The organism is Paenibacillus sp. J22R160, from assembly GCF_059692135.1.
In genome coordinates this window covers 57672-115342 of sequence record NZ_JCAUAU010000005.1, presented here as the reverse complement: position 1 = coordinate 115342, position 57671 = coordinate 57672, and the positions used below count along the sequence as shown (strand labels likewise).

The following is a 57671-nucleotide window of genomic DNA, read 5'->3' as shown; positions in this document are numbered from 1 at the left end:
GAAGGAGAATCCGATGTACATCAAGATGAGGGCGGCACCAATGTACCCTACCCAAAGTCCAATGACGGAAGATAGCAGCAGAAAACTGACCGCGAGCAAGATTAGCCCCAAATAATTTGCGAAGTGGCTCCCTTTTTTGACAGTCAGATTACCGGCGACTTTGCCGAAAAGAACGGCACTGAAAGCTCCGGGAAACAAGACAAAACCGATGGTATTTGCATCGACACCGTACGTTTTATTAAGCATGATCGGGATGACGAACAAAACCGCGAATACGGATCCGAAAATGAGAAAACCGATCACGAGACCATTCCGATATCGCGAATTTGCGAACAAGGAAGGATCGACAAACGGTTCTTTTGCCCGGCGGATTTGAACAATGAAAAGGAATAGTCCGACCAAAGCCCCAGCCAAATAAAGCCAATGTCCTTCTGTGGTAAAAAGGATCAGCATAGCTACTGTAAGACTGAGCAATACCCCTCCAATGATGTCCAAACCGCCAGCTTTGCGCTCCTCTTTCGGAAAGTATTTCAGGAAGAAAGGGATGGCTGCAACGATGGGAAGAGGGATGAGAAACAGATAAGCCCATTGGAACGATTCCGTGATAAAACCGCCAAGTACCGGCCCAATTCCGATCGCGAAGGATCCAGTCGAAGTGATGATGCCGAATATTTTGCCCCGCTCTTCCGCCGAGAAATACCGGGCAACCATCACGAAAACGAGCGACGGGATTGCCGCACAGCCTGCTCCTTGGATCGCCCTGGCCACAATGACGGCAGGGTACCAAGCCTGAAGGGCAAAGCCGATAATCGACCCTGCGCTATAAAGGATAATTCCGATCGTAATCAGTTTCCTAATGCTGAAGATATCGGACAGTTTTCCGAACACAACCATTCCTACGCCGAAGACGATGAAAAAGACCGTCACGACCCAACTGACATCAGACGGGTTCAGCGTGAACTGCTTGGCAATATTAGGTGTAGATACATTAAACACAGATTCATTTAGCACTGAGAAAAAAAAGATGTAATAAATCCATAGGATACTTTTCTTGACTTCTGATCCATCTTGGCTTGTATGGCGCTCTCTGTCTATTCTCTCCACTCCATTCAATTCTAACGCTTCCTTTCTTCCAGTTTGCTTGGTTGGCGATGCAGCTGCGGCGGTTTCATCGCAATCACAATCCGCAGGAGCATTCTTAAATTGCCCTCAATAACATGATCGTTTTTAACGCAATGTTTTCAATGCACCGCTCCAAGCGATAACTTGGTCGAGCATCGCGTTGACTGCAGTTTCCTGATGAGGAGCAGGCTTGAAGACGCTAAAGTTTTCAAAATCCGTCATAAGCGAAAGCCCGACTTGTGCGCGTACATCGGCCATATGGAGTTCTCCGACGATGAGTCTGAGATTTTCGATTGCACGTGCGCCTCCTGTGCCGCCATAGCCGACGAAGCCCGCCGCTTTATCCTTCCATTCATGAAAAAGAAAATCAATGGCATTCTTCAAAGCGCCGGAAGTTGCATGATTATACTCCGGTGTAACGAATACGAAGCCGTCAAAGGAATTAATTTTCTGCGACCAAGCAATCGTATGCGGTTTGCTATATTGGCCCATTGCGGCAGGGAACGGTTCGTCCAACAACGGTAGATTGTAATCGGCAAGATCCACGAGCTCGAAATTAGCATCGGTGCGTTTCGTCGCAACGTCGGTCACCCAGCGGGCTACTGCTTCACCGTTGCGCCCTGGGCGCGTACTTCCAAGAATAACTCCTATGTTTAACATTGTAATTCCTCCATTTGTGTTCAATTTTAATGGTTCATTCACACTTCCCTGGGAAGCTTCCTAACTATTGAATGTCTACTTAACGTCCGCTTAAAAAAACGTGGTATGCACTCCTCTCCCATAAACGTAAACCTAATAAACTCTATAATTAGGATATTTATATAATATAATTATAGTAGTTGTTTGTCAAATGAGCCGCGAAATTGACAAACCATTAATCCTATCCTATTGTTAGCATACAAATATTCATAGGACTATTCGGCCTGATAAGGGGGAGACGGATGTATGAACTTCAAAGAGGAACAAAATGAATTAGACTTAAGATTGTTGCGTATTTTTGCGAAAGCTCACGAAGCTGTATCTATCAACATCGGGAAAGATGTAGCAAAGCACAATCTTGGTCCTGAAACCTTTAGGATTCTGGAATTGCTTTATAGTAAAGGTCCTCATACCCTGCAAAAAATTAGTGAAAAATTTTCCATTCCGAGCGGAAGCATCACCTTTGTGGTTAACAAATTAGTCAAGCAAGGACTCGTCGAGCGGCAGCCCAACCCCCAAGATGGGAGAGCGAGTGATGCCGTACTGACCGGGCAAGGAAAGGCTCTATTTGATGAAATTTTTCCAAAACATGTGGAAACGATCTCTCAAAATTTTTCCTTTCTGAACACCGAAGAGAAGGAGCAGTTAATTGTTTTATTGAAGAAAATAGGAATAGGGGCACAGAAGTTATAAAGTTGTTTGCTTTTGGTGGGCGGTTTGAATTCACGGAATTTACGTTCCCGAACGGTGTGCTCTGAATATAATGCAAAGATCGTTTGCCATTATAGAAAGGAGGAGCTGACGTTTGTCAAAAGTGTTATTAAACAAAAAGGTACAGATAAAAGTAACCCCTTCAGGGCCTCGTATCATAGCGACTATTCCAGTAGGCAAACAAGTCGGGGGAATCGTTATTAACCAAGCGACGAACCGTATCTATTTTACCAGCCAGAATGAAAACATGTTAGGCGTTCTAGATGGGGCAACGAACAAAGTTATTGCAACAGTGAAAACGGGTCAGATGCCAGGTGATGTTGTCGTTAATCCAAGAACCAACCGAATCTATGTAACCAATTGGCTTGATGGCAGTGTTACAGTCATTAACGGCCGCACTAATCAAGTCATCAAGACGATAAAACTAGGTGAGCGCAGTGACGAGACTGCAATAAATACACGTACAAACCTTATCTATGTTGTCTCGATTTCACTATCATCGAACATTTCCACGATCACTGTGATCAACGGGAAAACAAATACAATCATGAAACGAATGCCCATTAAGGGTCGCCCAGCGACATTTGTGATTGATGAAGTGACAAATCGGATTTATTTTACAGACGTTCAAAATGATACTGTATCTATCATGGATGGAAACAAGCATGTTGTTATTAAAACCCTAAAAGTAGGGCGAAATCCGGTTATTACGCCGGTCTTAAATAAGCACAATAACTGCCTTTATATTCCGAACAATTTAAGTCGGTACTATTCCATTTTGAATCTTCGAACGAATACCATACAGAATCACCAACTCGGTAGACTGCAAAGTGACATCATTTACAATCCTGTGACAAATCGAATATACATCACATCTGCTCAAGAATCCTCAAAGGGACGTTTATATGTCATTGACGGTTCGACGAACCGCATAAAACAAACGATGACGATTCCCACCTATTCGACCTTTTTCATTAACCCGAATACGAATCATTTGTACCACTTGGAATATGTGGATTTTCGTCCAGATCCGCTTAATGTCTATGATGGAAGCATCTTAAAACGCATAGCATCACTTCGCGCGGCAGACTATGAAGGCGGTATAGCCGTTAACCTGATTACGAATCGTATCTATATGAGCCAGGATAAGAATATCGTTGTCATTCAAGATTAAGTTAGAAGAAGCTGAGGGCCGGGACTCCTGTGGTTCCGGTTTTGTTTTTGTACATGTAAAATAGTGTATAACAGTGAGAAATAATTGCATGATTATAATATACTTGGAAGGAGAATAATGCATAGGAGGTTTCTCGTGGATAACCGATACGACGAACTTTATAAAAAGGCGCAAGCCTGCGGCCAGGAGCATATCCTCCGATTTTACCCATTTCTTTCCGAGGCTTCGAAGAGCAAGCTGCTGGATCAGATGGAACAGCTGGATTTTTCCTTGCTCCGCGAGCTTTTTCATCATATGAAGCAGCCAACGGTAAGCACCGACGTTATTTCGCCAATGGAAGCTTATGATTTGGAGGATTACAGCGAGGAGGAGCGGAAGCAATGGACGGAGACCGGCTGGGACCGGCTTCGTCAAGGCAAGGTCGCGGCGCTTGTCGTCGCCGGAGGGCAGGGAAGTCGCCTGGGGCATGAAGGACCGAAAGGGACCTATGACATTGGGCTGTCATCAGGAAAGTCGCTGTTCCAGCTGCAGGCCGAACGCTTGCTCAACTTGTCCCGGAGAGCCGGCCGGACCATCCCATGGTACTTGATGACCAGTCCGGAGAATCACCAGGAAACGGTGCAATATTTTCAAGCATCGGCGTATTTCGGCTATGCCCCGGACGATATTTATTTCTTCCGGCAAAATGTCCTGCCGGCCTTGGATTCCGAAGGACGCGTCCTGCTCTCCGCTAAGGACGAAATCAGCCTTACCCCCAGCGGGAACGGCGATGTTTTTGCTTCCATGAAGCGATCCGGTGCCTTGGACGACCTGAAACGTCGAGGAGTAGAGTGGTTGTTCTATTACAATGTTGATAACGCCTTGATCCGAGTCGCGGATCCGCTGTTTGTAGGAATCGCTGCGCATCATAACCATCCAATTGCTACCAAAGTTGCAGAAAAAGCCTACCCCGAGGAAAAAGTCGGCATTCTTTGCCTTAAGGACGGCCTACCCACCGTAGTAGAATACATGGAGTTGCCTAATGAGCTAATGTACGAAACCGATAGCTCGGGCCACTTGACTTACGGGCTGGGCAACCTTTCGATCCATCTGATTCGCGCCGATTTTATCGAGCGGCATGCGGACACGAATACTCCTTATCACGCCGCCCACAAAGCGGTCAAATACATCAATGATCAGGGCCATACGGTCCAGCCGGCGTCGCCCAACGCTTATAAATTTGAGAAATTCATCTTTGATTTGTTTCCTCTCGCCGAACGCATAACGGCATTGAAAATACACAGAGAGGAAGAGTTCGCCCCTGTCAAAAACAAGGAGGGGAAGGACAGCCCCGCGACAGCACGCCAACTTATGCAGAATTTGCATAAGCGATGGCTCCTGGAATCAGGGGCAGCACCCTCCGAGCTGGAAGGCCGGAATATCGATATTTCCCCGTTGGTTTCTTATGCAGGGGAGGGATTAACTTCGGAAGTTTTGAACGCTCTTCTTGACGCGAGTGGATGCCAGGATTAGTATGCGGATCCCCTGGAAGAAGTCCAGATCATTCTTTATCGAGCAAAGCCTGCGGCGAAAAAGCTGCAGGCTTGTTTTTTTGGCGAGGAACGCCTATTGACAATAGAAAGTAAAATCGGTACTATATCATTAATGGATATATCCATAATTGATATATCATAAATGGATACAAAGAACGGATGTGATGCTTTGTCTAGAAACAATTCATTAACAGCTGAGCAGTTGACCGACTCCGCGTACTACATCATGCTATCCTTGTTAACTCCCAGGCATGGTTACGGGATTATGAAGTATATTGAAGAAGAGTTAACGAATGGGGAAGTGTCCATCGGCTCTGCAACCATGTATACATTAATCAAGAAATTGCAGGAAGCCGGCTATATTCTGCTGGATGAGAATGACACGGAACGCAGAAAGACATATACCGCTACAGAGAAAGGAAAGGCCATTACTTTTAACGAGATAGAACGAAGAGCAAGAATGGCGCACCATGGCAAGATCGCACTAGAATCTGAATCGGAGGCGAAGACGAATGAGTAAAACTCGATATGTCCTGTCAGGCGGTTTGGCTTTTACGGAAGAAAAGGATATGAGGAAATTAAGTCAATGGGCAGAGAAAGGCTGGATGCTCGAATCCTTTGCATTCCTGGGGTATTCGCTGCGTAAAGGGGAACCGCAGTCTCTTCAATATTCGATGGATATTCAGGATTTGAATAAAGCCGATCGAGAGGATTATTATGACATGTTCAGAGCCGGGGGATGGGAGCCGGTTTGTTCATCAGGTGATACCATTCACATATTTAAAGCCAAGTTAGGCACAAAACCGATCCATTCGGATAACGATACCTTATACGAAAAATATCGCGGTGGAGCAAAGCCTCTGAAGTCAATGTTCATCGTGCTGGGGTTAGTGGCCGTAGCTTCGTGGATCATTCAGTATATGTCCAACGTGCTCGCGTGGAGTGGTGTGATCACCAATATTTTCGTAGCAATCTGTGCCATGAGTGTTGTCTTACTTGTCCCGGTCCTTATGACTTATGGCGCTTTTCTTTGGAGGTCCAGACGGATCCGGTAAAAAAAGGAATCTTCCCTAAACCTGTCGAATTTTAATGAATAAAGACTCAGTAGAGTTTATAGTGCAGGGGGCGAAGACTTGAATCCGAAATTCAATCATCATAAATTTGTAGTTAGAAAACAGATTCTTTCTCTAGTTGGCGCTAAAATTGATATTTTCGACATGAATGAAAAGGCAATTCTGTTCTCGAAGATGAAAGCCTTCAAGTTGAAGGAAGACATCCGAATATACGGTGATGAAACCATGCAAGATTGTTTGATCAGCATTCAAGCTCGAAGCGTCATTGATTTTTCCGGGATCTTCGATGTAGTTGATGTTGAAACCGGGAGCAAGATAGGTTCTTTGCGACGCAAAGGAATGAAGTCGATCCTCAAGGATGAATGGGTGATTTTGAACGCAAGTGAGACGGAGATCGGATTGATTAAGGAAGATAACGTGCTGCTTGCTCTTTTACGAAGATTCCTAACGAACTTGATTCCTCAGCATTACCATGTAGAGATGAACGGGACCAAAGTCGCTGCATACAAACAAAATTTCAACCCGTTCGTCCAAAAACTGAACCTCGATTTTTCTGCTGACCAGGGCGGCAAACTTGATCGCCGCTTGGGCCTCGCCGCCGCTGTTCTATTGATTGCCGTCGAGGGCAGTCAAGGATAGCGTGCAATAGTTTTATAACAACGTCACCACGATGCGTGGTGACGTTGTTTGTCATGATCAAATCGTCCTTGATTATTCCTGGCTTGATGGGGTAATGTTTTATTAATAATTTTATATGACAAATACCAACAGATTATGCGTCTTCTTTGCGATATACTAGTGAATAGTCCGGTTTTGTAGGGCATTTAAACTTTGGAGGTTATTTACATATGGAAACGGGTACTGTTAAGTGGTTTAATGCGGAAAAAGGTTTTGGCTTCATTCAAAGGGAAAGCGGGGAAGATGTATTCGTTCATTTTTCTGCCATTCAAGGAGAAGGATTTAAATCTTTGGACGAAGGTCAACGTGTTGAATTCAATGTTGTTAAAGGTCAACGTGGACCTCAAGCAGAGAATGTTGTAAAACTGTAACACTGACATCGAAGCCTGTTCTTGACTCGTTCAAGAGCAGGCTTTTTAACTATCGGATATGATAAAGCTGACCTAGCGTCATCGGTAACGGTGGGGCAGTTTCGAGTTCGAACTTGAAAGTAACAATAAGGTAACTTACTTTAGAATTATTCACTCCTTCTCATAACAGGAATGACTATTTATAATTGAAAATGTAAGAAGAAATTAGGGATCGTCTAAGAGGTGCTCATGCAAATCATTCGTGATATTCGTAAGTTTGTTTCAGTCCCCGGAGCGAGAACGCTGCTTACTATGTTATTTTTATACGGCATAGGTACAGGCATTTTAGCACCTATGAATGCAGTATATCTCAACGAGAGTATTGGACTTTCAAAAGTACAGATTGTTGTCGTTTTCGCGGTATCACTGTTCTGCAATATAGCCATTACGATTACCGTTGGTTGGATCAGTGACAGTTTGAAAAATAAGAAGAAACTACCGGTTCTTGCGGCCTTACTTTGCATCATCGGGTTGTTCATCTATATGAATGCCTCTGACTTTCAGAGTGCGCTCATTGGAATGACGATAACAGTTGCACCGTCCGGATTGATTATGGGGCAGCTGTTTGGGATGGCTAGAAATCATTTTTCCCGTAGCGCCGGCGACATTGTAGAAATGGCCCAAATATGGCTTCGTGCCTCCTATAGCATCGGATTTTTTGCGGGGCTGCTGCTTGGAGCGAACATCTTCCTCCTTGCAACGTTTAAGGGCGTACTATGGGGGAATATGGCAGGTTATGTGTGCTTGGTGGTTCTCTTGCTGTTGTATAAGGAATCAACGGGGGAACTGGGAGTAAAGCAAGTGGTCAAAGGAGAACCGTTCTCCCTTATTATGCTGGTTGCACTGCTTATGCTCTCTTGTGCCGATGCCATTCGAGGATTATATCTACAGCTTGTCGTATTAGAGCTGTTCGGTAAGCCGGAGATTATGTCCTATATATGGAGCGCGCAGGCGGTATTCGAGCTGTTTTTCATGACACTGGGCGGATATTTGGCGGCACGGTACGGTAGTAAGAAGATTATTTTGCTTGGCGGTTGTTTCGCGCTCGCCACTTACTTGACCTATACGATCAGTACCTCGCTTCCTGTCTTCTTTGTCGTCCAGCCATTGTATTCTTTCTTTGTTTCGATTCTTTACGGAGTTGCTATGGGATATGTGCAGAGGATGTTTTTAAGCCGAACAGGCTTTGGGGCAAGCTTATACGTGTTCATATCACAGACAGCTTCTTTAATCGGGTATTTCTTACCTCTGTTCATTCAAGGGATAACGCCGAAAATATTCCTAATACCAAGCGTTCTTGTTGCGCTTTCGATACTTATCATCGGAATGGTGTTGTATAGGGAAAGACGGTCTAATATGAGGAATTCGATAGTCATCGAGCAATCATAAAGACCTAGATATATCCTGCTATAAAAGTTTGAGAAACTAATACCTGGAGGGATTTGTTATGCGATATCGGAATTTGGGGACAAGCGGATTGGAAGTTTCGGTGCTAGGTTTGGGCACAAATGCTTTCGGTGGGCGCGCTGACAAAAACACATCGATTCGAGTACTGCATCACGCTGTTGACAATGGAATCACGTTCATTGACACGGCCAATGTTTATACAGGCACGAAGTCGGAAGAGATTATTGGAGAAGCGTTTGAAGGACGGCGGCATGAAGTGCTCTTTGCGACAAAAGTGGGTATAAAACTAGGAGAAGGTCCGAACACCAGAGGTTCTTCGCGTCAGCATATTCTGAAGGAAATTGAGGCTAGTTTGCGCCGCTTGCGAACGGATTACATTGACCTGTACCAGATCCATGTTTTTGATCCGATGACATCGCTTGAAGAGACTCTCCGTACGCTGGATGATCTGGTAACTTCCGGAAAAGTGAGATACGTGGGGGCCTCAAATTATGCATCGTGGCAAATGATGAAGTCCTTGGCCATAAGCGAAAGTCAACATCTGATCAAGTATGTTTCGGTTCAACCGGGATATTCATTGGCTGATCGTGGAGTGGAAAGGGAGCTGATTCCATTCTGCTTTGATCAAGGGATCGGAATCATTCCCTATTTTCCTCTGGCAGGAGGTATTCTTACAGGAAAATACTCGGGAGGTTCTGTACCAAGCGGATCCCAGTTGGACATGAACCCAAACTTTGTGCGGCGTGTGAACTCAGCCCGAGTGGAACTGGGTGAACAGGTGGCCAAGATTGCTGCGGAGATCGGTACATCGGCCACGGCCCTCTCGCTGGCTTGGTTGCTGCACCGGCCTGCGGTAAGCACCGTCATCGCCGGAGCGACCCGTGAATACCAAATCGATGAGAATTTGAAGGCGGTTAACCTTGAGCTTACCGAGGACGTTCTGAAATCGCTCGATGAAATAAGTAAAGACTTTATCTATTCACCTCCATTTTGAAGGATATGGGAAGAACTATTGTTTCGGAACGATTATCTAGGATGCTACCAATTAGGCGATCGGAGGTGAAAGAAGAATGATTTACGAATTGAGAATTTATACCATTTATCCAGGAAGAATTGATGCGATTCGAAAGCGTTTTTCCGATCATACGCTTGGTATTTTTGCCAGACTCGGCATGCAGGTGTGTGATTTCTGGGAGGATTTGGAGGAGCAGCCTAAGCTGTATTACACGATGAAATACGAAAGCATGGAAGAACGGACAAGACAGTGGGAAGCTTTCTCGCAGGACAAGGAGTGGAACGAAGTGAAACAATTATCCGAGCAGAATGGAAAAATTGTTGAATCCGTCGAACAGATATTTATGAAAAGAGCAGAATATTTTAAAGGATAGATTCAGGAGGAGTTATCAATTAATGAATGCCGCCCGGCTTCCGTGAGGAGAACAGGGCGGTTTTTTTTACATATAAGAATTTATATGGTTTGGGGCAAGCGAAGCTTACCCCTTATTTAATGCTTGTTGGTGGGGGGGGAATAACGGGAAATTCTCCAGTTAAATATGGCGGCGAAAGAGGGCGCGGGTAGAATTACTGGAGTTTCTCCAGTTAATTCAGCCGGTGCTACCCGATGTTATGCGAAACTTGAGGAATTAGCAGGAGAATTTCCATCTATTGGCCTGGGCCGAGGTGAAATGAACAAATTAGTTGTATGATTTACCGTTAAAATTTAAGTGATAGGTGATAGGTGATAGGTGATAAGTGATAGGCGATAGGTGATAGGTGATAGGTAATAGGTGATAAGTGATAAGTGATAAGTGATAGGCGATAGGTGATGTGTGAGGTCTGGGGGTAATTGGTGAATGAGAGTGATGAGTATTCGGTGATGGGTAGTGAGTAGTGAGTAGTGGGTAATGGGTAATGTGTGGGTGATAAGTGATGGGATGAGGCGGCGAAGGGACGGCAGATCAGCAAGGTCGAAGGCTTACGTTGTATTTTATACAACATAAAGGTGTGGTCTGAGCGCGAATGCAGTCTTTCATTGCACAAAATACAACCATTTATTGCGAAAAGGTGAGATGCAAGCGGTTTAGTGCTTAAATGGTTGCACAATGTACAATATAGAGGCGTGCTGAGGCCCAGTTACAACTAAATGGTTGCACAAAGTACAACCTAGAACGCTGTAGGAGTAGCAACTTATTCTCTTCCTCTCACAGCCGCGGAAGTCTATTACTGGCAGATGTAACTAGAGGCGGTGACGGCAACGCCCGAACAGCCCGTAACAACAAAGCATAGCCAGATCCCCAATATGGATCTAACTAAGTTTTTTTGTTGCTACCAAGCGGCGATTACTTCTTCGCTGCTTCCGCTTTGTGCTGCTGCACAATCTCTTTCAAAAATTTTTTCATCTCTCAAATCCACAATTAAAACAAAATAAAACAAATGTAAAGCACGAATTATTACTTGTATTTAACATGGGGATTACAAATGCTAGGTAAGATATACATATAGAAACAACCAAATCCAACTTGAGGTGAAGATATGCCAACCAAACAAGAGCATCTAGCATTCATGAAAACGGAAGGCGATATTAATTTAACGGAAGCAAGGTCCGAATGGTGGACAGCCCATATTGATGAAGCAGCACGAGGATATTTGCAAGAGGATGAGGATGTTTTTTTACACCAAACGTTGTCAACGCCTTGTCTGAATGTGCTGACCTCCTGTGAAGGGATCTATGTAGAAGATAGTCAAGGGCGCAGAATCATGGATTTCCATGGCAATAACGTGCATCAGCTTGGTTTTGGCCATCCCGCTGTTATTGAAGCCGTTAAACAGCAGTTGGACCAGCTATCTTTCTGTACGAGAAGATATACGAATTTGCCTGCCATTGAGCTTGCTAATAAATTAGTTGCTTTAACAGACGGAGCACTGCAAAGAGTTCTCTTCGCGCCAGGAGCAACATCCGCCATCGGCATGGCGCTTAAGCTTGCACGCGCAGTAACAGGGAAATACAAAACATTATCGATGTGGGGGGCCTTTCACGGAGCATCGCTAGATGCGATATCGGTGGGCGGAGAGGGAGCTTTTCGCCGCGGCTTAGGTCCATTGCTTCCAGGCGCTGAGCATGTGATCCCTTTTAACTCGTATCGCTGTGTGTTTGGTTGTCAGGATGAAGCGCACTCCCTCTGTTTGAAGCCTATTGAATATGTGCTTGAACAGGATGGAGAGATCGGCGCCGTAGTCATCGAAACCATTCGAAACACGGATGTGCAAATTCCGCCTGTCGCTTATTATCAGAAGCTGCGAGAACTTTGTGATCGCTATGGCGCTTTGTTGATCGTCGATGAGACGGCAACGGCGTTTGGTCGAACAGGGAAAATGTTCGCCTACCAGCATTACGGGATTGAGCCCGACATGATGGTGTTGGGTAAAGGCTTAGGCGGGGGCGTATTCCCGATGGCTGCTTTGCTCGTGAAGGAAGAGTTGAACAAAGCGCAGCAAATGTCGATCGGGCATTACACGCATGAGAAATCGCCGGTAGGAGCTGCTGCAGGACTGGCGACCATCCGAGTCATCGAGGAAGAGAATCTGCTAGAGCATGCCAACCATCTGGCTGATCTCATGGCGAAGCGTTTGAAAGCCATGATGGAGGCTTATCCCATTATCGGAGATATTCGCCAAATCGGTTTACTCGTTGCTGTTGAGCTTGTAACCGATCGTGTGAGTAAGGAACCTGCCGTGCAAGAGGCAGAGCGCGTCATGTATAGCTGCTTGGGAAGAGGGCTTAATTTTAAAGTGTCCAAGGGGAATGTTCTTACGCTTTCACCTCCTTTAATTATTACGGAGGATCAACTAAATGAAGCCCTGGATATTCTGGAAATGAGCATTGCAGAACTCGAACTGTAGGGCGCCCGCAATGAGAATAAGAAGAGGCATAGCGATTCATCGCTATGCCTCTTCTATCATTTGTGCCATATTATAGCTCAAACATTCGATGTATGTCATAGGTTTGTGTGAGGTTGAATAGGATGGGGTCGGGACCTTCATCCGCAAAAAGAATCTTATATGATATAATTTGTTATATGGAACAAATCGTTATGGACGAGCATTGGGAGGCAGTAATGGTAACGAGTAACAAGCTGAACGTCCCTCTTCATAGATATTGGCAAGAGCAGCAAGGAGATATATCTAGTTTTCTAACCATCGCAGAGGGCATTACGGAAGTGGTCATGGACTTGCATAACAATGACAATGTCCATCGTCGATTGAGCCCGGAAACGATTTTATTCGAAGTTAACGATAGCAGATGGGCTTCAAAACAAGCACCCCCTGTCACAATTACCTTGCGTACTGAGCTGACTGAACCATCCTGGGCGTATCGTGCGCCGGAACAGTCGGGTCGATTGAAGCCGGACACGGATGCGCGCACGGATTTGTATGCCCTAGGGGTAATATTCTATGAACTTCTGGTGGGAGAACTTCCTTACCAAGCTGATGAGCCAACGGAATGGATTTATGCTCATTTGGCGAAGCTCCCCACACATCCGAGTGAATTGAATCACCGCATCCCGCAAAAGATTGGCGACATCATCATAAAGCTGATGGCCAAAACACTTGAAGAGCGATATCAGAGTGCGTATGGTCTTTTAAACGATATCAAAAAGTGTAAAAGTGATTGGGATCTTAATGGCTTTATTGGAGCTTTCGCTCTAGGAAGCAAGGACTTTGTAGGTCATTTGCGAATGCCCATCTTTCTAAGCGGGCGAGAACAGGATATGACTTCCTTAACGGACTCTTATTCAGACAGCTTGAATGGTAAGACGGGATTTGTAGTCGTTAGCGGAGGGGCAGGTATCGGGAAGACGACACTTATTCGTGAATGGTACAGATCGCAGCAGCAAGAGAGAGGTTATTTCATCTCGGGAAAAGCGGATCCGCTCATAAGAGAAGTCCCGTATGCGCCGTTAATTCAAGCCTTTCAAGAACTCATTCATCGGCTCCTTTCAGGGAGTGCTGAACAGTTAACGCGATGGAAGGACAAGCTGACCGCGGCACTTGGTGACCATGCAGGCATTGTGACAGAGATGATTCCGAACATGAAGCTGATTATTGGCGAGCAGCCTGATGCCGAGACATTGCCGTGGACGGAGTCTAGAAACCGGCTCCATTTTGCTTTTCGAGCGATGATCCGTACGTTTGCTGGAAAAAGATCACCTTTTATTTTGTTTCTGGATGATGTGCATTGGGCGGATGCCGCCACGTTGGATTTTATTCGCGGTGTCTCAGAAAGTCGGGATCTAGATTATTTCTTATGTATAATCGCGTATCGCGATAAAGAAATTCAGCCTGCACATTGGTTAAATAATCATAATCTGGCTGAGTGGGATCATCGGCGAATTGTGCTCTCTTCTTTAACGTTGCTGGAAACAGAACGATTTCTGTGCCAAACGTTACATGTGGAAGAGTCAAGAGGGCGATCACTGGCCGAAGCGATTTTCCAGAAAACTGCCGGCAATCCACTCTATATGAAGCAATTCGTACACTCTCTATATGAGAGTAAGTGGCTGCGTTTTGATACGCGTAAGGAAATTTGGCTGTGGGATGCAGACGAAATTCGCAACCAGGATACACTTGGCGATGGTTGGGATTTTATGCTGGACAAGCTCCCCTATCCAACGGGTTCTGTATTACGCCTGGCTGCGTGTATTGGCTATTCGTTTGATTTACACACGCTAGCTGCTATTTGCCAACAATCTCCCGAACAAGTGATGGAACAATTGGAGCCTGCGCTGAGGGAAGGATTAGTTCTTCCTGTTAGAGAACGTGAAAGGTGGCATGCGCTATCTATGGCAGCAGATTCCTCGTTGGTAGAATCGACAGATCCGAATGTGTGGTTCGTGTTTATTCACGATACGATTAGGCAGGCTGCCTATGGAGCCGTGACTCCCGAAGAGAAAGATACGGTACACGCCGGAATTGGTCGTTATCGATGGGGGCTTCAAACGGTGGAAAAGCCGGATGACCAAGTGTATACGACGCTATATCATCTAATGCTTGGGAAGAATCGATTGACTGACCGTCAGGAACAACGGCTTGTCGCCGAAATGGCTTTGCAGGCAAGTCGTAAAGCTAGAAAGTCGGCAGCGTATTCGTCAGCAGCGACTTATCTTGCATTCGGTACAGGGCTTCTGATCGACAAGGATTGGGAAGAGCACCATACGCTAATTTATGATATGTATATGGAACGCATGCAAGCTGAGGTGTTAAGCGGTCACTTGGACACGGGGGAGCTGCTTTTCGAACAGCTCATCGCGCACACTCATAATCGTTTGGAAGAGCTTCGGACTTATGCGGTGAAGCTGGAACTTGATATCAATCGCGGCAATGCCAGAGAGGCTTTTCAGGCTGGTGTGCAGCTGCTAGGCAGATTGGGAATTGAACTTCCAAGTCAAGTCGGGGCTGCTAGGCGCCAAAAGGAACTGAGCCAAACGCGCAGATTGCTTCGTGAAGAAATGGAGCGCGAGCTGCATCCTGAACGCAGCCAGGAAGCTTCACCGTACCAATTGGCCATTCTGCAACTGCTGCCGATCGTGGCGCGAGCTTCCTCTTTTGTCGATATGAATCTATTCGTCGTGATCATATGCCGAAGTATACGCTTGATGCTTGCCCGCCATGCGGCGAACCAGTTTCCGGAAATCATTGCGATCTTTGCCTCATATATTTCCAGCGAGGAGGGCGGGCATAGGGAAGGATGCGAGCTCTCGAAAGCAGCACGGTATCTAGGCGATGCGACCCACTCGCCACTTAAAGCGAAGCTTTCGTTTATTTATGCCTTAACTCACTTCTGGCGTATAAGCGCTCAGGAGTCGTGGCCTTTATTTAAAGAAGCTCATCGACTTAGTCTCGCAAGCGGCGATATGTATTATGCCGGTTTTTCGCTTCGCGGCATGAAGTTCAGCTTGTTTTTCGGTGGACATTTGGAAGAGCTGCTCGAATTTTGCCAAGTTCAGGGCGGCGCTTTTCATAAAAAAGACCCTTTCATTATGAAATCGTTCACGTTATATCAGCAGTTTGCAAAGTGTCTAAAGGGAGAGACGGCAGGTCGTCTAACGCTGAATGATGATTCGTTCGATGAGAATTCGTTCCTTAAATCGATGAGCCCTGCAGAGTCCCGCATAGGACTTGTGTTTGAATATTCTATTTGCAAAATTCAACTGCTGTACGTATTCGGACAGTATCGCGAAGCTGCGCAGCTTTGGGAACAGACGGAGCATAGCGAGCGATACTACAAGTATCATTCGCATTTGCCCGAGGGGATGTTGTACGGCTTTTTAGCCATGTCCGCGGTCTATCGTGAGCAAACCGAGTCGCAACAGGTGCTGGCGGACGGGAAGATGCGAAGTATGCTGGGTCAAATGCAAAAGTGGTCAGAGCTAGGGCCAAGTCACTTCTTGCCTAAGTTATTGCTTATGAAGGGAGAGGCAGCTCGGCTGAAAGGAAGAGGGGAGCAAGCATTATCCTGTTACGATGAGGCGATAGATGCAGCGCGTGAGAACGGATATACACATTTGGAGGCAATTGCCTGCGAGCTTGCTGGAAAATTACTTCTAGCCATTGGGAAAAAGAAGTTTGCAAAAACGTACCTTTTGGATGCGCATCATGGCTTTAAGGTATGGGGAGCCAGCGAAAAGTGCTTGCAGCTTCGCGAGCACTTTTCCGATTCATTTGTACGGACGAATGAGGAAAGCAGAGTATGGGAGCAGGATTTGAAGCTCACTCGCGAGTCTGTTCAAGCCGATCACAAGGAAGGGAACGAGGAGCCTCCTGTGGAGGTGGAGCGGGATATGTTCAAGAAAGCGGCAGCTCGATTAACCCAAGCCTACGGCTTTGAACAACTGCTCGGTCATTATTTAGTAACCCTCATGGAAAATGCAGGAGCAGCCAAAGGGTTCTGGATTGTGAATAAAGCCGGAGATTTGTGGATCGAAGCCGAGCATGATATAAATCGAAACATATCAAAGAGCGGGCACTCAGCCTCGCTGGAAAGTTGTTTTGATTTACCGATTTCGGTGATCCGATTCGTTGCCAGAACCAAGCAATCGCTTATACTCGAGGATGCCCATCTGGACGACTTATTCGCTTGGGATCCGTATATTCGCAGTGTTCGTCCGCGTTCGATTATTTGCTTGCCTGTTCAGCAGTTGGACCGATTGGCCGGAATTGTCTATTTGGAGAATGAGGCGATGACTGGGGCGCAAGCCAGCCAACGTCTGGAGCTTATGCAGATGATGTCTGCTCAGCTAGCTGTGCTCAATCGTTTTGCCAGTGAGGGTACAGTTGGAAAAATAGAGCCGCTTGTCATGGATACAGGAAAGCCGAAGCTTGAAGCCAGTCTGCTCACCCAGTCGCTGACAGAGCGTGAGAAGGATGTGCTGCAGCTAATGGTGAAGGGCTTATCGAATCCAGAGATTGCGCAAAGACTTGAACTGGCCGTAGGCACAGTCAAAAACATCACGTTGTCCATTTACGGCAAGCTGCAAGTGAACCGCCGTACACAGGCAGTTGCCAAGGCGAAGGATTGGAATATTTGGGAGTAGTATGCAGGGCGGTAATTTATGAATGAGCTAGGCAGATCAGATCTGCTTGGCTCATTTTTTGTTGTACGGGGAGTTCTAACGCAAGATAGGACTTTTTTCTCACTTTATTTCGTGAAAATGACCTTTGGTACTATCGAGGATTGTCGAATTGCGCGTAGAATGTGGGAGTTCCAAATAAGTTGGTGTCATCAAAAGGAGGCTTTATGAGAAAAATTTGGGGGCTCTTCACGAGCATGTTGCTATTGGCAGGTGTCGCCGTACCATTCCCAATAACAGCAGGGGCTGCTACTTTAGCGCCGGCTGGAGCTGTCAAGCAGCCTACAGCAGTCATGATTAGTTCAATCGGAGCCACGGTCTCTCCGGTAAACGGCAACTATTTTTTTACGGCAGGACAGACGCTCAAGATAAATGTTTCTTTCGAATCGTCGAGTCCCTCTGTGAAATGTGATATGGAATCAACGATCCCCATTTCCATAAACGGTACGCAAGATTGGATCCGTTTGTATAATGCCGTGTTCGAGGGATACTCATCTCCGGTATATGCTAGAGGCATTACCGCGGATATGCCCTCGGGACTTGTAAATATTCAAAGAGGTCCTGATGGCTGCGGTCCTTCTGATGGCGTGAACTTGCCTGCGAATAGTTGGACAGCAACCTCAAATGGGACGACTTATTTTACAGATGGCACGTCCTTGAATAATGTTGCCTATTTCAAAAGCTTGATTCAAACGCCTATCTATATCGACAATACCGCACCGACAATCACGTTTGCCAATCTGCCAGCAGATACGAGCTATAAGAAAACATTAGGAATAACCGTTACTGCCAGTGATTTGCCGCTGAACGAAAACGTTAAGCTTTCTTATACGTGGACACAAAGCCAGACAGCACCCGCTGCTTCAGAAATCAATACGGTTATTGCAAGCGGTGCTGCCGCAACAGACCCGGCAACGCCTGGTATATTCTTCCTGCACACGAAAGCAGTGGACGTTGTAGGTCATGAAGTCATCCAAACCAAAGGACCCTTTTATTTGGATAACACGGTTCCAACGCTTACTTTCGGCAAGCAGTCGGATGCGATGTACAAAAAGAGTCATGGTGTGACAATCACGACGACAGATACACCGACAGCAGCTAACACGAGTCTCTTCTACGTGTGGACACAGAGCGCAACGCCACCAGCTGCATCAGGTATTTCAGGAAGTCTCATTAACGGGGCCGCCCCCATTGATCCAACAGGTACAGGCGCTTATTACTTACATGCAAAAGCCATTGACCTTGCAGCGAATACAATCATTAAAACAGCGGGTCCTTTTAATTACGATAACCAAGCGCCAACAGCTGTCATGAATCCGACTTCGGGAACAGCAAAGGCGAGCCATACACTAACCTACACGGTTGCCGATCCGCATTCTGGTGTGAAACAAGTTGGCTACGAATGGTTCAAAGACGGTGTTTCTTACTCAACCGGAACAGGGAGCATCAGCGGAGGCACGCTCACCGTACCGAATAGTGTGGAAGGAAGCTATAAGCTGAAGTTAACGGTTAGTGATAATTTAAATAACGTTGGAACCGTAGAAAGCTCCAATTTTATCATTGATAAGACAGCACCGAGCGTCACATTTACGGCACAGGGCAATAGTGCGCCAGGCGTTTCCCGCCAAGTAGGTGTTACATTACTGGATGCGAAGGGCACGTTAGGGCAAGCGTTTTACTTATGGGGAACGAGTGTAACGACTCCTGCTGCGAATGATCCTGGTTGGCAGATGTTTTTTGATGGAACAGGTGGGAAAACGACTTCAACCGCAACGCTCTCTTCTCCCACAGGAGCTAACGGCACGCAATTCCTGCATATTAAGACAACAGACAGTGCAGGCAATATGGGGTATGCAAAAACAACGCAGGGCTTTGTCCTCGATAATACGAAACCGACGGTAACTTTTACACTGCCTAGTACATCCGCCTACAGCAAGACACTTTCAACGGATTTGAATTTGACGGATAACATGACAACAAACCCGGCGAATTTTGTGATCAAATATGCGGTTACGACGCAAGCGACAACGGATGGGAACGACTCGGCGTGGACAACGTCTACGATTAGAACGCTTTCCATAACGAACAAAACGGGCATTTTTTATATTCATACCAAGGTTTATGATGAAGCGGGAAACTGGGCTCTGACAACTGGCGGACCCTACAAGCTCGATAATGAGTTCCCAACAGGTGCTATAAGTGTACCGAAAAAGTTTACGAATGTTGCGACAGTGCCCATTCAGCTGAACGCCACGGATTTGCAAGGCACGGTGGATAAGATGAGATTTACCGTTGATGGCGGCGTATGGGGGAGTTGGGAGACATTTACTACTAGCAAAACGATAACCATTCCTGCGACACAAGGTCTGCGAACGATAGCGGTTCAGTTTATGGATTCTGCGGGCAATATCTCTACGACATATTCGGATACAGTGACCTTCGACAACACGAAACCGGTTATGACGAATATGATCTATAGCACAACCGCATGGACGAATCAGTCTGTGTCTGCGACATTGTCAGCTACGGATAATGTGTCGCTATCCGCTGACATAACGGTAGATGGGCTTACGGGGTTGACCTATCTCTTTCAGTCCAATGGCACCTATACGTTCAATTTCCGAGATAAGGCTGAAAATGTGAACACGGCTACGGCAACCGTAACTTGGATCGATAAGACGATGCCGGTCATTACGTTGAGCGCCAATGGATCATCTCAGCAGAAAACGGTGAGCACAGTCGTTTATGCTACGGATTCGGGGGCTCCGCAGAGTGAGCTAACGTATGCGCATGCCTGGTCGATGTCAAATACGACTGAGCCAACGGCGTGGACGTCACTAGGTGCAGATCATAAAGCGGTTAAAAACGAAGGGGACGGCACTTGGTATTTATGGGCGAAAGTGACAGATAAAGCGGGGAATGTTACGACATTCTGCAGTAATCCGTTTCTGCTGGATAACACAAGTCCCATAGGTACGGTATCGTACAAGCCTGCCGGCTTGACGGCCAATAATGTGACGGCAACACTCACGACCAACGAGCCAGTCATAGTAACGAATACGGAGCTAGGCAAAAAAGAGCGCATATTTACAGACAATGGCCAGTTCCAGTTTGAATTTAAGGATGCTGCGGGGAATGTAGGAGTCGCTGTAGCCAACGTCCAATGGATTGATCGCAGTTTGCCATCATCCGATGTCACACTCACCCCGAGCGGTTGGACGAACGGGCCTGTCCGCGTCACAATCGAGGCGGCAGGAAGTCCTGATCGAGAATTAATGGATTTTACGATCAATGGTGAAGCGCAAGTCATTAGTCAAACTGTGACGAAGGTTGTGTATGAATTTACGACGAACGGATCCCTGCACTATAAAGTGCGTAATGTGAGTACAGGTCTTGTAAGCGCTGATGAGGTCTTCGTTGACAAAATCGATCAACAACCGCCTGCGGGGGAGTTGGTATACAGTAAGGAAAGCCCGACGAATCAGGATGTTACCGTTACACTCATGACCTATGATGATAATAATGGGCCAGTTACGATTCTAAATAACGGTGGCAGTCCTTGGTATACCTTTACAGAGAACGGGCAATTCACATTCGAGTATGAAGATGAGGCCGGCAATATCGGCCACCAGACTGCGGCGGTGAGCTGGATGGATAAGGCGGCGCCTCAGGCAGAGCTCAGATTCAGCAGATCCACTTGGACGAAGGATAATGTTGATGTCGAAATCTCCTTCACGGATCAGTCTGCCGTTACGGTAACGAACAATGGCGGCAGTAAACGGTATACGTTTACAGACAATGGTATGTTCGTGTTTGAATATCGCGATGCTGCAGGCAATGAAGGACAGACGGTTGCATCTGTTACCTATATCGATCGAGAAGCTCCTGAGGCCATTGTTACCTACAGCCATATAGGTTGGACGAATCAGGATGTCGAGGCAACGTTGACCGCCAAAGATAACTCGGGCATGCCTGTACAAATTCTTAGTATTGGCAACAACACACATACGTTTACACAGAATGGATCCTTTACTTTTGTGTTTCAAGATCTAGCTGGAAATCAGCGGGAGTTGGTCGCAACCGTTGATCGGATTGATAAGACGCCGCCTGTCGCTGCTATTCAATATTCCGAATCGACAAAGACGAGATCTGATGTGCGAGCAACAGTTCTAGCGAATGAGCCGATCACCGTGATTGGCAATAATGGCAACACGGCTTATGACTTCACAAGCAATGGGACCTATAATTTCGCAGTTGTTGATAGGGCTGGTAATCAAGGCTTCGTTCAGGCGTCGGTCAATTACATCGATCGAACACCTCCCGCACCGCGATTATCGTACAGTACGACCACAGCGACCAAGGAGGATGTCATCGTAACGGTAGATACGGATGAGCCGTTCTATGTATTGAACAATAACCGAGCGAAGCAGGTTGTGTTTAAGGATAACGGTACGTTCACTTTCTATCTGCAGGATGTCGTAGGGAATTTGACGGAGATACAAGCCACGGTGAATAACATCAATAAGACGAAGGCGAAAGTGACCTATACCTATAGTGAAACATTGCCAACGAAAAATAATGTGAATGTAACGATTACAGCAGATCAAGCACTTACTTATGTAGGTTTGAGTGGAAATGTGGTCACGTTTACGAGCAACGGCACGCGTTGGATCGACGCTGTAGATGCGCTTGGCAATAAATATGCGCTGCGCATCGATGTGAGCAATATTGATCGCGAAGAACCGAAGTTTACATTTATCGGCGGCGGGCAATTGCTGCTTGGAGTGGGAGCCGTTGTGAATCCGCTAACAGATGTCACAGCGACAGATCTTGTGGATGGTGATATGACCGCAAAAATTAGCGTTACTCAAAATACGATCAATCCACGAATACCTGGTGAATATGCGGTCGTTTATAAAGTGAAGGATCGTGCAGGCAACGAAGCTGTAGTGACTCGGAAGGCGATTGTCATCGCACCGACCGAGTTCACGGTGTACGTCAATTCCGTGAAAGTACAAGATACGGATGTGATTGTGTATGGTGATGCGATTCAACTTTCGCTTTTCGGCATTCAAGGAACGAGCTCCGTCAAATGGGCCAAAGGTCCGAAAAGTATCGGAGATTTTAAGGCGAAAGCCAATCTGGTAAGCAATGGTATTTTGCCTATAACGGAATATGGCTATTACACCTTTTTAATTCAAAATCAAGAACGTCAAATGAAGCTTATTCGTGTGTATATTTTACCAAGACAAGCTTCTTAGGAGTGTGAGTAATGATAAAGAATCGATTTCAAATAGGTAATAAATTAGCACTCATTGGAGCCATTCTTGTACTGCTCTTTCCTATGGGAAGCGAGTTGGCGTTGGCCGCAGCTGCGGAGCTAACACCACTTACAGTTTCCAATGCTTTCATGGAAGTAAGCGTCAATAAAGAGACGGGAAGGTTCAGTGTCAATACGAAACAGGGATCCCCGTTAAAAGGCGGTGACGATAACAAGTCGCTTCTCTTCAAGGAGCAGCTTCCTGAGACTTCTTTCACGACGTTTCGCATAAACGGGAAAGATTATATTTTCGGCAACGGCTATGGCTTTTTGGGCTCGAACGGAAGCTTCACATCCTCCCCTGTCAATCAGGGGTTGACGAATAAGTCGATATGGAACATTGAAGGACTAGACATTACACAGACGCTAACACTAGTCGACGACCCGACGAATCCTAACGCAGGTAATATGAAAGTTTCTTATCAAGTCAAAAATACAACGAATCAGAATCAGAGTGTCGGCTCCCGCATTTTGTTGGATACGATGCTGGGACCGCAAGACGCTTCTCCAATTTCGGTAGCTGGCGGGAATACGTACATTTCCAACGAGAAGGTCATTACTGGCCAACTCCCTTATTATTGGAATGCGACGGACAATCCGATCAATCCCAAGGTCATGTCCTACGGATTTATGCAAGGCTGGGGAAACAAAGCACCGAATCAGATGATTATTGCCCATTGGAATGGTATTTCCCAAACCAAGTGGGAATACACCGTAAATCCGCTGCTCGATTTCACGAACAAGCAGAATGCTTACGGGTCTGCCGATAGTGCAGTCGCTCTTTATTGGGACCCGGCTAACATTGCCCCAGGAGGAGAGGCTGTATTCGAGACGTACTACGGCCTAGGCAGCTTTTTCACATCGAAGAAAGAAGCCACTTACCGCTTGCAAGTCGGTGCGCCTAAGCAGTTGACACTAAACTATGATCGCAACGGCTACAAGGAAAATGAGTTTGAGATTCGAGTTGATATTGATAATGCCATTGACCGTTCGGTGAATATGGAAGGCTTACAAGTCACACTCGGTCTGCCTGACGAGCTGGAGCTCGCATCTGGCCAGAATATAACCAAATCAGTAGGAAGCATGAAGGTCGGCGAGACACAATCCGTTACATGGCGCATAAAGCCAAAAGTACAACTCGCTTACAAAGCAGCCCAATTCCAGGTGATCGCCCAGGCGGCAGGCGGAGAGGAAAGCATTCAAGCTTCTTATATTGTTCTACCTGCCTTGACGGGTACAATACCCAACATGCAGCTGTTGGAGGTTTTCCCTAAAAAGCTGTACATGCTTGATGAGAAACCTGCGCTAACGCTGCAAGGAGCAGGGTTTGAAGTCTTGAAAGGTTCATCAGGCTGGAGCTTTGATATCATCCGAGATCGCGATGGAGCAAGCGTAGCGATTCCTTCCTCGGACGTATCCATTCAAGATGATAAGCAGATTACTGCGCGGTTGAATTTAACAAGTGACCTGTGGAAGCAGCACAAGCTTGAAGTGGGATCCTACACGGTAAGGTTGACGGCGGGCAGTAAAGTATTTGAGAAAAAAATCGAGTTTACGCTTGATAAAAGCTATAAATCGAAGGATTACGGTATTCTACTGGTTGTTGGCGATAACATGGAGCAGGAGGAGGGACAAACCTACAGTTTGCTGCCTGTGAAGAGTGAGACCGAGCTTGCGAATTATAAAATGGAATTTGAAAGATCAGGCGGCCGCCAAGTTTCTTTACTGGAAATCCGTGGTTCCATTCGGGCCAATAACAGTGATAATGGGAAAGTGGTTTATGAGATTGATAAAGGTTCGACGATCAATTCTGTGATTCACCATGACACAACAGATATGTTAACGGCTGTCTTCGGAGAGGCATCGCAAAAGATGACCATTCAAAAGAGCACTAAGGATAGCACGCATGTTCACGACTTTATTAATTTGAAGGGGAATGGGGCACTTTCCATCCCGAACTTCAAATTTGCCTATGGGCCTTTCAGCGTTGAGCTGGCGGATGGTATAAAATACGCTTTAGAAGCAAATGAAGAAGAACAGGAACATAAAATTGAAATCAAGTGGGACGTATTAAAAGGTTTATCTATTATTCAACGACTCGCTTGGTTTCAACTCAATATTAAGAACGCTGTGATTGGAACAGAGAGCGTTTCATTCGGCGGTCGGCTTGCCTTGGATTTCGAGCCAGGTCCTAAGAAAGATACGGGCAAAGAGGGGGATTCGTCAGGTTCTGGTTCCGGCAATCCACCGAATCCGCCGAATCCGCCGACAAATCCGCCAACAGATGAAACTGAAAATGTAGATGGCGAAGATGATGGGGCAGGCTCCGTCTTGGTCTCTGTCGATTTGGATGAGGCCAAATTCGGTATTCGGCAATACGACAATGCATTTGGACCTGCGGGTAAATTCGGGTTTCTAGGTTTGCGAGCTGAAGGGGAAGCGGGGCTGCCGAAAAATCTAGTCCCGGGGCTTAATCTGGGGGTAGATGGCATTGTTCGTGTAGATACGTTCGAGAAGAAGTACGAAATTGAAGCGAATGTCCAATTTAAAGTTGTCGAAGTGAACGGATTGCTCAGCATACGACTAACTGATACGAACTTCCCGATTGTAGATAATTTCCGCTTCGTTGTCGGCGGAGAACCGGGTATTCCGTTGATTCCAATTGCTCCGGTTGCCTATATCACGAAAGGCGGAGGCGGGATTTATCATATCTACGATACATTAATGGGCAACTATCAGTTTCTGCCCCCGCTAAAATTAGAAATGATCGGCGGCTTGAGCATCGCCAAAGTGTTTAAGGCGGACGATGCCACAGTAGGGCTATCGATGCGAGGTGTTGAATTTTCCGGCGCATTTGAGGTGCTCGGTATACAGCTTTTTGAAGAAGTATACGGAAGCGTGCTGCTCAAAGACTCCTTCTCGCAGTTCGGCGTTGAACTTGAGGCTGGTGCCAAAATTAATATCAAAGATATTCTCACCGGCGAAGTCTACGTAGTCTTCCGTTACGATCCGGAGCAGCATGGCAAGCTTGGACCCGTCTATTTAGCAGGTGGCGGCAATGTGCAGGTGAAGCTTCCGCGAGGTTTAGTGCTTGCAGCGGCAAAAGGCGAAATTAGCTCAGAGAAAGTTGCAGGTACCGTGGAGTTTATTGGTATTCCATGGGGCTTTGAGTATGAATGGGGAGACAAAAAGCCGACAATCACCGTAGGTAGACATAGCATACAGAGAAGCAGAAGCTTAATTGCTGGAGAGGAATCACCATCCAACGAGCCAGCGGCTCCCGAGTTGCCAGCCAAGAGCTTCATTGAACAGACGTATTATGATGAATCAGGGAACGTCTCCGGAACGATGAGCTTCGGAACGAACATGAAGCCGGTTGCCAGCTCAGGGCCAAGAAGTAATGTGCAGCAGCCAACGAGAAGACTACTAAAAGCTGCAAGTCCGAATATTTATTCCATTCCGGTTTCATCGGGGCAAGAGTTAGCATTGCTGGACATTACGTACTCAGGAGATCCCGATGAGCTCCAAGTTATGGATCCAGCTGGCCATCTATACCCGCTTGTCTCCGGTGAGAATTATGATATTCAGGAGGTTCCCGACGAAGAATCTGCTTCTGGAGAGCGTGAGCAAAGCGTTTTGATATCGATGGAAAATCCCATGAGCGGCACCTGGCGTGTAACGTCAGATCGTGAGCTGGAATGGACACTTGAGAATGTTACCGTACCTCCAACATTCACAAGCGTTGATGTTCAGCAATCGGATGCAATGAATCCACGTCATGTAACGGTCAAGTGGCTGGGTGATCATACGACGAATGAAAAGGTTTCCTTATTCCTTAGCACAAACAATGAGAACGACCCTGGCAGTCTGCTTGTCCAAGATCTAGATGTCTCCGCAGGTTCTGCGGAAATCGTCTTACCAGACACGACTCCTAGCGGCACATATTATGTGAAGGCGATCTTGTCGCAGGGCGAAGCGAATGTAACTAGCAAATACAGCAGTCAGCCCTTGAAGATTGTCAATCCGTATCAACCTGCTTCTCCAAGTCAAGTTCACTTGAGCCCAGCTGGCAATGGATTATTCAAACTCTCATGGGATGAGCAAGCGGTAGACGGATACACGGTGCAAGTGCTGGACGAGAATGGCAAGGCCATTCCTAGCTTAGGTGTCATTGAAGTGGCTGGCGATGTTCACATGGCTAATATCGGAGGCACGCTGAATAACGAAGCTGGTGAAAAAGTCGGCATGCTGCCGGGCTCCTCCTACAAAGTGTCCATAGGCGCTTACAAATTAGTTGACGGCATCAAAGTATACAGTGAGCCTTCGGTTACCGAGGCTGTATTTCTACCGCAACCACAGCCTGCGAATGTACAGCTGTCGGTGCTTCATGGCAATATGGATCCAGTTACCAATAAGTATTCACAGGATGGAACGACAACCTATATCATGAATGAAAACAGTATGCTCTTGCAAATGCATGCTGATCAAGCTGTATCGTCCGATGTCATTGTGAATAATATGAAGCAAGAACCGCAATTAGGAGCTGATTGGAACCAATCCATTTCGTTGAATGAAGGGGAGAACGTCATCCAATTATTCTCGACGAATCTTCAAGGCGATATCACAGCTTCCAGTGTTCGTGTTATTTCGGATACGACCGCGCCTGATTTAAAAGTGGAAAGTGCACGAACTGCGTCTAACCAGCAAACGGTAATCGTGAAAGGGGTGGCGGAGCCAGGCAGTACTGTAACGGTTAACGATGAGCTTGTTGATGTTCAAATGGGCGGCGCCTTCGAGAAATCTATGCCAATGGAAGGCTACTTGTCCAAGCCTGTTGTTGTTACTGCTAAGGATATAGCAGGTAATGAAACCGTGCTGAATACCGAAGCTATCAACAACCAACTGAGTTCCTTAATCAAAGTGGAGCTGCATGCTAAAGAAGGGCAGCTGAAAGACGGTGAACTACAGTTAGAAGAGGGCAGTGAACAATCGCTGGAACTCATAGGTACAGACAAGGACGGCAAATCGTTCATTATTGATCCTGGCAGCGTGAAGTGGAGCGTACTCTTAGGGGAGACGAACGGGAACATTTCGGAGCAAGGACGCCTACATGCTGAGTATGAAGGAGACATGGTTATCAAAGCTTCCTATTCCGTCGCTGGCGATTTTGCTTTTGAGACTACAATCGCTGTGAAAGTAACCAAACCGCTCGGAGCGCCAGAGGCTCCTCCCATCCAGTACGATGATTGGTATGTGCCGCCAACGCCCAACACACCTGAGGATGAGGATGGCAGTGAATCCACAGATTCAGCGGTAGAAGATACGCTGCAGAAGATACTACAGCGGTTGATTGAGCAGGAGCAGGGTGTTGATTACATTACGTCTGCCATACTCAGCAACAATCAGGAAAGTGTTGTTAAGATTCGCGATCGTGCCGTAATTCGTATACCGTCTCAGCCGCTCAAGGAAAGCGTTGGAATGGGCATTGGGGCCGTCCGGACTCCGAAGAAATATGAGACAGGTCGTCTGAAAGTGATTGGAGACATCTATGAATTTAAATTCGATAAACCTACGCAACTTCAAAAGCCGGCAGAACTCACAGTTCGCTATAGTTTGGAAGAACTTCAGGATCCAAGCCGAGCAGCGATATACTGGTATAATGAGCAGACGCATAAGTGGGAATATATCGGGGGTCGTGTAGACCCGGCAGCAGGCACCATAACCGCTTCGTTGCCGCATTTTAGCAAATATGCCCTGTTGTATAACGGTGATTTGCCAGTGTTCGAGGATATGGCTCCTACGCATTGGTCTCACGATATGGTGTACAGATTAGCATCAATGGGAGCAGTCAATGGCGTACCATCTGGTAAAGGGCTTGCTTTTGAACCTGAGCGCTCCATTACTCGGCAAGAATTTGCCAAAATCGCTGTTGGTGCCGAAGGCGCTGCTTTAGCCTCCTCCGTACACCAGATATCCCCTGAGTTCGCTGATCAAGAACTTGTAGCATCGTGGGCCAAGCCGTACGTTACAGCGGCGATTGAACATGGATGGCTCGGAGGGACTTCGAAAGACGAGAAACTATATTTGGATCCTAACGTACCGATATCCAGAGCGGAAGCCATTGCTATAATCGGCCGCATGATGAAGGTGGATACGGAGGCAGCGGGTGCAGACGATTCCTTCACCGATGCTGGAGCTATACCTGGCTGGGCAAAGCCGTATGTGTCGATGCTTGTGAAGCTGGGCGTCATCAGCGGCTATCCTGACGGCTCACTGCATCCAGATGCACTGATTACTAGAGAAGAGGCAGCTGCCATTATTAGCAAAATGCTGGATGCCAAGCAAAGCAAATAAGTAATTAAAAAGACAACCCTGTGTGGTTGTCTTTTTTGGCTGTTTAGTGCAATGAACCACTAGTATTCTAGTTGCGTCTTATCCTTTATATGGAAAAATTACCTCACAGTATTTGCCTTGGCCTACATCGAACATAGGAGGGAACATCTAGATGAATAAACGTGCTTATTTTATTGTAATGGCTAATGGCGATATTATTGAGTTCGTGTGTGAACCAAGTAGAAAATCAAACGCCTATAAAGACGGCTAATCAAAACTTAGTCATGAACAGTAGCAACATGGACTCACATGTTCCATCTACAGTGCAACGCACTAATTTGCTTGAAGGTATTCAGGGCGTTTCCAATGGTTAAAAAGAGCATCGAGCGAGGGCTCGATGCTCCAATGGAACTTGGATGATCTTAATTTAAGAATTTGGAACCTTCAGGTAAAACAGCATCCTTATCGACCGCAATTACGCCTACCCCTCCGGGGATATAGGCTGCTACTGTATCTTCATCAACATTTAGATAATAGCCAGGTACATAAATACCATGGACAAAGGTGTGAATAACGCCATTCTGATAAGTGTAGGATGGCGTATCTACTGTCGTCTCCGCTGCTGCGCTAATGGCGCTAGGAAGCATTAAACTCGAACTTGCAAGAAGCACAATCAACTTTGTTTTGAAGGAATTCATCTTAAACCACTCTCCCAATGTAAGATTTATTGTAACTTTATAAATCATAAGTAACCTAATTGGGATATTTTTGAAACATTTTACAGGAAAAAAATTACTGCTGTGAGGGCGACTCATTTTAAAATGACATAAGATGCGGGTATATTCCTTATTACGGTACTGACGGTAGCAATGTCGTGTCACAGCAAGTGGCGGTCAGAGCAGGTTATCTACCTGCATGGGCTCATTGTTACAAGACGAGGTTTGGTAGTTGTGACTAAGGTTTTGAAGGCAGGGAACATGCGATGGTCATCAAAAAAGAAGGCGCGATCATTCGCGCCTTCTTAAACATATAGATTTTTAATTAAGAAATTGGTTGAATCGGATTGCTTTTTAGAATGTTCTCTACTTCTTGATAGCCTTCAGGGTAGGCAAAATTATAACGCGCCGGAAGCGCAAACACGTACTTGTCATTACGGGTTAGCTCGCTAGGTCCGATTGGAGCTGCGCCGATATGGAATTTTTCCTGCTGGAGCTTATTCCATTGGTCGACGGTAAAGATGAGAACAGGAATATCTTGTCTCGGTTGTTCGGATGTCCATTCGGGATGGCGGATGCTAATCTTCGCTCCGCTTTCCACCACGTTCTCGCCTTGCGAATCCGCTATGGAAAGACCCTCCCACTTGTCCGTTACAATTGTGTAGCCCTTCCAGCTGCCAGGAAGCGTGAAACGAAAGCCGTATTGGGTATTCTCATATACCGTGGAATCGGCTTTAACTTGACCCGTTTGACCATCAGCCGGTATCATCGGTTGGCTGTTTCCATTCCTTGGAGTATCGCCGTTTGAATCCGGTGCCGGGTGGATGTACTTGAGCGCGTTATAAATCATCTCAGCGGCTTGCGCTCGTGTAATCTCTGCTTGTGGATGGAAATTGCCATCGGAGTCTAGTGATGTAATCCCTTTGTAAATAGCGGCTTGGATCGATCCGAGAGCGTCAATAGTAATTTCGGCTTTGTCTTTGATCGCGATCGGCGGGAGCTTCATCATGTGCATAATGTTATGACCTTCCAACGCACGGAGCAATTCTTTCGTAAAGATTTCCTTCGTCCATTTCTGGTTCGGATCAAGTTCAGCAGCAAGGTCCAGGCCGTTATTCGCTGCAATAATTAAGCTTTGGGCATACCATGCCTCATTGTTTGCTTTCGCAAAATAGTCGGTTGCCTGTGGCGCTTTGGCAAATTTAATGGCATCGAGGTTCAAACCAAGCGCCTTAATGATCATTTGAACGCCTTGGCTAGCCGTAAGTGCTGCATTGGGCTGAAACAGGTCGCTGCTGACTCCCGACACGAGACCTTGCGATTGCAGAGAAATAATTTTATCTTTGGCTGCAACCTGCTCTAAATCGGTGAAAGTTGAGGTTGCTGCAAAACTTTGACCTGCTAGGGAAAGGGACAAAACGGTAGCTACAGATAAGCTTAGAAGTTTTTTACGGGATTTCAAGTACTATCACCTCGTTGAATTTTTGCTTTCAGTATCTCAAACGACTGACTGGCTGGAAATGTTGCATGGTTGTAGAATTTTCATTTAATAATTATAAGGATGTGATAACGGTAATAATATAATTAAAAACAACAAAAATTTATTGTTAAACAATAAATGATGTGTTAGAGTCATTTTATCATTAAATCAGTGAGGTGGTTTTTATGAAACTTAAAGCTGGCTGTTATTTTTTTAGGAATCCCAGTTCTTGCATTGTGCATATTTTTAGTGCCTAAGATCGGGAATTTTGCTGGAGGATTGTATCCAGAAATTGCTAATATGAAATCTCTCGTTTTAATCGATATGTACGCGGCAGCGATACCTTTTTACTTTGCTCTGTATCAAGCTTTTCAACTTTTAAGCTATATTGATAAGAACCAAGCGTTCTCGGCATTATCGGTAAAGGCCTTAAAGAATATAAAATACTGTGCCATCACGATTAGTACCTTGTATCTTCTAGGTATGCCACTCTACTATTTCTTGGCAAAAAGAGTTGACCCTCCAAGTTTCATACCAATCGGATTGGTCATTATTTTCTCCTCTATGGTGATCGCCGTTTTTGCTGCTGTTCTCCAAAGACTTTTACAAGAAGCTATTCATATAAAATCAGAAAATGATTTAACGATCTGAGGTGAATATCATGGCGATTATCATCAATGTTGATGTGAGACGAAGACACGCAATAATCTATCTTGCTCACTCCTAGTCTCAGGTGGGAGTCCATGTCATTGGGAACGGCTTAGGCATATGCTGTGACAAGCACCTATTTCCATGCGTATGTTGAGAATAAGGGAGGTTGAGGCAGTTGAAATATGCAAGCATGTCTTTCAAGAGCAAATGGCAAAAGACCAAATGGCTGCTAAAGCAACGGAGATTACGAAAGCATATCCCCCGAACTGTGCCGTTTAGCAGAAAAAATTTGCGGATGATGCTATCCGTTTATCCGACTGTCTATTTTAAGCCTACGGGAGGTACGGGTGGGTTTGGCATCATCCGTATCAAGAGAATGGCGAGAGGGTACCAAACAAAACTCAATACCGTCAAATCGCCAAGTCCGACACAAGGTCATTTATACAAGAAACTGTCCCGGTTCTCAGGAAGGAAAGCGTATCTGCTTCAGCAGGGGGTCCAACTTGCCAAAACGAAAGGTAATCCGTTCGATATCCGAGTCATGGTTCAGAAGAAGAATGAAGGAAAATGGATAAGCACGGCCATTTGTACCAAAATAGGCAAGCCGGGCAAGGTTGCCACGAATTATCACCAAGGAGGTAGGCTCGGCTATCTTCGCCAAACGCTTGTGGGAGCAGGGTACAAGTACGATTCGATCCTTCGTAAGGAAGCTGCATTGAAGCGGCTCGGCGTTACTGTCGGAAAGAGCTTTGATCTTTATCGAAGAGGCTTTAGAGAACTGGGGCTGGATGTGGCTCTCGACACCAAGGGGAAGCTATGGATTCTGGAAGTGAATACGAGGCCGGCAATTTATCCATGGAAGCATTTGAAGGGCAAAAAGCTGTATCGTCGTATCATGTCCGCTGCCAGGCAATACGGCAGAGTCACGTAGTTAGGCAATAAGAAATACAGCGGTAGTCTAGGACACGAGTTTCCTTGTCCATAGCTACCGCTCTTTCATAGGTTCACTCCGGTATACGTGCTGTCAAGAACTTGATCCCATCGTACGATCGTAAGAAGTAGAATGTCATTAAACGGGAACGATAATTCAAAATAAGGGAACAGAAGGTTATTGTATAATGGATAATAGAACGAGTGCCTCAACGGGTGTTTGATCATATTAAACAAAGGAGGATGAAATGGCCTGGAGCAAATTGAAACAACATCTGGAGAGTTTTCTCAGTCCTGCGCTATATGGAAGGGTCGAATACCTTTCAAGCAGCTACCGCTATTTACCAGATAAAGCAGGACTTTGTTATATTGCGGTAGATAAAAAGAACGTACTCAATATGAGTGATAACTTAATCAGATGGTATCAGACGGAGTTGGAAATTAAGAATGATTCAGATATCCAGATTCCCATTAACATTGATGAAATTGAAGCGGTCAGAAAAGAGACCAAAGGGAGTGTTCCGGAGGATCGTTTAATAGTAATAGCAAGAAGTAGAAAAATATCGGAATATGCAAAGGAGCTTTTGTCAGCACAATCGTCATTAAGTAAATCAAATTTTATCGTTATAGCTAACAAGTTTTTATCCATTTCTATAGAGGAAAGCATAGAGAGCAATGACATCTTATTAAATATTCTAGCATTGGTTGACAGACGAGTTGGAAAAAAACGAATTCTAAACATGACCGAGAAGATGAAATTAAAGCATCCAATTGTACAGTATTTTTTTGAACTAAGACTCAGTACATTATGAAAATAAATATTACGTTCAACCCCGCGGGGCTGAAGGGGAAATAATATTTCCCAACGGTACATATTTTTGTCTTCCTGTTTAATAATAAGGAACATGAATTTATGTTCGCAAGATCTTGATCATTATGTGAGTAAAATTATTGATTTGTTTGAAAATCAAGGCATCGTTATACCTGTTGGTTTTACCAAAGCTGATGTCAATTTAGAGTCGCCGAAGCTGTATGACAATGGATTTGACATCATGTTCCTGCGGATTTTGAAAGAAATCAGTATGGGCATGTATACGCTCAACTTAAATATGTCCTACCAAGGCGAAGTCATGGATATTTATGAGGGATTAACCGTTGTTACTCAAAATGTCTATAAAAGATCAACCGGGTATCTGCTTAATAAAGGGATTCTCACCACGCCTCCCAAAGTAACGATGCCTATTGCTAATGAGTTCATTGAGAGTAAAGACTATTTGAGCGGATTTCATCTATTTGGTGATAAAAGAGCTTTAAATACAATCGAAGTAGGCATACTTCACCATGGGATCGAGACAAACAATGTTGGCTTGCAGCTCATTTCAGGCTTTGCACAATGTGCGAATACCACTGAGGTTAGGGAATATTTTGTGAGAGGAATGGAACTTGCCAAGAAGCAGATTACAACTTTTGAAGAAATCCTCCTTCAGAGCAATATTCAGTTCTCGGCCACTGCTGGGAGCACAGTAACAACGTCTACCATAGCCCTCTTTTCAGAGAAGCTCATGATGTTTTGCATTCATCTTCTGAATACATTCGGTATGGTAAGCAGCAGGTTTGGTACAATTTTTACATTAAGAAATGATTTGAGCTTGAAAGCAGGATTAATCGCCAAGGATATCTATGTGTATTCACACGAAGGAATTCAGCTGATGATTAAACATGGTTGGATGGAGGAGCCGCCGCAAATGGAGGACCGCAAACAACTTATCAATCAGTAAAATCAAATAAAGAAGAGACCCTATGACAAAAGATGAACTTGAGAAAATTTTATGGAGCATCGCACTGCCGGGATTCCCTCAACTTTTGGATGGCAAGCTTGCAAAAGGTGTTCTTTTCATTGGATTAGAAATATTAATCAATGTCCAATCCAATTTTAATACAGCAATCATGTTAAGTTTTCAAGGGAATACGGAGAAAGCAACGCAACTAACCAATTATCAGTGGTTAATGTTTTATCCTTGTCTCTATTTTTTTGCTATGTGGGACGCTTATCGAGATGCAATAGGTGAAAAAAGGCCATTAATGTGTATGCCATTCGCTTTCTCTGCTTACTTGGTTACGGTCGGCGTGATGTATTCCTCAACGTTTCGTATAAACAATGTGCTGCTTGGTCCGATATGGCTTCCTATGATTTGCGCACCCATTGGTTTATGGGTTGGGCTAATTTTGATGAAGGCAACGAAGCGATTTATCATATCAGAAGATCAGAAATAAGTGCTATGACAGTGAAAAGACCGGCTCACGTGAGTCGGTCTTTTCACTTAAACGGAAAAAGGCAGTGTTAATTCAATGATAGTGCCTCTGTTTACTTCACTTTCAACATGGATTCTACCGGAGTGATTCTCAATAATTTTTTTGCTTACCATAAAACCTAGCCCGGTTCCATTTTCTTTGGTTGTATAAAAAGGTTGACCTAACTTGGAGAGAACTTCTTCTGGAATTCCGCAGCCTTGGTCAGCTAGTCGAATCATCATCTCTTGATCGTTATCACTATGGACTTCAATCGTTATTTTACCGCCATTTGGCATGGATTCAATGGAATTTTTGATGAAATTGATAAAAACCTGCTTTAGTTGATTCTCATCGCAGTAAAGATGGGTAACTCCAGGCTTGAATTCTGCCAGAAACTCAACATTATTTAAATTCGCTTGTGAATCTAAAAGTGTCATCACTTGGCTTAATAGCACTCGTATATCTGTTCTCTCAAATTTAATCGATTGCGGCTTCGCCAGTATTAATAGTTCGCTAAGAATTAATTCAATCCGTTCGATTTCGGAGGTCATGATATCGAAATAGATGGGCTTTTCTCCAAATCCTGATTTCATTAATTGAATGAATCCTTTGATGGAGGTAATAGGATTCCTGATCTCATGAGCGATTCCAGCGGCTAATTGCCCAGCTACAGATAACTTCTCGGAATTTTGAAGGTGTTCTTGCGCAATTTTCCACTTTGTAATATCCCTGAAGATGACTGACCAACCAATCTGATTCCCTTTACCATTAAGAATAGGTGAAGCGGTTAATACGACGTTCAACAGATCCCCATTTTTATGTAATCGCTTCGTTTCGACACCATTGACAGACTGCCCAGTTTGCACTTGCTCACGACTATGCTTGAACTCCTCTAAACATTCAGCAGGAATGAAAGGAAGGAGATGTAATTCAACGCCAATGACTTCTTCCTTAGACCACCCGAATATATGTTCAAATGCTTCATTTACCCTTTGAACAAAACCTTGGTTATCAAAAATTAAAATGGAATCCGCGTTATTTTCGATAAACGACTCCAACTGCTCTGTTTTCGCTTTAAGCTCCTCTTCCGCCAGCTTTTTAGCTGTAACGTCACGACAAATACCTGTGATACCTATGATCGTTCCACTGCGATCCCGAAGGGGGGATAATGTTGCTTCGACATGGATGAATATGCCATCTTTTCGCAGGCGAGTGGTCTCCAAACCCACAATCGTTTCTCCCGCTTTAATCCCTTGGTGAATTCTGTCTATGGAATCCTTGAGAAAGTCAGGAATGATAGGCAGCTTGTTGCCTTTAACCTCTTCAGCAGACCAACCAAACAGCGTTTCAAAGGCAGGGTTCACTTCTAAAAGGGTATCCTCTGCATCGATCATCCACATGGCATCCGCGTTATTTTCAATAAATGATTCCAATTGCTCCGTTTTCGCTTTAAGATCTTCTTCTGCAAGCTTTCTTTCGGTAATATCCTTTACTTGACAAATAAAAAGTAAGGGCTTTCTATTTTCGCCCCTCATGCAACTGATAGCCAATAATACCCATAGGGTGAAACCGCTTTTGTGAATAAACCGTTTCTCCATTTGGAAACTATCCATCTTACCATCTACAAATTGATTCCTTACATGCAAGGTTTCCTCTAAATCATCTGTATGTGTGATGTCTTGAATGGTCATGCCAAGGAAGTCTGATTCCGAATAACCAGTAATTTGGCATAACGAGGAATTGACTTGCAGCCACTTTCCTTGAGTTGATAGGAATGCCATGCCAATTGGAGAGTGTTCAAATACTTGAGAGAACAGTTCGGGCTGTGGAAAATCAAGATTCTTCGCCATATTATCCTCCTAATCCACGTAAGTTTTATATTAAAAGTATTGGACAAAGAGCAGCGTTTTTCCTCCAAATTGTGATAATTTTCAAATGATCTCCCCATACTAACGGAAGGCAATGGAGGTGAATGTTATGCCCAAAAACGACGCTGATCCAAAATATGACCGAGATGATAACAAAGCAGATAAGAAAAATAATCAGCAAAATGATGATCATTTCACCGAAGAAGCCGTAACGCTATCAAATAGCGAGGCTCCTGATTATGTTCCAAGCCTAAATCGTATCCCCAAAAATCAAGTTTAGTGGGGTTAGATAGAGGGATAAGACCGGGACCCCGAGGGGGTTCCGGTTTCTTATTTCGGAGGCTTTCTGGGGAGGAAACAGCTTGTTTTTCAGAACGCTAAGTTAGCGGGAGGATAGCCTGATCTTTTCGCGAATAACTTCAGGTATGGCACTGCATACATGAAGAGGAGAGGGTCAGATTGACACAAGAGTACGAACGGGCAGTATAAGTTGAAAAGGAACTTGAATGAAAATCTCGAATATCTCATGTAAGCGCATAGCTAAAATTTGATAATAGACAGGAGTTAGATACGATGATCAAAGGTTTCGGGGGCATATTTTGGAGAACTAAGAATCTTGAGGCTACAAAAAAATGGTACAGTGACGTCTTGAAGATTGAAATAGGAGATTGGAATGGGACTATGATAAAACAAGAATCAGGAAATGAGACGATCTTTTCTTTCTTTACCGAGGATGATAGTTATTTTCCAAAAGAACAACAAGTCATGATAAATTTCCAAGTACATAATCTTGACGAGACTATTCAGCACCTTGAACAAATTGGTGTACCGCTTGCCAAGAATAAAGAAGTCGGTGACTATGGAAAGTTTGTTTGGATTGAAGATCCTGAAGGTCGACTGATCGAGCTTTGGGAGAAATAATAACGATTTTGAAGGTATCTATCGTTCCTAAGAAACTGCGCTCTGCGCGGTTTTTTTGTTATGGCGTGCACGGTTTGTTTTAGATGGTGTAATATAATTAAAATAGTACCTTGACAGACACAGTAATATGTCTTATTATGAATGCATGGAGGTGATTGTATGAGCGAGAACAAGATCACATCCGACCTGCTTCGCGGACATACGGATACGATGATTTTACGGCTCTTGTCTGAAGCTGATCGTTATGGTTACGAGATTGTTAAGCTGATTGCCGAGCGTTCGGACGGCGAGTATGAACTCAAGGAAGCCACGATGTACTCCAGCTTCCGGCGACTTGAAGCAGACGGTGACATCGAGTGGTATTGGGGCGATGAATCACAGGGCGGACGGCGCAAATATTTTAGAATAACCGATAAAGGCAAGAACACTTACGACCGCAACAAAAGCAATTGGGAGTATGCAAAACGTGTGTTAGAAAACTTAGTATAAGGAGAGATTTGATATGTTGAATCCCAAATTGACGGATTATCTGAACAGCGTTTTTACACCATACGATGGGGTGAGAAGTGCCACCGAATTAAAGGCCGATTTGCTAAGCGATTTGCAAGAACGATACCGTGAACTCAGAGCGGAGGGCAAGGATGATGACACAGCGTTTAAGATGACCATTGAGAGTATCGGCGACATCGAGCAAACCATTCTGGAGGTAGCCAACCTCTCCCGCTCGCTGGAACGGCAAGTACTGACAAACTTTAATGGAAGCAACCTATCGGATAGCGACTTTGCAGGCGTTACGGCCCATAAAGGACAGTTCAATGGCAGCACGCTGCAAGGTTCCGACTTTTCAGGCGCAGATTTGACCGGCAGTTCATTTAAAGCCAGTGACGTGCGGGAAGCCAATTTTGACGGCGCGAATCTGACGGATTGCAGTCTATACTCGCTTGACCTGTCAAATGCCAGCTTCAATAAGACGATCCTAGTACGAACCAATTTCAGCACGTCGGGGCTTGACGGAGTCAAATTCACAGGTGTAAGACTAACCGACGTGACGTTAACGATGACCGATCTTAGAAAAACGATTTTCGAAGGTTGTTTATTTGATGGGGTTGACTTCAAATACACCGATCTGACTGGGCAGCGTTTTGACGGACAGACGTTTATCGGCGTTAAATTTGACAAAGCGGCCTTAACCGAAGTCTCATTCAGAGGCGCTACTTTTAATAATGTTTCTTTCAAGCCTGGGTTTTCTCTCACTAATAAGTACTATCGTATGATCAAAACCATATGCTTTGAAGGTGCAACGATGGATAAACTGACCTATGCGCAGCTCAAAGGCATGGGAGCCGATTTGTCCAAAGTTACGATTCGATAAGGAGGGATTCCTAATGACAAAGATGATAACGGGACAAAACAGAGGCTTCTCCAAAACAGGACTAAGCAGGATGCGCGACGTACTGACACGGCATGTTGACTCCGGAAAGATTCCTGGGCTCGTCGCCCTGGTTAGCCGGCACGGTGAGACGCACGTCGAAGCCATCGGTACGATGCGCCATGACGGTGGTGCGCCGATGTGCCGGGACACGATCTTCCGGATGGCGTCCACTTCCAAGCCGATTGCGGCCGCGCCGGTGATGATCCTGCTCGACGAGTGCAGGCTGCGGCTGGATGACTCGGTAGAGCCATGGCTGCCCGAGCTCGCTAACCGGCAGGTGCTGAAACGGGTCGACGGCCCGCTGGACGACACCGTGCCAGCGCGGCGGCCGATCACCGTAAGGGATGTGTTGACCTCCACGTTCGGGCTCGGCATGGATATAACGTTGCTGGGCACTCCGATCATGGGTGCGATCTTCGAGCAGGGGCTCACGCCCGATCTTCCTACGCCGATGCCCGAGCCGGATGAGTGGATGCGCCGCCTTGGCACGCTTCCGCTGATGTACCAGCCCGGTGAGCGCTGGCAGTACCACATCAGCAACGATCTACTCGGCGTACTCGTCGCTAGGGTTACGGGCCAATCGTTCGAGACATTCCTGCGCGAACGCATCTTTGAACCCCTAGGTATGAAAGATACGGGTTTCCACGTGCCCGCCAATAAGATCGACCGGCTGCCTCCCCTCTACGCACCCAATCCACAGAACGGAGAGTTCAACGTGTGGGACGAGGCAGAAGGAGGCCGCTACAGCAAGGATCCGGCGTTCCAGGGCGGCGGCGGCGGACTTACATCCACCGTCGACGACTATCACGCCTACTTCCAGATGTTGCTGAATCACGGAATGCACGGGACCGAACGGATCCTGTCCCGGCCTGCTGTCCAACTGATGACAACCAACCGTCTCACGCCTGAGCAACAAGCCGTCCGAAGCGCCATGGCCATCAACAACGTCCATTTGTCATTTGGCCAAGGCCAGCACGGCGGTTGGGGATTCGGGATGGCGGTGCGCACTTACCTTGGTGACTACGCACCCATCGGCCAGTTCGGCTGGGACGGTGGCAGCGGCACCTCGACTTACGCCGACCCGGAGAACCAACTTACCGGAATGCTGCTTACCCAGGTTGGGATGACAACCCCGGATTCAGCGCGGGTTATTCACGACTTCTGGACCACAGTCTATCAGGCAATCGAAGACTGACCCTAGCCCTGCGGATCGTTGTTCATTATAAAAAGGCCGATGAATTTCATCGGTTTTTTTGCTTTATCCCAGTTCTCAAAATAGCAAAGTTAACGGGAAGGATAATTGAATTAGAGATAGTATTACTAAGTTGATGGATACAACATTACGCGGAACGAGTTCAATCAAACACGGCGTCAGCTAGTTACACCTTCGGCTGCTGTTGTTCATTGAAGTATTTAAACTTTGTTGCTCAGATACTAGGTATTGGGAAGTATTCTATGATTATTTGGAAAGGAGTGAATCGTTAGTTGCAATTTCCAGTCGTAACAAAACACTTAGCAGAACGGCTTGAACGTTCAGAGATTAATTATATGGTTTCAAGAGTAACAGCTATACGCGAGCGTGAAGGCAACCCTGAGGGCGCGGAAATAAAGATATTTGGTAATACAACCGCATTTTACGTTAAAACGATGCCTTGGGGGACTTTTAATACCGTGAAGGGAATAAACCTTGATGATATGGATCGAGTGGACGAAATCATAGACTACTATCACGAACGTGATAGGCAATGTCAATTTGAAATCATCCCTTCTAAATCCAACTCTGAATTACTTCAGATTTTAGCTAGTAAAGGTTTTTATCAAAATGCTTTTCATACATCCATGTACGGTCTTCCGAATCATGTTTCTCCTACTTATCCATCTAACCTAATCATTCGTGAAATTGAAGAGAATGAATTTGAACTTTACGGTAAGTTACATTGTTTGGGAAGCGGCTTAGCGGAAAGTGGAGCAAAGTATGTTGCTGTAAATAATAAAATATTGTTTAAACGTTCAGGCTGGCGTTTTTTTATTGGATTCGTTAATGAAACTCCTGCTGGTGTTGCGGTCATGTATATCAATGATGGTATTGCATCATGTACTTTTGCTGCCACACTTCCAGAGTTTAGAAGGCAAGGTTTGCAATCTGCATTTTTACATAAGCGTATATACGAAGCGGCATTAGAAAAATGTGAGTTAGTTGTTGGTCAATGTGCTTATGCTTCAACAAGTCAGAACAATATGGAAAGGGCAGGAATGAGGATAGGCTACACAAGGGCTACATGGATAGAGAAAAGAGTGTGACGACTGGCTAATGAAAGCGGCTGCCAGCAATGTATGTACAATCCTTTCAGAAAAGAGAATCTAAGCGATGATCAAAATAATCAGGTCGAAAGTAGAAGCCGAGCTTCAGGCCTTCATTGGGACTGAGGTTCATATTCACAGTGAAGCAACTTCATTTGTATTCGTACGCAATTTCAAGGTCAAGGTTACCCATGCCTTTATAGCGGGGGAAGGTCCATTTCGTGTCGCTCTACGATTTGATGGGCATGGCTGGCTTCGAATGGAGGCGCTCACGCATTATGAGATTGATGCGAACGGTCGTCTTTTGTTGGCTGGCTATGATGACAGAGGTCGGATGAATGTTGCCCTGCACGTTGGAAAGGAGCCGTTTCCTGAATGAACAGTACTCATCATGCACCATTGAAAAAGCTGCTCGCTGTGTTTGCCCATCCCGACGATGAGTCGTTTATTTGTGGTGGTACCCTCGCCAAATACGCTAGTGAAGAGGTCGATATAACGCTAGTGAGCGCAACGCGTGGAGAAATGGGGCGACGCATGGGCAATCCGCCTTATCTCAACCGTGAATCGATGGCAGCTGCCCGAGAAATGGAACTACGGAATGCCTGTGCTAGCTTGGGAATACGGCAGCTCCTATTTTTGGATATCCGCGACAAGACGGTTGAGTTTGTCGATGAGAACAGCTTGACAGCACGCATTGCCGCTCTCATCGAAGACGTTAATCCCGATGTCGTGCTTACGTTTCACGAAAAGCTGGGTGGACACCCTGATCATTGTGCAATTGGGAAGGCGACGACGGCAGCCTGTCAAAGAACAGGGAAGCGGGGGGATCTATATTTTATTACGTTTGGTGATGCGATGGAGCGTCCAGAACGATATGGGTATTCGCGTAAGGATGTTGTCAAAATCGATGTGCATGCTCACCTGGATGCCAAGCTCGCTGCGTTTCGTGCCCACCGGTGCCAAACCGAAATGGACGAATGGGTATGGCTGCCTGACGAAGAGGCAAAAGCGAGATTCGGTACCTATGAATACTTTTTGAAAGCGGATAGGGAGTCTTCGGCAAATCTGAGTATCGATAATTCATGGAAATAAACTATAATTAAAATTAAACTAGGATATCTTGAAATAAAGCTGTGAGCTCAACAAATAAAGGGGATAAAAATGAACGAAGAAGACGTTAAGCAACGTATTAAGGATTACCAGCAGGCAGAAGGAGTGCATCCTCTTACTTGTGGAAACAACAGTAATCACGAGAAATTATACCCTAAAGTGCTTGAACAAGGGTTGGTTCTTCTTTGCCCTAATTGCAAGTACACTCAGACGTACATCCCTGACCTCTTTTTCGATGATGGCTTTTATGAGTGGCTGCGGGGCATGAAGAGATTGATTTAAGGCGATAGACTAAGAAGACCGGAATCCCTGAAGCTGAGGGTTCCGGTTTTTTTACTAGCGACTGTCGTCGCGGTTAAAATTCCGACAAAGAACGACCACAAAATTTATCAAAGTAATCACTAAATATATCAATGAAAGCGTATTCTTGCATTTTGTATGATGGAAGTACAAATATCTTACGTATTTTGAGAAGTGTTGACATCTTCTCTTCCACACCTTGGGAATTTGATGCAAATCAGCCCCAAGTTTTTTTGAATTAGAGACAATGTGTAAAGGTGTGTGTCGGTATGAAATCTATCAATAAACATTTAATTTCAATAATAGCATTTTCTGGTATATTAATAATTATTGCCACGTATGCACTCATGAAAAGTCAAAGTGCCTCGGAGTATGATCCTGCTTTGACTGTAAACAACGAGCCCATAGCCGCAGGTGAATTTCGGGAGCGACTTACCTATAATCACGTTGCCAAAACTTACAGTTATTTTAAAGACAAATATGGGGCAGATCCTGGTAAGAATTTTTGGACAACAACGTATGGCGGAGTAAGTCCAATAAATTATGCAAGGGAAGCGACTTTAAACGATGAAATCAGAATCAAAGTTCAACAAATGTTAATGAAGCAGAATGGGGTTATCTCTGACTTGAGCTATGAAAGTTTCCTCAAAAGTTTGGCGGATGAAAATCAAAGAAGGCAAGAGGCAGTGAAGAAGGGGCAGATTGTTTATGGTCCGACACAATATGGTGAGAATGAATTTTTTGATTATCAATTTAGCAATAACGTATTTAAGTTGAAAGAAGCGCTATATGCGGAAAGCATCTCGGAAGATGATTTAAGGAAACTATATGAAAGAGACAAGGAAGAGAAGTATAAGTTGCCAGATTATATCAAAGTTCAAAAGATAACAATACCCTTTGGCAGCACTGAGAGCGAAAAAGAGAAGGCTGAGCAGTTAATCAGGCTAGCAAAAACAACGCTGGATTCCGGAAGTGATTTCGAAAGTGTAGCCAAACAATACAATGAGAACGGTAAAATAATTGATCAGATTTTCGATGAGACGACGGCCAAAAGAGATGTCATCCTGTATACAGAGCTAAAAGCGGTGGCTCCAAAATTAGAAATCGCACAGGTAAGTGATGTTATAGAAGCTAGGAACGAGTTTAATCTCATCAAATGCATAGATAAAAAACAAGACCGTTATCACAGCTTTGATACCGTGAAAACGAAAGTGCGATCCGACTATATAGACCAGAAATATAATGCGTTGATAGATAAGCTCGCAGGAGAAGCTAATGTTCAAATAAATGCAAACGTATACAATCGAATATTTCCTTAGACATCAGCAGCTAGAAGTTCTATAGATATATGTTTCCAACGGTCAATGCCGTTTCATATATAATCAATTAATATGGAGGAATAGTTAATGGTGAAAAAGAGTACTTGGTGTATGGTACTGGCATTACTTTTGTTAGTCGGTCCATTGCTTTTGGCAGCGCCAAATTCGGCAACGGCATCAGGAGCAGGCACAATTTATTATGTAGATTCAATTGGCGGGAGTGACAGTAACAATGGCACAAGCGCTGCAACAGCGTGGCAATCTTTAACCAAAGTTAATTCAGTAAGCTCTTTTTCTCCAGGGGATAAGATTTTGCTGAAATCAGGCTCGATATGGAATAGCCAAAATCTCAGTCCCAAGGGGAGCGGTGCAAGTGGAAATCCGATTGTTATTGATACGTATGGGACAGGGAATAAACCGATCATCAATGTAAATAAAACGGCTTTTGCGGGTGTTTATTTTGAAAATCAGGAGTACTGGGAAGTTAACAATCTCGAAATTACAAACTTTACTGGGACTTACGGTTCGGATAATACGGGCACGTATGTGGGTGTTCATTTCCGGATCAAACATAATGCCAATACCTTTAATCATCTTTATGTTCAGAATTGTTACATTCATGACGTTGATGGTAATCCGGCCTTGCACGATAATACGTTAGATAAGGCTACGGGGGGAATCAGTTACGTTGTTGAAGCTTGGGGCACATCTGATCTCGGCCACTTTAATGATGTCCTGATTCAGAACAATACGATCAAATATGTGTCGAAAACCGGCATTGAAGTAGCCTGGAGCTGGTATGCACAAAATAAACCGGAATACTACTCTACCAATGTCATCATCAGAGGCAATGTTTTTGACCATGTTGCAGGGGATACAGCCTTTTTCGCCCAGGTTTCCAACGGATTGGCTGAAGGAAACGTCAGCACTTACGGCGCAGATAGGGCAGACAATGTTGCCGTTGCTGGAATTTGGTCTTGGTCATCTAATGATATCACTTATCAGAAAAATGAAGTCGCTTACATTCAATATAAACCAAATGCAGGGGATTTATCGGCTTGGGATTTTGACCTTTATAATGGAAACCAGATCTTTCAGTATAATTATAGTCATGGAAACGCAGGCGGTTTTATGCTGACAATGGATGGTATACAAAATACGAATATTGCAAGGTATAATATCTCTGCCAACGAGCCGGTGCAAGCGCCTCACCACGGTTCTGGAACTAATCTCTGGTATTATAACAATGTGTTTTACAATGATACGGGAGTAATTACAGCGAGGTATGCGTATAACAATGCTTTCGTTAACTGCACGGATTTGAGTTATATCAATAGATTTTGGGCCACCCACGATTACAATGCCTATTACAATTCAACGGTTATTTCGGAACCAAATGGCATTTATACTGATCCGAAATTTGTTGATCCGAACCCAGGTGATGGGTTTAGTTCATTGGAAGGATTTAAACTTCAGCCTTCTTCTCCTCTTATTGACGCTGGAATGGTAATTAATGCTCCAGGCACACAAGATTTCTTCGGTAACCCCATCTATAATCAAGCGCCTGATATTGGTGCGTTCGAGATGCCGATTGTAGGTAACGCTGGCTTTGAATCCGGGGCTCTAAATCCATGGACTACTTGGGGTGATGTTGGAATTTCCAGTTCCAATGTTAGAAACGGAAATAACAGTATACGGATAGGAGATGCACCTGCATCAGTTGAACAAGTCATCACGGTGAAGCCAAATACCACCTATATACTGAGTGCGTATGGAATGGCTACTACGGGTCAACAACTAAACATAGGTGTCAAAAATTATGGAGGCACCGAAGTTTCTACGCCAATTGCAAGTACGACCTATACGCAAGGTGAAGTAACATTTACAACGGGAACAACGAGTACAACGGCAACTATTTATCTTTATCATCCAACAGGTTCAGGGGCTGCTTACGCTGATGACATTTCAGTAGCCGAAAAAACAGATACCATCAGCAATGGAAGTTTTGAATCCGAAGATTTAACACCATGGACAACTTGGAATGATGCAGCCATTTCATCGACAAATGCAAGGACTGGAACATCTGCCGTACGTATTGGGAATGGGCCGGCCTCAGTCGAACAAGTCATTTCGGTTAAACCTAATACGACATATATGTTAAGTGGTTACGCGATGGCACCATCTGGACAACAGGTTCGCATTGGTGTCAAGAACTATGGTGGCACAGAGAAATTTATACCTATTTCAAGCGCAAATTACACAAATGGTAATGTAACCTTTACAACGGGTCTAGGTAGTTTCCAAGCGACCATTTACCTCTATCATCCATCAGGTACTGGTAATGCCTATGCGGATGACATTACGGTAACGGAATCTGATGCTGGAGTTAGCGGTACATTGGTCAATATTGACGGAACCGGATCGGGAAGAGTCTTTGAAGGAGAGGGAGTGATCAGCGGAGGAGGAGGAAATACCAAGCTGCTCATTGACTATCCGGAGCCGTATCGTAGTGATATTTTGGATTATCTGTTCAAACCTAATTTTGGAGCCTCCTTTCAAGAACTCAAAGTAGAAATCGGTGGGGATATCAACTCAACGAGCGGAACTGAGCCCAGTCATGCAAGGACTAGAGCAGAAAATGCCAACCCGAATATGACACGTGGATATGAAACTTGGCTTATCAACGAAGCAAAAAAGCGAAACCCCAATATTAAGCTTTCCGGATTGCAGTGGGGAGCGCCGGGCTGGATAGGCAATGGTAATATATGGTCGCAGGATAATGCGGATTATCTCGTTAGTTATATTAAGGGATTAAAAAGCGTTTGGGGCTATGATTTGGATTATATTGCCGGTAATCAAAACGAACAACCTAATGGGACATCACAGCAGGCTAGAGACTACATTGTAAATATTTTAAGGCCTACATTAGATAGTAATGGCCTTTCACACGTCAAGATCGTAGCACCTGATATATTTAGCGACAATTGGGCATTTGCCGACCAAATTGTAAATGATCCAGCTTTAAAAAGTGCTGTTGCAGCGATTGGATATCACTATGTTAATAGTACTTCCACGTATAATGCTCAGAATAGCGGGCTGCCGATTTGGGAAAGCGAAGGCTGGACGGGAATCGGGGATTGGAATGGCTCATTAAATCTAGCAAAGGAACTGAATCTCAACTATATTAACGCCAAACTTACGAAGACGAATATATGGCACGCGATTAGCTCGCAATACAATAATACAAGTTGGGCACATTCGGGTATCATGGAGGCTAATACGCCATGGTCAGGTTATTATATGGTACAGCCTGCTGTTTGGGCAGCAGCTCATACAACACAATTTGCACAACCTGGATGGCAATATCTGGACAGCGGCAGCGGAGTCGCAGCAGGAGGGACCTCCTATGTGACATTCAAAAAACCTAATAGCAACGACTATAGTATTGTACTTGTAACAGGCAGTTCACCAGAGTCAATGACCTTTAACCTCTCCGGAGGGCTTTCTACTGAGGCGGTCCATGTATGGAAATCAAACAGCAGTGCTCAGTTTGTACAGCAAAGCGATATTCAGGTAAACGGTGGTTCGTACTCTATTAATCTTGAGGCCAATTCCATCTATTCATTGACAACTACGACGGGCCAACAGAAAGGTGTTGCTGTAAATCCAATACCTGCTAATAGTCCGCTTGGTGACAATTATAGTGAAAATTTTGAAAGCTACGCTATAGGTAAAACACCAAAGTATATGTACGATATAGAAGGGGCATTCGAAGTAAGCGACAGCTATGGAGGCGGAACCGGCAAGACGTTGCGTCAGGTCATTTTAAAACCGCAAATTCTATGGAATAGCTGGGGGGATTATCCAAATCCAAGTACATTTACTGAATTCGGAGACTTAAATTGGCAGAACTATGATTACAGTGTAGATACACTCATAGAAAATTCTGGTGCGGTAAGTATTTACGGCAGGGTGGGTACTGCTTTAACCGGTGGAAATGTCAATGACTACAAAGGCTATAGGCTCAGTACTTATAGTAACGGAAAGTGGTATCTAAGCTATGGGGATCCTTATACCTATGAGACTGGCAACGATATCGTTCTTGCAACAGGAACAGTTGCTGGCATTTCAGCGAATACATGGCACAATTTAAAGCTATCTTTTATGGGAACCAGTATAAAAGCGTACGTTGATAACAATATGGTCGCTTCGGTCTCTGATAGCAGACGAGGAAGTGGCATGGCGGGCTTAGGCAGTGGATGGAATCATGCACAGTTCGATAATATTCAATTCTTGTTTAAAAAGGTAGTGAATGATAATCAAACGGGGTCAGGAACCGACCAATTCGATTACAGTCCAGGCTGGGGCTACACCTCCTATGAGTCTGGTGCGTACAGTAACGACAACCACTATTCGAACACGGCGGACGCTTATGCGCTCTTGCGTTTTAATGGCTCCAAAGTTCAGCTTTATGGGGCTAAAAATAATAATCAAGGGATTGCGGCCATTTCCGTTGATGGTGGGCTAGAAACGATGGTCGACACGTATGCCCCATCAAGATCGGATCAGCAATTGCTTTTTGAAAGTGACAATTTGGCGAATCAGGACCATGTGCTGAAAATCCGTGTGACTGGACAGAAAAATGCCAGCGCGAGCAATACTTACTTGTCGCTAGACCGTGCAGATATTAAAAGTGTGGACGCAGGCAATAATTTGCAATATCAAGAGTTGGTTGCGCTAATTGCGAATGCACAGGACAAGCATGATAGCGCGGTTGAGGGCAACGCCATTGGGCAATACCCGACGGGCTCGAAACAAACATTGCAAGCAGCCATCGATGCGGCAAAGCAAATAGCTAATAGTGGTGAAGTTACACTGCTGCAATTAGAGCAGGCTATTGCTTCTTTGAATGCTGAGTTGCAGGCATTTGAGGTTTCCAAAATTAATGATAGTAAGGTTCAAGCGATCACGCTCACAAGTCCATCGAATACTATTAACACGAAAGGCGCGAGCCTATTATTAGGTGCAATGGTGCTTCCAGCAAATGCATCGAACAAAACAGTGACATGGGTTGTTTATGAAGCTGATGGTAGTACCGCCACGGATAAAGCTTTCATTGATCCGACTGGTTTGCTGACAAGTTTGAAGGATGGGACCGTGAAAGTAGTTGCAACCGCAACGGATGGTTCGAACGTCAACGGGGAGAAGATATTTACAATTTCAGGGCAAAATCTGAACCCTGATCCAGGCACTGAATCCGTAGGTGTTGCTTCAATCAATGTTACAAGCGCAGCGGACACGATTAGTGTGAAAGGTGGTAGCCTTTTATTGGGTGCAATGGTGCTTCCGGTCAATGCTACGAACAAGACAGTGACATGGGCTGTTTATGAAACCGATGGTAGCACCGTCACGGATAAAGCGTTCATTCATTCGACTGGTTTGCTGACAGGCTTGAAAGACGGGACCGTGAAAGTAGTTGCAACCGCAACGGATGGTTCAAACATCAATGGGGAGAAAACCATTACAATTTCAGGGCAAAATCTGAACCCTGATCCAGGCACTGAATCCGTAGGTGTTGCTTCAATCGGCATTACAAGCGCAGCGGCCACGATTAGTGTGAAAGGCGGTAGCCTTTTATTAAGTGCAACGGTGCTTCCCGTCAATGCTACGAACAAGACAGTGACGTGGGCTGTTTATGAAGCTGATGGTACTACCGTCACGGATAAAGCGAACATCGATTCGACTGGTTTGCTGACAGGCTTGAAGAATGGGACCGTGAAAGTAGTTGCAACCGCAACGGATGGTTCGGCCGTTTTTGGGGAAAAAGTGATTACGTTATCCGGACAAAATGACGTGCCTGGTGGTTCCAACTCTGGTCCAGGTTACTCTGGTACTTCAACATCAAACACCGGAGGCCCAACAGCACCTACATTTACAGAAGATTCAAGCCGTTATGTACCTGATGAAAAGGAAATTCGAATTGATCCTGTGCAGGATGAGGTAACTGCGATCATCGATCGTGAGCGACTGGCGAAGAAATTAGCAGATCTTCATACAGAAACTGATACGAATCACGCTGTTCTCCATATTTACATGCCAGGTGCTCACTCATCAAATGTGGTAGAGCTGCCACTGAATATCTTGCGCAATGTTCTTAAAGAAAATCAAGAAACAGTTGTGACAGTTCACAGTGAATTAAGTACTTATGATTTCCCGCTTTCGATACTAAACCTTGCAGGTGCGGATCGTATGGATGCCGGAGCAATGCTCATCATCCGAATGGATAAAGCGAAAAGCCAGCACGAACAGCAATTTGAGCAAGCTGTCTCAGAAAATAGTATGAAGCGAGTAAGCGATATAATCGATTACAAAGTTATTCTAAAATCTAAGGACAAAGAAGAAGAGATTCATAATTTTGGAGATACTTTTGTGAAACGTGTAATACAAATAGATGGTGTCATCCAGGACCCTTCGACTGCTACTGCAGTTGTATTCGATCCTCTGACTAAGGACATGCAATTTGTACCAGCCGTCTTCATGGATAAAAATGGGAAGACAGAAGCCACCGTTATCCGTAATACGAACAGCATCTATGCCATCGTTCAGAACAAGAAAACATTTGATGATATGGTGGGGCACTGGGCGCAGAAGGATGTTGAAATGTTAGCTTCTAAAATGATTATCAATGGCACCACGGATCACACATATACGCCGGAGATGCAGGTGACTCGAGCTCAGTTTGTAGCACTTCTCGTAAGAGGACTGGGATTATCGACCGAAGCGTTGCCAGCTGTATTTACAGATGTTGCTGCTACTCAGTGGTATGCCGCAGAAGTAGGTACAGCCGCAAAATTTGGTTTGGTTCAGGGTGCAGCCGAAGGTATGTTCAACCCGGATCAACTTATTACGAGGGAGCAAATGGTCGTTATTTTGATGAAAGCTGTTGGGCTCGTTCAAGGAGCAGTGAAAACGGATGTAATAGCTACTGCACAATTCGCAGATCAAGACCAAATGTCGGACTATGCCCGTAAGGCAGTATCAGAAGCCGCTGACAAAGGATTGGTACATGGGAAAACAGAAACAACCTTCGCTCCGCAAGATGTAGCTACTCGCGCAGAGGCAGCGGTAACTATCAAACAAGCCTTGCAGTATTTGAAACTGATTAACTAAAGCTATTTAACAATGATGTGCCCGGCTCAGAGTAAGTTGAGCCGGGCACATTTTTATTTTGTCCCAGGATAGTGAGGGGGGGGCATTGTCAACCTAGGCCCTTACTGTCACAGTACGACCCGTCACTACAAAGTTTGGCGGCGGTACTCGTTTTATTACAGATCGATTAACGGGAAATACTACCGCAATTTAGATGAGTAACAAAGCTACAGCAAGAATAAACGGAGTTTCTCCTGTTAATCGGGACGATTGAGCTAGGAAGATGGGATATTGGAGTGAATTAACGGTATTTTTTCCAGTTATTTGGATTTATTAGGTGAGATCTGCTTGAAATAACGGGAGTTTTTCCCGCTAATCGATGCGGGGGTGGGCAGTTGGCACGTTCAGCATGCGTTAGCAATGAGTAACATCGTTACAGCGGCGGAATCGACGTTAGCCATTATTCAAAAAGGGATTGAGATCAAACGGAATCCAACAGATTTTTACCAATCTTGTGATAAAAAAGGTCTTCTCATGCTTTTTCAGAAATCTTCGACCCGAACCAATTTGTCATTCCAGTCCGGCATTAACCAAATGGGTGGTTACGCTGTGACCATGGATTGGGATTCGAGTAATTTTAGCCTATCACCAATTAAGTATGAAGTTCGCTATGCCTCTAGAAACTGTGATGTTATTATGGCTAGGTTAAAGAAGCATTCTGATTTGCTTGAGCTAGCTAAATACTCGAATGTCCCTGTCATTAATGGATGCTGTGATAAGTACCACCCGTGCCAAGCGTTAGCTGATTTGATGACGATATACGAAGTAAAAGGCAGCTTCGAAGGTGTGACTTTAACTTACGTAGGGATTCATAATAATGTTGCAAACTCCTTGATAGCAGGTTGTGTGACATTGGGGATTAAACTGTTGTTAGTAACTCCAATAATTAATGAAGCTTCATGGGATGAAGAACTCATGTACACCGCTTATGAAAGTGGACATATTGAAACCTTGAGTCGTTTGTCTGATGCTATTCATAGAACAGATTTTATTTATACCGACACTTGGGTGGATATGGAACATTTTCAAGATATCCGGTATCAGGAGGAGAAAAATCGAAGAATTCAAATGATGATGCCATTTCAAATTAACAAGAAAAATCTAAATGGATCTTCTCCTTACATCATGCACGATATGCCTATTCATCCTGGATATGAAATCGAAGAGGATTTGATCGAATCGGAGCATGCTATTATTTATCAGCAGGCTGAGAATAGAATGCATGTTCAAAAGAGCTTGTTATGGCATTTATTTGAAGCTCAAACGTTGAACTAAACGAGGATTGTTAGTTAAGAATAGGGAAGCAGATTGCTATGTCTAGCAACTTCTGCTTTTTTTGTTGGACTAATGGCGGGTATTAGTAGGGAATTTATAACAGTTGTCGAATCAATAGACTATCCAATCGAGATGGAGGAGTAGCCATGATTCATTCGTTCAACCCGCAGCATTATTATCATACAATGGGCCAGCATCCAGCAGTTTTGATGGTTCAAGATGGGGATACAGTCATCACAACGACAGTTGATGCAAGAGGCTGGGATCAAAAAGGTGAAAGCGCAGCTGCCCGAGGGAATCCGATGACAGGACCTTTCTATGTAGAAGGGGCGATGCCCGGCGATACGCTAGCCGTTCGATTCGAGTCAATAACACCGAACCGTGATTGGGCGTGGACAACTAATATGCTTGCCCCAGCCGTTATCGATCCATCTGTTGCCTCTACATTGCCGGCATCTGAAATCGTACACTGGACGGTAGATGTAGCACAGGGTGTTGCTTATCTGAAGGAGCCGACGCCGGGGTTGGCTAAATTGAAGTTGCCTTTGCGGCCTTTTCTAGGGTGCTTTGGTGCAGCGCCTTCCAAAGGGCAGTTCATCTCAACGGCCACAAGCGGCGAATATGGCGGTAACATGGACTATAAAGGCCTGGTCGCAGGCACTACCGTTTATTTTCCAGTGTCGGACGAGGGTGCCTTGTTTTATTTGGGGGATGGGCATGCTTTGCAAGGCGATGGAGAAATCATGGGTACAGGTCTCGAAATATCAATGGATGTTCAGTTCACAGTTAGTGTTCAAAAGGGTAAAACGATAAGCTGGCCGCGGGGCGAAACCGACACACATTGGTTTTGTATCGGCAATGCACGTCCGCTTGATCAAGCGCTTCAACATGCAACCACCGAGATGTTTCGGCTCCTGCAGGAAGATTGCGGCTTAACCTCGTCGGAAGCCAGCTTGTTGATGGGGCAAGCCGTTGAATATGAAATTGCTAATATGTTCAATCCCGCCTACAGCGTGGTCTGCAAGCTGCGGAAATCGGTTTTATCGTCATTGTAATAAATTGGGGAGAGTTATGATGTTTAATTTTAAGAATACAACAACAGAAATATCAAATAGCGGCATTGATACTGTTATTATATCCGCAGGAGCAACGGAGCATTTTGGACCGTAGTGTGATTCGCTAAGGAAGCAGTCGGGCACGATATGGGGGATAATAGTTTTTGAGACGATATGTAAATGTAGCACTTATTCTTAGTGTCGTTGCAGTAATTGGCGTTATTTTCATTTCTACACTGTTTGGTATTATCTGTGCAATTATTAGTATGATACTAAGTCTTACACGCATGAAAACTGAGAAAAAGATAAGTATAATTGCAATTACAATCAGTACTATTGCAATACTGGTCCCTATCGTTTTGGCCCTAGCCCTAGCTCATTCGCTCGACGGATTTTAATGAATGTGAGTTGAGCCACTTTAAAAAGAAAGCCCACAAACCTAGTCGCAAAGCTAGGCTTGTGGGTATTTTTTTAGATAAACTCTCGTCCGCCATCTGTTTCTGTATAAATAGAGATAAGCACGATCGCCGTGTCATCCCCTATATTTCTCACCACATGGGGCGTGCAGGCGTTCCAACTGAACGAATCGCCCTCTCCGAATTCAGCCCTATCTTCTCCTTGCTCTGCGTATACGCTTCCTTTAATAACGACATGGACCTCCTCGCCTTCGTGAGCATGAGGCAAGTCTCCCGTTGAGGCTCCCGGAGGAAATTCAACCAACATCATTCTGACATTCTTCGTAGAGCTCAGATGCTCCACCTTTAAATGGTCAGAACCGCTTGTCGTTATTCTTCGCTCGTCCTTGCGGACAATAGTCATGCGTTCCTCTTTCTTCAAGAGCAAATAAGCCAAAGGTACCTTTAAAACCTGTGCGATATGTTCAAGCGTAGAAATGGAGGGGGAAGTTTTATTCGTTTCAAGCTGACTCATGAAGCCTTGAGACAACCCAGTTTCTTCGCAAATTTGGGCAATAGTGATATTCTTTCGCTTCCGAATTGCCCGTATCGTTGAGCCGATGTCCATCCCGATTGCACCTCGCATCAAATATTAGTCATACTAAACTTAATTACATATTAGCAAAGTTTCAGTTGACACGCTAGATCGTCTTATATTAAATTAGTTATACAAACATTATTTTAATATTGCTTATATAAAGTTGCCGGCTAATATAGACTCAAACAAGAAATACCCGGTCATCTTTACTATGCGGACGTTGATTTGATAACAACTAAGGAGCGTGAAGTGGTATGATGCCTTCCTATTTTTTCGCGCACGGCGCGCCGTCAATCGTGCTTGAGGATAACGAATATACACAACTGCTAAAGAACTTTAAGGATCACACACCTAAACCAAGAGCGATTGTACTCTTTTCCGCACATTGGGAGGAAACGGTTCAGACCGTAAGTGCTGCTAAAACGTATGAAACGATCTACGACTTTGGCGGGTTTCAGGATGAACTTTACCAAATGACCTATCCGGCCAAAAGCGACCGCTCCCTAACTGAGCAAATTCAAAAGCTGTTTGAGCAGCAAGGTATTCAGAGTGTTCAAAATGAGGAACGAGGACTCGATCACGGGGCTTGGGCTGTATTGAAGCTATTGTATCCTGATGCGGACATCCCGGTTGTCGCTCTATCCGTGAACCGGAATTTGCCTAACGAACAGCAGTACCAAATCGGCAAGGCATTGGCAGAGCTCAGGGAGCAAGATGTTCTAATTGTCGGAAGCGGCGGCACCGTCCACAATCTAAGGAGATTGAATTGGCGGTCGGCGGGGATTGATGAATGGGCAGAGCAGTTCGACAACTGGCTCCAAAGCAAGCTCGAGTCATGGGACACGGAGGCGTTGTTTCAATATGGCGAACTGGCCCCTTTCGCCCAGGATGCCGTGCCGACAAGTGAGCACTTTATTCCGCTGCTTCTTGCGATGGGAGCAGGTGACTCCAATCGTCATGCGAAGCTGCTTCACCGCAGCTATCAATATGGCAATTTGAGCTTAAGCTGCTGGCAGTTTAATTAAGTTGTTGATGCAATTCATAGAGCATGAAGGCAGCCGGCGAGATCATTCGGTTGCCTTTTCTCAATTAAGCGGGGAATTCATTTGGGTCGGGTTTTACCGTAAATAAGGCCAGAACAGCAGCCAGTACACAGGCACCAGAAATCGTATAGAACATAAAGTGAGGAGAAATTTTCACAAGGACAGCAGCAAGCGGAGGACCAATTGCCACACCAATAAATCTCATAGAACTATAAATGGAAGTAATGGTTCCGCGCTCACTCTTATTAATCCCTTCTGTAATCATGGCATCCATACATGGCAACGTTACTCCGATTCCAATTCCTCCTACACTAATTAAACCAATCAGCCAAGTGATAGCATGTAACATACCACTTATTATGAAGCTAGCGGCAGCTAACGCAATTCCTCCAAATGTGAGCCATTTCATTAGCATTTTATTTTTACCAATCCGTCTGCCGGTAATAAATGAGGCGATGCACAAAGCAGCCGAGGGGATTGCTAATATACAGCCTTTGATTATCCCTTTAACATGGCAGTCATCCTCAAGAGTATCAGACAAGTAGAACAAAGTTCCGAAGATGGCAAGCATACATATACATCCAATAGCAAAAATGGCAGATAACCATTTACCGTTATGAATAAAAATTTGTTTAATATTTGTTCGAAAGCGGGAAAAAGTAACCTTGTTCTCCGTCTTTTTATCAGGTGATTTAACCAGAAATGCAACTAATATAGCGGAAATAACACAAAGAACAGGAATGGCAAGAAAGGGAGCAAACCAGATTATTAAGGCAAGAGCCGCTCCAAGTATGGGACTAAGAACTTTGCCAAATGTATTGGCGGTCTCCACGATTCCTAGGCTGCTGCTTACATCACTTTCTTTTTTGAAAATATCGCCGACTAGAGGAAGAACAATTGGAAATGCACCTGCTGCCCCAACGCCTTGTAATAATCGGCCTAGCATGATAACCAAGTAAGGATTATCGATCCACCAAGCGCCTAATCCAGAAATTAAACCACCAATACCATTAAGTATCAGGCTTGGGATAATAATTTTCTTCCTGCCAAAGCGATCAGAGAGATAACCGGCCACAGGGATTAGTAGGATGGCTACTGCCGAATAAATCGTTATCAATAAGCTCGCCTGAAGAGAAGTGATTCCTAACTTGCTGCGGATAGCAGGCAATACAGGAATTAGCATTGAATTTCCTAGTGTCATAATAAGTGGTATCGAGGCAATCGATACAAGGTCCCACTTTTTATTTCCCACTCATTACACCTAGCCTTCTGATTTTGATTGTTCTTAGAACGAGACTAACGTATCATTCCCTTATTTATATTTCCAAATCAAAACATATTTATCCCACTTGTATAATCGGATTAACTGTTGTAAAATTATGAGAATAATCGTTATTTGCCAATTGGTCATCCAAAGGCTCCCTACAATAAGGTCACCCCACTCGTTTCACGTGCGGCAGTCCTTGTTTCGGGAGTCTTTTCTAATTCATCAAACAAGGTGGTGTCGGTATGAGCAAAAAACAACGTCAACTGCATCTGAATTTGTTCGTTTCCCCGATGGGACATCATGAGGCTGCATGGCGGCATCCGCAGTCGAATCTAGATCAACTGCTGGATTTCTCATTGTACCAGCGCTTGGCTGCAAAAGCAGAAGCCGCAAAGCTGGATTCGCTGTTCTTTGCGGATCGGG

41 protein-coding genes (2 of these 41 cut by a window edge) are annotated in these 57671 nt (G+C 45.0%); 34 read left to right on the top strand and 7 right to left on the bottom strand.

Annotated elements, in window-relative coordinates; genetic code table 11:
• Positions 1-1104, bottom strand: the 5' portion of a protein-coding gene (locus tag AC58UW_RS14245) for an MFS transporter (RefSeq protein ID WP_497421303.1). Its footprint begins 303 nt before the window's first position; 1104 of the gene's 1407 nt are visible here — the first part of the coding sequence; it begins with the start codon at positions 1102-1104; its stop codon lies beyond the left edge, outside the window.
• A 123-nt stretch (positions 1105-1227) separates the two neighbouring features.
• Positions 1228-1782: an NADPH-dependent FMN reductase gene (locus tag AC58UW_RS14240; protein ID WP_497421302.1), complete on the bottom strand. Its 555-nt coding sequence runs from the start codon at positions 1780-1782 to the stop codon at positions 1228-1230.
• A gap of 285 nt (positions 1783-2067) precedes the next feature.
• Here AC58UW_RS14240 and AC58UW_RS14235 point away from each other — a divergent pair, with 285 nt between their 5' ends.
• The 14 genes from AC58UW_RS14235 (at position 2068) to AC58UW_RS14170 (ending at position 29107) form a co-directional block, all read left to right on the top strand.
• Positions 2068-2514, top strand: coding sequence for a MarR family winged helix-turn-helix transcriptional regulator (locus tag AC58UW_RS14235; RefSeq protein WP_497421301.1), 447 nt, complete (start codon positions 2068-2070; stop codon positions 2512-2514).
• A 121-nt stretch (positions 2515-2635) separates the two neighbouring features.
• Positions 2636-3706, top strand: a complete 1071-nt coding sequence (locus AC58UW_RS14230; RefSeq protein ID WP_497421518.1) for a YncE family protein — start codon at positions 2636-2638, stop codon at positions 3704-3706.
• A gap of 135 nt (positions 3707-3841) precedes the next feature.
• The gene (locus AC58UW_RS14225) at positions 3842-5218 is read left to right on the top strand and encodes a UTP--glucose-1-phosphate uridylyltransferase (RefSeq protein ID WP_497421300.1); all 1377 of its coding nucleotides are present in this window, start codon (positions 3842-3844) and stop codon (positions 5216-5218) included.
• Positions 5219-5380: 162 nt separating this feature from the next.
• Complete coding sequence (locus tag AC58UW_RS14220; RefSeq protein ID WP_497421299.1) at positions 5381-5758, top strand: PadR family transcriptional regulator; 378 nt, start codon at positions 5381-5383, stop codon at positions 5756-5758.
• Entirely contained in the window at positions 5751-6293 is a 543-nt protein-coding gene (locus tag AC58UW_RS14215; RefSeq protein WP_497421298.1) for a DUF2812 domain-containing protein, read from the top strand. The genes AC58UW_RS14220 and AC58UW_RS14215 overlap by 8 nt, the downstream gene beginning before the upstream one ends.
• 78 nt (positions 6294-6371) lie before the next feature.
• Complete coding sequence (locus AC58UW_RS14210) at positions 6372-6950, top strand: hypothetical protein (RefSeq protein ID WP_497421297.1); 579 nt, start codon at positions 6372-6374, stop codon at positions 6948-6950.
• A 209-nt stretch (positions 6951-7159) separates the two neighbouring features.
• Positions 7160-7360, top strand: coding sequence for a cold-shock protein (locus AC58UW_RS14205; protein ID WP_497421296.1), 201 nt, complete (start codon positions 7160-7162; stop codon positions 7358-7360).
• 228 nt (positions 7361-7588) lie between these two features.
• Positions 7589-8788 carry an MFS transporter gene (locus AC58UW_RS14200; protein ID WP_497421295.1) on the top strand — a complete coding sequence of 400 codons (1200 nt, stop codon included), beginning with the start codon at positions 7589-7591 and terminating at the stop codon, positions 8786-8788.
• Between the two features lie 58 nt (positions 8789-8846).
• Complete coding sequence (locus AC58UW_RS14195; protein ID WP_497421294.1) at positions 8847-9800, top strand: aldo/keto reductase; 954 nt, start codon at positions 8847-8849, stop codon at positions 9798-9800.
• A 76-nt stretch (positions 9801-9876) separates the two neighbouring features.
• The gene (locus AC58UW_RS14190; RefSeq protein WP_497421293.1) at positions 9877-10194 is read left to right on the top strand and encodes an NIPSNAP family protein; all 318 of its coding nucleotides are present in this window, start codon (positions 9877-9879) and stop codon (positions 10192-10194) included.
• Between the two features lie 1144 nt (positions 10195-11338).
• Positions 11339-12706, top strand: coding sequence for a (R)-1-hydroxy-2-aminoethylphosphonate ammonia-lyase (gene pbfA / locus AC58UW_RS14185; protein WP_497421292.1), 1368 nt, complete (start codon positions 11339-11341; stop codon positions 12704-12706).
• 176 nt (positions 12707-12882) lie between these two features.
• On the top strand, positions 12883-17397 hold the full coding sequence (locus AC58UW_RS14180) for an AAA family ATPase (RefSeq protein ID WP_497421291.1): 4515 nt from the start codon (positions 12883-12885) through the stop codon (positions 17395-17397).
• Between the two features lie 203 nt (positions 17398-17600).
• Complete coding sequence (locus AC58UW_RS14175; RefSeq protein ID WP_497421290.1) at positions 17601-22694, top strand: Ig-like domain repeat protein; 5094 nt, start codon at positions 17601-17603, stop codon at positions 22692-22694.
• A gap of 11 nt (positions 22695-22705) precedes the next feature.
• Complete coding sequence (locus AC58UW_RS14170) at positions 22706-29107, top strand: S-layer homology domain-containing protein (protein ID WP_497421289.1); 6402 nt, start codon at positions 22706-22708, stop codon at positions 29105-29107.
• Positions 29108-29508: 401 nt separating this feature from the next.
• On the opposite strand, the gene AC58UW_RS14165 is transcribed toward AC58UW_RS14170, so the two are convergent.
• Together AC58UW_RS14165 and AC58UW_RS14160 are read right to left on the bottom strand one after the other, a co-directional pair.
• Positions 29509-29784, bottom strand: coding sequence for a hypothetical protein (locus AC58UW_RS14165; RefSeq protein ID WP_497421288.1), 276 nt, complete (start codon positions 29782-29784; stop codon positions 29509-29511).
• A 343-nt stretch (positions 29785-30127) separates the two neighbouring features.
• Positions 30128-31264, bottom strand: coding sequence for an S-layer homology domain-containing protein (locus AC58UW_RS14160; RefSeq protein ID WP_497421287.1), 1137 nt, complete (start codon positions 31262-31264; stop codon positions 30128-30130).
• A 216-nt stretch (positions 31265-31480) separates the two neighbouring features.
• Here AC58UW_RS14160 and AC58UW_RS14155 point away from each other — a divergent pair, with 216 nt between their 5' ends.
• The 5 genes from AC58UW_RS14155 to AC58UW_RS14135 all read left to right on the top strand — a co-directional run bounded on the left by AC58UW_RS14155 (position 31481) and on the right by AC58UW_RS14135 (position 35137).
• Complete coding sequence (locus AC58UW_RS14155; protein WP_497421517.1) at positions 31481-31933, top strand: DUF2975 domain-containing protein; 453 nt, start codon at positions 31481-31483, stop codon at positions 31931-31933.
• Between the two features lie 175 nt (positions 31934-32108).
• Complete coding sequence (locus AC58UW_RS14150) at positions 32109-32864, top strand: YheC/YheD family protein (protein WP_497421286.1); 756 nt, start codon at positions 32109-32111, stop codon at positions 32862-32864.
• A 247-nt stretch (positions 32865-33111) separates the two neighbouring features.
• A complete protein-coding gene (locus AC58UW_RS14145) occupies positions 33112-33675 on the top strand; it encodes an SF0329 family protein (RefSeq protein ID WP_497421285.1) in 564 nt (187 codons plus the stop codon).
• Positions 33676-33801: 126 nt separating this feature from the next.
• Positions 33802-34641, top strand: a complete 840-nt coding sequence (locus AC58UW_RS14140; protein WP_497421284.1) for a DUF3231 family protein — start codon at positions 33802-33804, stop codon at positions 34639-34641.
• Between the two features lie 22 nt (positions 34642-34663).
• Positions 34664-35137, top strand: coding sequence for a hypothetical protein (locus AC58UW_RS14135; protein WP_497421283.1), 474 nt, complete (start codon positions 34664-34666; stop codon positions 35135-35137).
• 47 nt (positions 35138-35184) lie between these two features.
• On the opposite strand, the gene AC58UW_RS14130 is transcribed toward AC58UW_RS14135, so the two are convergent.
• Entirely contained in the window at positions 35185-37005 is a 1821-nt protein-coding gene (locus AC58UW_RS14130; protein ID WP_497421282.1) for a PAS domain S-box protein, read from the bottom strand.
• Positions 37006-37132: 127 nt separating this feature from the next.
• Between AC58UW_RS14130 and AC58UW_RS14125 the strand changes: the two genes are divergently transcribed.
• The 13 genes from AC58UW_RS14125 to AC58UW_RS14065 all read left to right on the top strand — a co-directional run bounded on the left by AC58UW_RS14125 (position 37133) and on the right by AC58UW_RS14065 (position 53945).
• Positions 37133-37303: a hypothetical protein gene (locus AC58UW_RS14125; RefSeq protein WP_497421281.1), complete on the top strand. Its 171-nt coding sequence runs from the start codon at positions 37133-37135 to the stop codon at positions 37301-37303.
• 293 nt (positions 37304-37596) lie between these two features.
• The gene (locus AC58UW_RS14120) at positions 37597-37944 is read left to right on the top strand and encodes a VOC family protein (RefSeq protein WP_497421280.1); all 348 of its coding nucleotides are present in this window, start codon (positions 37597-37599) and stop codon (positions 37942-37944) included.
• A gap of 159 nt (positions 37945-38103) precedes the next feature.
• Complete coding sequence (locus AC58UW_RS14115; protein ID WP_497421279.1) at positions 38104-38433, top strand: PadR family transcriptional regulator; 330 nt, start codon at positions 38104-38106, stop codon at positions 38431-38433.
• A gap of 13 nt (positions 38434-38446) precedes the next feature.
• Positions 38447-39316: a pentapeptide repeat-containing protein gene (locus AC58UW_RS14110; protein WP_497421278.1), complete on the top strand. Its 870-nt coding sequence runs from the start codon at positions 38447-38449 to the stop codon at positions 39314-39316.
• A 13-nt stretch (positions 39317-39329) separates the two neighbouring features.
• Positions 39330-40571: a serine hydrolase domain-containing protein gene (locus tag AC58UW_RS14105; protein WP_497421277.1), complete on the top strand. Its 1242-nt coding sequence runs from the start codon at positions 39330-39332 to the stop codon at positions 40569-40571.
• A gap of 290 nt (positions 40572-40861) precedes the next feature.
• The gene (locus AC58UW_RS14100; RefSeq protein ID WP_497421276.1) at positions 40862-41677 is read left to right on the top strand and encodes a GNAT family N-acetyltransferase; all 816 of its coding nucleotides are present in this window, start codon (positions 40862-40864) and stop codon (positions 41675-41677) included.
• 67 nt (positions 41678-41744) lie between these two features.
• Complete coding sequence (locus AC58UW_RS14095; protein ID WP_497421275.1) at positions 41745-42056, top strand: DUF1806 family protein; 312 nt, start codon at positions 41745-41747, stop codon at positions 42054-42056.
• The gene (locus tag AC58UW_RS14090; protein ID WP_497421274.1) at positions 42053-42769 is read left to right on the top strand and encodes a PIG-L family deacetylase; all 717 of its coding nucleotides are present in this window, start codon (positions 42053-42055) and stop codon (positions 42767-42769) included. The genes AC58UW_RS14095 and AC58UW_RS14090 overlap by 4 nt, the downstream gene beginning before the upstream one ends.
• Positions 42770-42838: 69 nt before the next feature.
• Entirely contained in the window at positions 42839-43069 is a 231-nt protein-coding gene (locus AC58UW_RS14085) for a hypothetical protein (RefSeq protein WP_497421273.1), read from the top strand.
• A gap of 287 nt (positions 43070-43356) precedes the next feature.
• Entirely contained in the window at positions 43357-44406 is a 1050-nt protein-coding gene (locus AC58UW_RS14080) for a peptidylprolyl isomerase (RefSeq protein ID WP_497421272.1), read from the top strand.
• Positions 44407-44493: 87 nt separating this feature from the next.
• The gene (locus AC58UW_RS14075; RefSeq protein WP_497421271.1) at positions 44494-51576 is read left to right on the top strand and encodes an S-layer homology domain-containing protein; all 7083 of its coding nucleotides are present in this window, start codon (positions 44494-44496) and stop codon (positions 51574-51576) included.
• Positions 51577-51975: 399 nt separating this feature from the next.
• Positions 51976-52890, top strand: a complete 915-nt coding sequence (locus AC58UW_RS14070) for a Rossmann-fold NAD(P)-binding domain-containing protein (RefSeq protein WP_497421270.1) — start codon at positions 51976-51978, stop codon at positions 52888-52890.
• Positions 52891-53036: 146 nt separating this feature from the next.
• Entirely contained in the window at positions 53037-53945 is a 909-nt protein-coding gene (locus tag AC58UW_RS14065) for an acetamidase/formamidase family protein (RefSeq protein WP_497421269.1), read from the top strand.
• A 471-nt stretch (positions 53946-54416) separates the two neighbouring features.
• Here the strand turns inward: AC58UW_RS14065 and AC58UW_RS14060 are convergent, their stop codons facing one another.
• The gene (locus AC58UW_RS14060; protein ID WP_497421268.1) at positions 54417-54968 is read right to left on the bottom strand and encodes a helix-turn-helix domain-containing protein; all 552 of its coding nucleotides are present in this window, start codon (positions 54966-54968) and stop codon (positions 54417-54419) included.
• A gap of 224 nt (positions 54969-55192) precedes the next feature.
• Here AC58UW_RS14060 and AC58UW_RS14055 point away from each other — a divergent pair, with 224 nt between their 5' ends.
• A complete protein-coding gene (locus AC58UW_RS14055; protein WP_497421267.1) occupies positions 55193-55963 on the top strand; it encodes a DODA-type extradiol aromatic ring-opening family dioxygenase in 771 nt (256 codons plus the stop codon).
• Between the two features lie 64 nt (positions 55964-56027).
• Here AC58UW_RS14055 and bcbE read toward each other — a convergent pair whose 3' ends face one another.
• Complete coding sequence (gene bcbE / locus AC58UW_RS14050) at positions 56028-57233, bottom strand: bacillibactin exporter BcbE (RefSeq protein WP_497421266.1); 1206 nt, start codon at positions 57231-57233, stop codon at positions 56028-56030.
• A 257-nt stretch (positions 57234-57490) separates the two neighbouring features.
• Here bcbE and AC58UW_RS14045 point away from each other — a divergent pair, with 257 nt between their 5' ends.
• A protein-coding gene (locus AC58UW_RS14045) for an LLM class flavin-dependent oxidoreductase (RefSeq protein WP_497421265.1) crosses the window boundary here: on the top strand, positions 57491-57671 show its beginning. The gene runs 1196 nt beyond the window's last position; the window shows 181 of its 1377 coding nt (coding positions 1-181); it begins with the start codon at positions 57491-57493; the stop codon falls past the right edge of the window.

Bases quoted from the DNA above. Each gene is read 5' to 3' on its own strand.
- AC58UW_RS14235 (WP_497421301.1), top strand. From the start codon at position 2,068: ATGAACTTCAAAGAGGAACAAAATGAATTAGACTTAAGATTGTTGCGT.
- AC58UW_RS14170 (WP_497421289.1), top strand. From the start codon at position 22,706: ATGATAAAGAATCGATTTCAAATAGGTAATAAATTAGCACTCATTGGA.
- AC58UW_RS14240 (WP_497421302.1), bottom strand. From the start codon at position 1,782: ATGTTAAACATAGGAGTTATTCTTGGAAGTACGCGCCCAGGGCGCAAC.
- AC58UW_RS14115 (WP_497421279.1), top strand. From the start codon at position 38,104: ATGAGCGAGAACAAGATCACATCCGACCTGCTTCGCGGACATACGGAT.
- AC58UW_RS14205 (WP_497421296.1), top strand. From the start codon at position 7,160: ATGGAAACGGGTACTGTTAAGTGGTTTAATGCGGAAAAAGGTTTTGGC.
- pbfA (WP_497421292.1), top strand. From the start codon at position 11,339: ATGCCAACCAAACAAGAGCATCTAGCATTCATGAAAACGGAAGGCGAT.
- AC58UW_RS14090 (WP_497421274.1), top strand. From the start codon at position 42,053: ATGAACAGTACTCATCATGCACCATTGAAAAAGCTGCTCGCTGTGTTT.
- AC58UW_RS14065 (WP_497421269.1), top strand. From the start codon at position 53,037: ATGATTCATTCGTTCAACCCGCAGCATTATTATCATACAATGGGCCAG.
- AC58UW_RS14215 (WP_497421298.1), top strand. From the start codon at position 5,751: ATGAGTAAAACTCGATATGTCCTGTCAGGCGGTTTGGCTTTTACGGAA.
- AC58UW_RS14055 (WP_497421267.1), top strand. From the start codon at position 55,193: ATGATGCCTTCCTATTTTTTCGCGCACGGCGCGCCGTCAATCGTGCTT.
- AC58UW_RS14060 (WP_497421268.1), bottom strand. From the start codon at position 54,968: ATGGACATCGGCTCAACGATACGGGCAATTCGGAAGCGAAAGAATATC.
- AC58UW_RS14130 (WP_497421282.1), bottom strand. From the start codon at position 37,005: ATGGCGAAGAATCTTGATTTTCCACAGCCCGAACTGTTCTCTCAAGTA.
- AC58UW_RS14200 (WP_497421295.1), top strand. From the start codon at position 7,589: ATGCAAATCATTCGTGATATTCGTAAGTTTGTTTCAGTCCCCGGAGCG.
- AC58UW_RS14195 (WP_497421294.1), top strand. From the start codon at position 8,847: ATGCGATATCGGAATTTGGGGACAAGCGGATTGGAAGTTTCGGTGCTA.
- AC58UW_RS14180 (WP_497421291.1), top strand. From the start codon at position 12,883: ATGGAACAAATCGTTATGGACGAGCATTGGGAGGCAGTAATGGTAACG.
- AC58UW_RS14120 (WP_497421280.1), top strand. From the start codon at position 37,597: ATGATCAAAGGTTTCGGGGGCATATTTTGGAGAACTAAGAATCTTGAG.
- AC58UW_RS14190 (WP_497421293.1), top strand. From the start codon at position 9,877: ATGATTTACGAATTGAGAATTTATACCATTTATCCAGGAAGAATTGAT.
- AC58UW_RS14165 (WP_497421288.1), bottom strand. From the start codon at position 29,784: ATGAATTCCTTCAAAACAAAGTTGATTGTGCTTCTTGCAAGTTCGAGT.
- AC58UW_RS14145 (WP_497421285.1), top strand. From the start codon at position 33,112: ATGGCCTGGAGCAAATTGAAACAACATCTGGAGAGTTTTCTCAGTCCT.
- AC58UW_RS14105 (WP_497421277.1), top strand. From the start codon at position 39,330: ATGACAAAGATGATAACGGGACAAAACAGAGGCTTCTCCAAAACAGGA.
- AC58UW_RS14085 (WP_497421273.1), top strand. From the start codon at position 42,839: ATGAACGAAGAAGACGTTAAGCAACGTATTAAGGATTACCAGCAGGCA.
- AC58UW_RS14080 (WP_497421272.1), top strand. From the start codon at position 43,357: ATGAAATCTATCAATAAACATTTAATTTCAATAATAGCATTTTCTGGT.
- AC58UW_RS14125 (WP_497421281.1), top strand. From the start codon at position 37,133: ATGCCCAAAAACGACGCTGATCCAAAATATGACCGAGATGATAACAAA.
- AC58UW_RS14075 (WP_497421271.1), top strand. From the start codon at position 44,494: ATGGTGAAAAAGAGTACTTGGTGTATGGTACTGGCATTACTTTTGTTA.
- AC58UW_RS14110 (WP_497421278.1), top strand. From the start codon at position 38,447: ATGTTGAATCCCAAATTGACGGATTATCTGAACAGCGTTTTTACACCA.
- AC58UW_RS14175 (WP_497421290.1), top strand. From the start codon at position 17,601: ATGAGAAAAATTTGGGGGCTCTTCACGAGCATGTTGCTATTGGCAGGT.
- AC58UW_RS14095 (WP_497421275.1), top strand. From the start codon at position 41,745: ATGATCAAAATAATCAGGTCGAAAGTAGAAGCCGAGCTTCAGGCCTTC.
- AC58UW_RS14220 (WP_497421299.1), top strand. From the start codon at position 5,381: ATGGATACAAAGAACGGATGTGATGCTTTGTCTAGAAACAATTCATTA.
- AC58UW_RS14070 (WP_497421270.1), top strand. From the start codon at position 51,976: ATGAGTAACATCGTTACAGCGGCGGAATCGACGTTAGCCATTATTCAA.
- AC58UW_RS14135 (WP_497421283.1), top strand. From the start codon at position 34,664: ATGACAAAAGATGAACTTGAGAAAATTTTATGGAGCATCGCACTGCCG.